The 57,671-nt window shown below is 35.4% G+C and carries 56 protein-coding genes, 7 tRNA genes, 3 rRNA genes, 1 other RNA gene and 2 pseudogenes (2 of these 69 running past the window's edge); 45 read left to right on the plus strand and 24 right to left on the minus strand.

Going from position 1 to position 57,671, the window contains the following annotated elements; genetic code table 11:
• The 4 genes from cobI to MFS40622_RS07050 all read right to left on the minus strand — a co-directional run.
• Positions 1-202, minus strand: partial view of a precorrin-2 C(20)-methyltransferase gene (gene cobI, locus MFS40622_RS07035; RefSeq protein WP_012980989.1) — the 5' end (the start) only. 491 nt of this gene lie to the left of the window's left edge; 202 of the gene's 693 nt are visible here — the first part of the coding sequence; its start codon is at positions 200-202; its stop codon lies beyond the left edge, outside the window.
• Complete coding sequence (locus tag MFS40622_RS07040) at positions 195-1,424, minus strand: M48 family metallopeptidase (RefSeq protein WP_012980990.1); 1,230 nt, start codon at positions 1,422-1,424, stop codon at positions 195-197. Before MFS40622_RS07040 ends, cobI begins: the two co-directional genes overlap by 8 nt.
• 6 nt (positions 1,425-1,430) lie before the next feature.
• On the minus strand, positions 1,431-3,041 hold the full coding sequence (locus tag MFS40622_RS07045; RefSeq protein ID WP_012980991.1) for a M48 family metalloprotease: 1,611 nt from the start codon (positions 3,039-3,041) through the stop codon (positions 1,431-1,433).
• 131 nt (positions 3,042-3,172) lie between these two features.
• A complete protein-coding gene (locus MFS40622_RS07050) occupies positions 3,173-3,922 on the minus strand; it encodes a coenzyme F420-0:L-glutamate ligase (RefSeq protein ID WP_012980992.1) in 750 nt (249 codons plus the stop codon).
• Between the two features lie 256 nt (positions 3,923-4,178).
• On the opposite strand from MFS40622_RS07050, the gene MFS40622_RS07055 reads away from it, so the two are divergent.
• The 23 genes and pseudogenes from MFS40622_RS07055 (at position 4,179) to MFS40622_RS07165 (ending at position 25,440) form a co-directional block, all read left to right on the plus strand.
• Entirely contained in the window at positions 4,179-4,586 is a 408-nt protein-coding gene (locus MFS40622_RS07055) for a CopG family ribbon-helix-helix protein (RefSeq protein WP_012980993.1), read from the plus strand.
• A 389-nt stretch (positions 4,587-4,975) separates the two neighbouring features.
• Positions 4,976-6,421, plus strand: a complete 1,446-nt coding sequence (locus MFS40622_RS07060; protein ID WP_012980994.1) for a NarK/NasA family nitrate transporter — start codon at positions 4,976-4,978, stop codon at positions 6,419-6,421.
• Positions 6,422-6,485: 64 nt separating this feature from the next.
• Positions 6,486-8,522: a molybdopterin oxidoreductase family protein gene (locus MFS40622_RS07065; protein ID WP_012980995.1), complete on the plus strand. Its 2,037-nt coding sequence runs from the start codon at positions 6,486-6,488 to the stop codon at positions 8,520-8,522.
• A gap of 1 nt (position 8,523) precedes the next feature.
• Positions 8,524-10,392, plus strand: a complete 1,869-nt coding sequence (fsr, locus tag MFS40622_RS07070) for a coenzyme F420-dependent sulfite reductase (protein ID WP_048197506.1) — start codon at positions 8,524-8,526, stop codon at positions 10,390-10,392.
• 238 nt (positions 10,393-10,630) lie between these two features.
• Entirely contained in the window at positions 10,631-10,951 is a 321-nt protein-coding gene (locus MFS40622_RS07075) for a CGGC domain-containing protein (RefSeq protein ID WP_048197507.1), read from the plus strand.
• Positions 10,952-11,210: 259 nt separating this feature from the next.
• A complete protein-coding gene (gene hcp / locus MFS40622_RS07080) occupies positions 11,211-12,857 on the plus strand; it encodes a hydroxylamine reductase (RefSeq protein ID WP_012980998.1) in 1,647 nt (548 codons plus the stop codon).
• 42 nt (positions 12,858-12,899) lie between these two features.
• Positions 12,900-13,250, plus strand: a complete 351-nt coding sequence (locus MFS40622_RS07085; protein WP_012980999.1) for a cupin domain-containing protein — start codon at positions 12,900-12,902, stop codon at positions 13,248-13,250.
• Between the two features lie 11 nt (positions 13,251-13,261).
• Positions 13,262-13,630 carry a hypothetical protein gene (locus MFS40622_RS07090; protein ID WP_012981000.1) on the plus strand — a complete coding sequence of 123 codons (369 nt, stop codon included), beginning with the start codon at positions 13,262-13,264 and terminating at the stop codon, positions 13,628-13,630.
• A 24-nt stretch (positions 13,631-13,654) separates the two neighbouring features.
• A complete protein-coding gene (tdt, locus tag MFS40622_RS07095; RefSeq protein ID WP_012981001.1) occupies positions 13,655-14,677 on the plus strand; it encodes a tellurite-resistance/dicarboxylate transporter in 1,023 nt (340 codons plus the stop codon).
• A gap of 13 nt (positions 14,678-14,690) precedes the next feature.
• Positions 14,691-15,446, plus strand: a complete 756-nt coding sequence (locus tag MFS40622_RS07100) for a TatD family hydrolase (protein WP_012981002.1) — start codon at positions 14,691-14,693, stop codon at positions 15,444-15,446.
• Between the two features lie 121 nt (positions 15,447-15,567).
• A complete protein-coding gene (locus MFS40622_RS07105; RefSeq protein WP_012981003.1) occupies positions 15,568-16,389 on the plus strand; it encodes a DsrE family protein in 822 nt (273 codons plus the stop codon).
• Positions 16,390-16,402: 13 nt separating this feature from the next.
• Positions 16,403-16,735, plus strand: a complete 333-nt coding sequence (locus MFS40622_RS07110) for a DUF5400 domain-containing protein (RefSeq protein WP_012981004.1) — start codon at positions 16,403-16,405, stop codon at positions 16,733-16,735.
• A gap of 20 nt (positions 16,736-16,755) precedes the next feature.
• Positions 16,756-17,199: a hypothetical protein gene (locus MFS40622_RS07115; RefSeq protein ID WP_012981005.1), complete on the plus strand. Its 444-nt coding sequence runs from the start codon at positions 16,756-16,758 to the stop codon at positions 17,197-17,199.
• Between the two features lie 176 nt (positions 17,200-17,375).
• The gene (locus MFS40622_RS07120) at positions 17,376-18,110 is read left to right on the plus strand and encodes a DUF166 domain-containing protein (RefSeq protein WP_012981006.1); all 735 of its coding nucleotides are present in this window, start codon (positions 17,376-17,378) and stop codon (positions 18,108-18,110) included.
• A gap of 122 nt (positions 18,111-18,232) precedes the next feature.
• Entirely contained in the window at positions 18,233-18,640 is a 408-nt protein-coding gene (locus tag MFS40622_RS07125; protein WP_012981007.1) for a hypothetical protein, read from the plus strand.
• A gap of 204 nt (positions 18,641-18,844) precedes the next feature.
• A complete protein-coding gene (locus MFS40622_RS07130) occupies positions 18,845-19,879 on the plus strand; it encodes a cell wall-binding repeat-containing protein (protein ID WP_012981008.1) in 1,035 nt (344 codons plus the stop codon).
• 82 nt (positions 19,880-19,961) lie between these two features.
• The gene (locus tag MFS40622_RS07135; RefSeq protein ID WP_012981009.1) at positions 19,962-20,687 is read left to right on the plus strand and encodes a DUF2202 domain-containing protein; all 726 of its coding nucleotides are present in this window, start codon (positions 19,962-19,964) and stop codon (positions 20,685-20,687) included.
• Positions 20,684-21,283 carry a hypothetical protein gene (locus tag MFS40622_RS07140; RefSeq protein WP_012981010.1) on the plus strand — a complete coding sequence of 200 codons (600 nt, stop codon included), beginning with the start codon at positions 20,684-20,686 and terminating at the stop codon, positions 21,281-21,283. The genes MFS40622_RS07135 and MFS40622_RS07140 overlap by 4 nt, the downstream gene beginning before the upstream one ends.
• Positions 21,284-21,975 (plus strand): annotated as a pseudogene (locus tag MFS40622_RS07145) (4Fe-4S binding protein).
• Positions 21,976-22,265: 290 nt separating this feature from the next.
• The gene (locus MFS40622_RS07150) at positions 22,266-23,507 is read left to right on the plus strand and encodes an FprA family A-type flavoprotein (RefSeq protein ID WP_012981011.1); all 1,242 of its coding nucleotides are present in this window, start codon (positions 22,266-22,268) and stop codon (positions 23,505-23,507) included.
• A gap of 352 nt (positions 23,508-23,859) precedes the next feature.
• A complete protein-coding gene (locus tag MFS40622_RS07155; RefSeq protein ID WP_012981012.1) occupies positions 23,860-24,300 on the plus strand; it encodes a bacteriohemerythrin in 441 nt (146 codons plus the stop codon).
• A 108-nt stretch (positions 24,301-24,408) separates the two neighbouring features.
• Positions 24,409-24,834 (plus strand): ferritin family protein, encoded by a 426-nt coding sequence (locus MFS40622_RS07160; RefSeq protein WP_012981013.1) that lies wholly within the window; start codon positions 24,409-24,411, stop codon positions 24,832-24,834.
• Between the two features lie 66 nt (positions 24,835-24,900).
• Positions 24,901-25,440 carry a V4R domain-containing protein gene (locus MFS40622_RS07165; protein ID WP_012981014.1) on the plus strand — a complete coding sequence of 180 codons (540 nt, stop codon included), beginning with the start codon at positions 24,901-24,903 and terminating at the stop codon, positions 25,438-25,440.
• Here MFS40622_RS07165 and MFS40622_RS07170 read toward each other — a convergent pair.
• The gene (locus tag MFS40622_RS07170; RefSeq protein ID WP_012981015.1) at positions 25,413-25,787 is read right to left on the minus strand and encodes a CBS domain-containing protein; all 375 of its coding nucleotides are present in this window, start codon (positions 25,785-25,787) and stop codon (positions 25,413-25,415) included. The two genes, MFS40622_RS07165 and MFS40622_RS07170, sit on opposite strands and share 28 nt — an antisense overlap.
• Positions 25,788-26,043: 256 nt before the next feature.
• On the opposite strand from MFS40622_RS07170, the gene MFS40622_RS07175 reads away from it, so the two are divergent.
• The 16 genes and pseudogenes from MFS40622_RS07175 to MFS40622_RS07250 all read left to right on the plus strand — a co-directional run bounded on the left by MFS40622_RS07175 (position 26,044) and on the right by MFS40622_RS07250 (position 36,989).
• Positions 26,044-26,358: a carboxymuconolactone decarboxylase family protein gene (locus MFS40622_RS07175; protein ID WP_012981016.1), complete on the plus strand. Its 315-nt coding sequence runs from the start codon at positions 26,044-26,046 to the stop codon at positions 26,356-26,358.
• Between the two features lie 34 nt (positions 26,359-26,392).
• Complete coding sequence (locus MFS40622_RS07180; protein WP_012981017.1) at positions 26,393-26,743, plus strand: desulfoferrodoxin family protein; 351 nt, start codon at positions 26,393-26,395, stop codon at positions 26,741-26,743.
• Positions 26,744-26,890: 147 nt separating this feature from the next.
• Positions 26,891-27,049: a rubredoxin gene (locus tag MFS40622_RS07185; protein ID WP_012981018.1), complete on the plus strand. Its 159-nt coding sequence runs from the start codon at positions 26,891-26,893 to the stop codon at positions 27,047-27,049.
• A gap of 30 nt (positions 27,050-27,079) precedes the next feature.
• Positions 27,080-27,373, plus strand: coding sequence for an MTH865 family protein (locus MFS40622_RS07190; protein ID WP_012981019.1), 294 nt, complete (start codon positions 27,080-27,082; stop codon positions 27,371-27,373).
• Positions 27,373-27,558 (plus strand): rubredoxin-like domain-containing protein, encoded by a 186-nt coding sequence (locus MFS40622_RS07195; RefSeq protein WP_012981020.1) that lies wholly within the window; start codon positions 27,373-27,375, stop codon positions 27,556-27,558. The genes MFS40622_RS07190 and MFS40622_RS07195 overlap by 1 nt, the downstream gene beginning before the upstream one ends.
• 73 nt (positions 27,559-27,631) lie before the next feature.
• Positions 27,632-28,300, plus strand: a complete 669-nt coding sequence (locus tag MFS40622_RS07200; protein WP_012981021.1) for a peroxiredoxin — start codon at positions 27,632-27,634, stop codon at positions 28,298-28,300.
• Positions 28,301-28,345: 45 nt separating this feature from the next.
• Positions 28,346-28,933 carry a rubrerythrin gene (gene rbr / locus MFS40622_RS07205; protein WP_048197508.1) on the plus strand — a complete coding sequence of 196 codons (588 nt, stop codon included), beginning with the start codon at positions 28,346-28,348 and terminating at the stop codon, positions 28,931-28,933.
• A gap of 14 nt (positions 28,934-28,947) precedes the next feature.
• On the plus strand, positions 28,948-29,298 hold the full coding sequence (locus MFS40622_RS07210) for a DsrE family protein (protein WP_012981023.1): 351 nt from the start codon (positions 28,948-28,950) through the stop codon (positions 29,296-29,298).
• Positions 29,299-29,340: 42 nt separating this feature from the next.
• Positions 29,341-30,513, plus strand: coding sequence for an FprA family A-type flavoprotein (locus MFS40622_RS07215; protein ID WP_012981024.1), 1,173 nt, complete (start codon positions 29,341-29,343; stop codon positions 30,511-30,513).
• A gap of 65 nt (positions 30,514-30,578) precedes the next feature.
• Positions 30,579-31,177: pseudogene (locus MFS40622_RS07220) on the plus strand (flavodoxin family protein).
• Between the two features lie 28 nt (positions 31,178-31,205).
• On the plus strand, positions 31,206-31,769 hold the full coding sequence (gene afpA / locus MFS40622_RS07225; protein ID WP_012981025.1) for an archaeoflavoprotein AfpA: 564 nt from the start codon (positions 31,206-31,208) through the stop codon (positions 31,767-31,769).
• Between the two features lie 173 nt (positions 31,770-31,942).
• Entirely contained in the window at positions 31,943-33,817 is a 1,875-nt protein-coding gene (cooS, locus tag MFS40622_RS07230) for an anaerobic carbon-monoxide dehydrogenase catalytic subunit (protein WP_012981026.1), read from the plus strand.
• 46 nt (positions 33,818-33,863) lie between these two features.
• Positions 33,864-34,760, plus strand: a complete 897-nt coding sequence (locus MFS40622_RS07235; RefSeq protein WP_012981027.1) for a nickel-dependent hydrogenase large subunit — start codon at positions 33,864-33,866, stop codon at positions 34,758-34,760.
• A 12-nt stretch (positions 34,761-34,772) separates the two neighbouring features.
• Positions 34,773-35,399, plus strand: a complete 627-nt coding sequence (locus MFS40622_RS07240; RefSeq protein ID WP_012981028.1) for a 4Fe-4S binding protein — start codon at positions 34,773-34,775, stop codon at positions 35,397-35,399.
• 162 nt (positions 35,400-35,561) lie between these two features.
• Positions 35,562-36,347, plus strand: coding sequence for a Coenzyme F420 hydrogenase/dehydrogenase, beta subunit C-terminal domain (locus MFS40622_RS07245; protein ID WP_012981029.1), 786 nt, complete (start codon positions 35,562-35,564; stop codon positions 36,345-36,347).
• Positions 36,348-36,368: 21 nt separating this feature from the next.
• Positions 36,369-36,989 carry an N-glycosylase/DNA lyase gene (locus tag MFS40622_RS07250; protein ID WP_012981030.1) on the plus strand — a complete coding sequence of 207 codons (621 nt, stop codon included), beginning with the start codon at positions 36,369-36,371 and terminating at the stop codon, positions 36,987-36,989.
• Here MFS40622_RS07250 and ptr2 read toward each other — a convergent pair whose 3' ends face one another.
• Entirely contained in the window at positions 36,990-37,412 is a 423-nt protein-coding gene (gene ptr2 / locus MFS40622_RS07255) for an HTH-type transcriptional regulator Ptr2 (RefSeq protein WP_012981031.1), read from the minus strand.
• A gap of 102 nt (positions 37,413-37,514) precedes the next feature.
• Between ptr2 and MFS40622_RS07260 the strand changes: the two genes are divergently transcribed.
• Positions 37,515-37,733, plus strand: a complete 219-nt coding sequence (locus MFS40622_RS07260; RefSeq protein WP_012981032.1) for an ATP-binding protein — start codon at positions 37,515-37,517, stop codon at positions 37,731-37,733.
• Positions 37,734-37,747: 14 nt separating this feature from the next.
• Here the strand turns inward: MFS40622_RS07260 and MFS40622_RS07265 are convergent, their stop codons facing one another.
• The gene (locus MFS40622_RS07265) at positions 37,748-38,944 is read right to left on the minus strand and encodes an acetylornithine transaminase (RefSeq protein WP_012981033.1); all 1,197 of its coding nucleotides are present in this window, start codon (positions 38,942-38,944) and stop codon (positions 37,748-37,750) included.
• An 85-nt stretch (positions 38,945-39,029) separates the two neighbouring features.
• Between MFS40622_RS07265 and leuB the strand changes: the two genes are divergently transcribed.
• From leuB to MFS40622_RS07280, 3 genes are all read left to right on the plus strand, one after another.
• The gene (leuB, locus tag MFS40622_RS07270; RefSeq protein WP_012981034.1) at positions 39,030-40,031 is read left to right on the plus strand and encodes a bifunctional 3-isopropylmalate/3-methylmalate dehydrogenase; all 1,002 of its coding nucleotides are present in this window, start codon (positions 39,030-39,032) and stop codon (positions 40,029-40,031) included.
• Between the two features lie 74 nt (positions 40,032-40,105).
• A complete protein-coding gene (locus MFS40622_RS07275; protein WP_012981035.1) occupies positions 40,106-41,872 on the plus strand; it encodes a ribosome biogenesis/translation initiation ATPase RLI in 1,767 nt (588 codons plus the stop codon).
• Between the two features lie 636 nt (positions 41,873-42,508).
• A complete protein-coding gene (locus tag MFS40622_RS07280; protein ID WP_012981036.1) occupies positions 42,509-42,868 on the plus strand; it encodes a molybdenum cofactor biosynthesis protein MoaE in 360 nt (119 codons plus the stop codon).
• Between the two features lie 16 nt (positions 42,869-42,884).
• Here the strand turns inward: MFS40622_RS07280 and MFS40622_RS07285 are convergent, their stop codons facing one another.
• From MFS40622_RS07285 to MFS40622_RS07295, 3 genes are read right to left on the minus strand one after another with little or no spacing between them, the layout of a single operon-like run.
• Entirely contained in the window at positions 42,885-43,331 is a 447-nt protein-coding gene (locus MFS40622_RS07285) for a V4R domain-containing protein (RefSeq protein WP_012981037.1), read from the minus strand.
• A 17-nt stretch (positions 43,332-43,348) separates the two neighbouring features.
• Complete coding sequence (locus tag MFS40622_RS07290; protein ID WP_012981038.1) at positions 43,349-44,365, minus strand: H(2)-dependent methylenetetrahydromethanopterin dehydrogenase-related protein; 1,017 nt, start codon at positions 44,363-44,365, stop codon at positions 43,349-43,351.
• Between the two features lie 37 nt (positions 44,366-44,402).
• Positions 44,403-44,747, minus strand: a complete 345-nt coding sequence (locus MFS40622_RS07295; RefSeq protein WP_012980672.1) for a roadblock/LC7 domain-containing protein — start codon at positions 44,745-44,747, stop codon at positions 44,403-44,405.
• A gap of 189 nt (positions 44,748-44,936) precedes the next feature.
• Here MFS40622_RS07295 and hypF point away from each other — a divergent pair, with 189 nt between their 5' ends.
• Positions 44,937-47,216 carry a carbamoyltransferase HypF gene (gene hypF, locus MFS40622_RS07300; protein ID WP_012981039.1) on the plus strand — a complete coding sequence of 760 codons (2,280 nt, stop codon included), beginning with the start codon at positions 44,937-44,939 and terminating at the stop codon, positions 47,214-47,216.
• On the plus strand, positions 47,216-48,217 hold the full coding sequence (locus MFS40622_RS07305; protein ID WP_198003866.1) for a sn-glycerol-1-phosphate dehydrogenase: 1,002 nt from the start codon (positions 47,216-47,218) through the stop codon (positions 48,215-48,217). The genes hypF and MFS40622_RS07305 overlap by 1 nt, the downstream gene beginning before the upstream one ends.
• Before the next feature lie 212 nt (positions 48,218-48,429).
• Here MFS40622_RS07305 and MFS40622_RS07310 read toward each other — a convergent pair whose 3' ends face one another.
• The 14 genes from MFS40622_RS07310 to MFS40622_RS07370 all read right to left on the minus strand — a co-directional run.
• Positions 48,430-49,398: a hypothetical protein gene (locus MFS40622_RS07310; protein WP_012981041.1), complete on the minus strand. Its 969-nt coding sequence runs from the start codon at positions 49,396-49,398 to the stop codon at positions 48,430-48,432.
• A 138-nt stretch (positions 49,399-49,536) separates the two neighbouring features.
• An RNA gene (gene rnpB / locus MFS40622_RS09350) (RNase P RNA component) lies at positions 49,537-49,794 on the minus strand.
• A gap of 55 nt (positions 49,795-49,849) precedes the next feature.
• Positions 49,850-49,964, minus strand: a 5S ribosomal RNA gene (gene rrf / locus MFS40622_RS07315).
• A 68-nt stretch (positions 49,965-50,032) separates the two neighbouring features.
• Positions 50,033-53,035 (minus strand): 23S ribosomal RNA (locus MFS40622_RS07320).
• A 100-nt stretch (positions 53,036-53,135) separates the two neighbouring features.
• Positions 53,136-53,208 (minus strand) — tRNA-Ala (locus MFS40622_RS07325).
• Positions 53,209-53,272: 64 nt separating this feature from the next.
• A 16S ribosomal RNA gene (locus MFS40622_RS07330) occupies positions 53,273-54,751 on the minus strand.
• Together the 16S, 23S and 5S rRNA genes with 7 tRNA genes alongside form the textbook arrangement of a ribosomal RNA operon.
• 198 nt (positions 54,752-54,949) lie before the next feature.
• A tRNA-His gene (locus MFS40622_RS07335) sits at positions 54,950-55,021 on the minus strand.
• An 11-nt stretch (positions 55,022-55,032) separates the two neighbouring features.
• Positions 55,033-55,120: transfer RNA gene (locus MFS40622_RS07340), tRNA-Leu, on the minus strand.
• A gap of 44 nt (positions 55,121-55,164) precedes the next feature.
• A tRNA-Glu gene (locus tag MFS40622_RS07345) sits at positions 55,165-55,239 on the minus strand.
• Between the two features lie 34 nt (positions 55,240-55,273).
• Positions 55,274-55,351, minus strand: a tRNA-Ile gene (locus MFS40622_RS07350).
• Between the two features lie 30 nt (positions 55,352-55,381).
• Positions 55,382-55,457: transfer RNA gene (locus MFS40622_RS07355), tRNA-Asn, on the minus strand.
• Between the two features lie 9 nt (positions 55,458-55,466).
• Positions 55,467-55,543, minus strand: a tRNA-Phe gene (locus MFS40622_RS07360).
• Between the two features lie 131 nt (positions 55,544-55,674).
• Positions 55,675-56,730, minus strand: a complete 1,056-nt coding sequence (locus MFS40622_RS07365; protein ID WP_012981042.1) for a TIGR01177 family methyltransferase — start codon at positions 56,728-56,730, stop codon at positions 55,675-55,677.
• A gap of 2 nt (positions 56,731-56,732) precedes the next feature.
• On the minus strand, positions 56,733-57,671 hold the 3' portion of the coding sequence (locus MFS40622_RS07370; RefSeq protein ID WP_012981043.1) for an MATE family efflux transporter. Its footprint extends 420 nt past the window's final position; 939 of the gene's 1,359 nt are visible here — the last part of the coding sequence; its start codon lies off the right edge, out of view; the stop codon is at positions 56,733-56,735.

Consider the following 57,671-nt stretch of genomic DNA (forward strand, 5'->3'; position numbering starts at 1 on the left):
TTGGGAATAAAAGCTCCTCTACTTCCTTATCATTAACATAATCCTTTATAATCTCGTAGGCAATGGATTTCTTCCCTTCTTTGGATATCGGGACAAAGATTTTATCTACTTTTTTTAAAACTTCTAATGCCTTTAAGGTTAATAGCTTTTTATCTCCAACTCCTACACCAACACCATAAACCTTTTTTACCAATTTATTCACCTTTTTGTAGTTTTTCTATTTCTTCATAAGCTTCATCCATAATTTTCTCCACTTCTTCATCTGGAATATTAAACTCCTTTTGGATGTATTTTATTCTTTTCATTAGTGAGGGATGAGTTGAGATTAAGTTAAAAATCCCATCTTCAGGCATATGATTTGCATAATGAATTTTTGCTAAAGCTTTAATAAATGTCTTTGGATTTGTGATTTTTGAGGCAATTATATCTGCCTCTATCTCTTTTTTCTTTGATAGATGCCTATCAATAACTATATCTAAAAAATAAGCACACATAAATAGTCCAATCCAAATAAATCCAATGTTTCCAAACAACTTATTAAAAAATTTGAGAGAGTAAGATAATCCACTAAATACAATAATACCAATAACAAACCATTCAAAAAGTCCTATTTTTATATGTTGTTTCTTTTTATGGGCTATTTCATGGGCAATTATTGATTTTAACTCCTCTTTTGATAGTATTTTTATCAATTTTATGGTAATGGTTAGTTTTTCATTAAACAATCCAGAAACCTCTGCGTTTGCTATAGGACTGTTTTCTACTTTAATTTCTTTAAATGGCTTTGTATTGAGTTTTTTGATTAATTCATCAACCATCTCAACAATCTCATAATTTTCAACATACTTTGGTTTTAATATAATAATATCTATAAGTTTTTCAGCAGAATAAAAAACAATAGCTGCTACAATTAACCAAAATGCTATGTTTATTGGTATTGGAATTTTAGATAGATAGTTTCCAAAGAATTCTAAGATTTTATCACATACATAGAAATACGTAAGGTATCCAATGATTAGTGGTAGAGTAAAAACTCCAATTAGTATTCCAGCAAACATTAACAGTTTTTTTGTTTCAATCTCTGTGTATTGTTTTATAATATATAGAATAGCTAAAATCATTGGGATGAATGCTACAATAATAAACCACACAATTATTAAGCATATAGAAACAAATTCAGAGATATTAAGCAGATATGCTAATAGTTCTGACAAATTGTAAAATATAAATGATATTATAAGTAAAACTGCACATATTAAAACATATATCAAATAAACAATCCCAAATTTTTTGTTTCTATTGATTTTTTCCCTTAATGATTTTGGTTTTTCTTTAAGGATTCTTTTTAGATACAGCAATATTATCAAACATCCAATTATTGGGAATAAAATAAATAAGCTTAGCCCTAATATTGCATTTTCCATACTACCTTACCTTTTCTGTAGTTCTTCAACCTCTTCATAAGCTTCATCCATAATTTTCTCCACTTCTTCATCTGGAATATTAAACTCTTTTTGAATGTATTTTACTCTATCTTTTAAAGAGGGATGAGTCATAAGAATGTTTAAAACTCCTTCTTTTGGCATGTATGAAGCAAAGTGTATTTTGGATAATGCCTTAATATATGTTTTTGGTTCAACTACCTTTGTAGCCAATAAATCAGCATCTTTTTCGATTTTTCGAGAGATGTATCTGCAGATAAGATAATCTAAAGTATATGCAAACAAAAATATTCCCATAAATATTGTTAAGCCTTCAAAGTTAATACTGTTCAATAGATAGATTGCTATTGAGTAGATAACTGCTCCAATGATTATGAATCCAACAAATCCAATTTTTATATGAGTTCTTTTTTTATGTGCTAATTCGTGGGCAATAACTGCTTTCAACTCCTCCTCTGACAATATCTTTAATAATTTTGAGGTTAAAACTAACTTCTCCCTAAATAATCCCTCAACTAATGCATTTGCTACATCACTATTGAAGATTTCTATCTTTTTGAATGGTTTGACTTTCAATTTTTTAGATATTTCATCAACAATCTCTTTAACTTTATTTAATTCTTCTTCATCTCTTATAGGCTTTGAGATTTTTAATATTTTTAATATTGGCTTTGTTATCTTAGAAAATGCTATTCCAATAAAGTAATAGAATGTTATCCAAAATGCAACTCTTAGGGGCGTTGGAAGTTTATAAAATTCATTTTTAAATGGGCTTATTATTAACTCTGGAATATCGGATATAATCATTAGGAATATTATAATCACTGGAGCAAACATTAATATAAAGAGAATGCTCATTGTTAGTGGAGATTTTTTCAATTCTTTTTCTAATTCATCTTTATTTTTTGTAGAGAAACATTTAACCATGTTTTTTGCCGATAATATTGGTGGCAAAAATACTGCAACAAACATGGGGATTATATAGATTATTAGGGACATTTCTATGTCAATGTTTAGGATGTAGGAGATGAATGAAGGGCTATCACATAATATCATTAGAGATATAAAGATTCCAACGATATACAATGAATATAACGTCATTGAGATGATGTATTTTTTCATAATCTTTGATTTTTCATATATTGAGGTAGCATTATTTTTAAACAATTTATTTAAATATTTGGTATAATAGGCAATTCCTCCTATTATTGCTAAGAGTCCAAATATCATAAGGGCTATTGAAAAGTAATTGTAGGAATATTTAACCTTAATAACTCCATTTTTTACATTATAACTATCTATTTTTAAAAAACCAGACGATTCAACTTTATTTAGTTTAAAATTTCCAATTGGTGATAGGTTGTAAGTTAGTTGATTGTGCTCTTTGTCTAATGGCACTTTTAGGTTGAATTTGTAGATATTATCTTTTTTAAACTTATAAATATCTAAGTAACTTAAGTTCTTTATATCTTCAGAAATATTCTTCTCACAACTGATTTTTATCCATCCGTAATTATCAATATCTACACTAACATTAATCCCAAAATTATAACTAATCACAAACAATATAGCTAATAAAAAGTATAGAACTTTCTTCATATTCCCACCTAAATTTATTTAATATGGATATTAAAAAATCAAAAATGTATATAAAGTTTTAGCAATTATAAGAGCCATAAAAGATCTAAGAAAATAGCTGATTTTTAGATTATAACTAAATAACTAAAAAATTACTGCCTAAATACATCTTCTTCCTTAGGTCTAATTAAATCCTTTCCTTTCCCATCACCAAAAGGCACATTAACCCCTCTAATTATCACAACTGGGATGCCCTCATTAGCTTCTCCCATAACAACATTTGCCATACTTGCCAACTCATCAGCAATAGCAACTTCTGTTGTCTTTAGTTCTCTTCCAAATAAATCTTTCTCCCCCTTTCTATCCCATAAAGCTATAATTCCACTAACTCCAATTGCTATTCCAACAGCTCCTTTCCTAAAAGGCCTTCCAACGCTATCTGATATTATAACTCCCACTCTCTTTCCAGTTAGCTTTTCAATCTCTCTCCTTATTCTTTCAGCACTTTCATCTGGATTTTTTGGCAGAATTTTTATGCCCTTATATACGTTGCTTTCATCCACTCCACTGTTGGCACACACAAAACCATGTTTTGTTTCTGTTATAATGAAGTTTTTTCCAACTTTGACTATTTCTTTTGCCTCATCTAATATAACTTGCACAACCTTTGGGTCTTTTCCAGTTTTTTTGGCTAATTCAATTGCCTCCTTTGAGGGGATTATTTTATCTCTATCTATAACATTTCCCTCTAATTTTGATATTAGAGTTTCAGCTATCACAATAATATCTCCATCTTCAATTGGATATTGGGCTATTATTTCAGATAGGTTTATCTTTTCATTTCCTTTAAAAATTGGGAGTTCTAAGCCAATAACCTCTACTTTTCTTTTTTCTTTAATCATCTTACCACATCCTTTTATAGGTTATTTAGAATCTACAATAAAGGTTTTAAGTTAGTATAGAAATAGTTTTTTATTGTGATATCATGGTTAATGTTGAAAGGATTAGTATATCATTCCCTAACCATAGGGCTTCGCCCTATTGGTATACCCAAGGATGCATCACCTCGCTTCGCTCGATGATTAGATGAAATCCTTCGGATTTTATTGCTCATCTCGCTTCGCTCGATGATACCTCTAAAGTCATAATAGTGATATTATGGTTAATGTTGAAAGAATCAGCATATCGTTTCCAAAATTTCTCTTAAAAGAGATTGATGAAGTTGTTAAAAGAAAGGGATATTCAAGTAGGAGTGAGCTAATAAGGGATGCCGTGAGAAAGTATGTGTTGGAGAGTAATCCATTGGATAAAAATGAAACTGTTAGTGGAATCATAATTGTTGTTTATAACCCAACAAAAGAATCATTAGAAAGGATGAGTAAGCTATATTTTGAATACAATAAAGTTATAAAATCTTTGAATCAAGCTTATGTAACAACATCTTGCGGAAAGAATGCAAAAGTAGAGATTTTTGTTGTTGAGGGTAACTCTAAGGATGTATCAAAGTTCTATGATGAAATTTCAAAGATTGATGGTAAGATTTACGATAAGGCCATTGTTTTCTAAACTTTATATATTTTATATATTTTGATATTACTAATTTTACAATTCTTCATAATAATTATGGCTTAGTTTTAGTTATTTTGATGTGATAATTATATCTCTTTTCTGATTAAATTTCGCAAAAAACTTTTTATATTATATTCTTGATTAACAACTAGTCGGAAGCCTTTTACCGATATATGGCTAAGAATACCAAATACATCGACATATATTCAACATATATTCAATGTATATTTTACGATTATCGTCTCTATATTATACGAACTTCGTCTAATATTTATCCCGTGGTAGTTAAAATTCATTTACTTTAGGTAGGAAATAGGCTTCCTATATCTTAGGATATAGGATTCCTAATATTAATAATTACCATATCATCCAAAGAGGTGAATATAATGGCAGAGTTAAAACAAAAAAAGAAAGTTGGAATCATTGAAGCACTGAAAAGTGGAGACATAAAGACATTAATTGCCTCATTGTTATACTTTGACACTGGTTTCATGGTTTGGTTATTATTTGGTCCTGCTTTAGGGTTGTTTATAGCTCAAGAGCTTGGTTTATCACCAGCAGAGAAGGGATTCATGGTTGCAGTTCCTATATTAGCTGCTGCATTGTTTAGAATTCCATTTGGTTACATGTATCAGGCAATAAATGGAAAATACGTTGCAATGATGGGAATTATATTATCTGCACTACCAATCTTGTTTGTAAATCTGTTTCCAATAAACTATACAACCCTTCTTATCCTTGGGGCATTTTTAGGTATTGGAGGGGCAAGCTTTGCTATTGCTCTACCAATGGCAGGGAGTAACTACCCAAAGAAATATCAAGGGCTTGTTTTGGGATTAGCAGCAGCAGGTAACTTAGGGGCAATGATGGATGGTTTAATCTTCCCACCAATTGCAGAGACCTATGGATGGAGAACTGCTGCTTTAGTAGCATTGGTATTCTTGGCAATTTCATTTGTGCTGTGTTGGGCATGGATTAAGGATAGCTCACCAAAGAGACCAGAGTTAAGAAATCATGCAATATTCAACTTTATTGTAACATTTGTCTCATTTATAGTTGTTACTTTGATGTTGTACAGTGGAATTCTTGGAATTAGTGGTAAATTTGGATTGTTGTTACTGCCAGTAATTGTTGGGGCAATATCTATCATGCTATTATCAAAAGATTACAGAAATGCCCTCAAAAAGAGAGACCCTTGGGTGTTCATGCTATTCTATGCAATAACCTTTGGAGGATTCGTAGGAATGTCAGGTTCAGTTGCATTCATATTAAATGGGCAGTATGGCTTTGACCCAGTTACTTGTGGTATGTTGATGTCTCTCCTATCATTTAGCGGAGCAATTATAAGACCTGTTGGTGGATGGATTGCAGATAAAATTGGAGGAGTTAAGGTTTTATTGGCAGTATTTGCGGCAATTGCAACATTTGATTACTTACTTGGATTTACAATACCTCCCGCAATAATTGGAATTCCTTTACTTTGGGGATTGTTCTTATCATTTGGAATTGGTAATGGGGCTGTATTCCAGTTAGTTCCATTGAGATGGCCAAGAGCTACAGGAATGGCTACTGGTTTAATTGGTGCAGCTGGAGGAGTTGGAGGATTTTACCTCTCTTCAACAATGGGATTGGCAAAAGAGTTTACCGGTTCTTACGGTCCTGGATACTTAATATTTGGAACAATTGCATTAATTGCCTTAGGTGTCTTGTGGATGTTGAAACATGAATACATGCAATGGGGATATGTTGGGCATGAGGAGGATGATAGACCAATCTCACAGGTTGCAACAAGTGAAATTCCAGTTCTTCAGTTTAAAAAACAAAACCCTTAAATTTTAATTATTTTTCTTCACAAAATCTCAATTTAAAATTTTATAAAATTTAAAGGTGCTGATTATGAATAAAAAAATAATAAAAACACAGTGTCCATTTTGTGGGACTGGTTGCGGTTTAGAGGTTATTATAGATGAGAATGGCAACATAAAAGTGAGAGGAGATAAAGAGCATCCAGCAACAAAGGGAAGTGTTTGTATAAAGGCAGTTCATCTTCCAAAGGCCTTGGATGTTGGGAGAGTGGATAAAGTTCTTTACAGAGAGTCAAAGAAAGAAGATTTTAAAGAAATTGATTGGGATTTAGCCTATAAAATATTAAAAGAAAAGTTGGAAAGCTTATCTCCAGATGAAGTGTATTTCTACCTATCAGGACAGTTATTAACAGAGGATATCTATGTTATAAACAAATTTGCAAAGGGATTTATTGGAACAAACAACGTTGATTCAAATTCAAGATTATGTGTTGCTACTGCAGTTGCTGCCTACAAGCTTGCATTTGGTTCTGATGGAATTCCGGGATGCTATGATGACATAGATGATGCTGATTGCTTTATATTCATAGGTTCAAATGTTGCATGGGCTCATCCTGGGTTATTTAGCAGAATTTTAAAGAGAAAAAAGGAAGATGATGTAACAATTGTAACCATAGACCCAAATTGCACAGAAACAGCTAAAAAAAGTGATAAATGGATTCCTATAAAGGCTGGGACTGATGTGGTTTTCTTAAATAGTGTGTTGTATGTGCTTTATGAAAACAACTGGATAGATTGGGAGTTTATAAAAAACTACACTGAAGGGTTTGAAGAGGCCATCGAGGAGGCAAAAAAATATCCACCAAAAGTAGCAGCAGAAATTTGTGAAGTAGATGAGAAAGATATCTATTATATTGCTGAACTCTTTGCTAAAAAGAAAAAACTCATTAGCTTTTGGACTATGGGGGTTAATCAATCAACAAATGGGACTATGAAGGCACTTGCAATAATAAACCTTCATCTTGCAACTGGGAGATTGAACGATAGAGGATGTCCATTCTCATTAACTGGGCAGTCAAATGCAATGGGTGGGAGAGAGGTTGGCTATCTATCAAATGGACTTCCTGGCTATAGAGATGTTAGAAATAAAGAAGATAGGGAGTTTATTGAAGATTTCTGGGGGATTGAGAGGGGTAAAATAAAGGATAAACCAGGATGTAGTATAACAGAGGCAATAGATAAGATATTAGAGGGAGAAATTAAATTCCTTTGGATTGTTTGCACAAATCCTGCAGTATCAATGCCAAATTTAAATAAATTCAAAAAGGCCTTGGAAAAAGATGATGTCTTTGTTGTAGTTCAAGATGCATATTACACAGACACCATGCAATTTGCAAACCTTATATTGCCAGCAACACACTGGGGAGAGGAAGAAGGAGTTATGACTGGTGGAGATAGGACAGTAACACTCTGCAGAAAGTTTAGAGAACCACCAAAAAATGCCAAATTTGAATGGCAGATATTTGTTGAGTTAGCTCAAAGAATGGGTGGAGAAAAGCTCTTTCCATACAAAAACTCAAGAGAAATATTTGATGAGTATAAGAAGGCCACTAAAGGGAGGTTGTGTGATATTTCTGACTTTGAATATGAAGATTTACCAAAAAGATGGGGAGGGAAGCATTTATACAAGGACTTAAAATTCCCAACACCCTCTGGAAAGGCAATATTTAACCCTGCAAAATACAAAGAGCCAGAAGATGTTAAGAAAGAGGGGGATTTCATTCTGATAACTGGAAGGGTTAGAAAGCAGTGGCACACAATGACAAGAACCGGAAAGGTTAAAGAACTGCTAAAAGGGGAAGAAACTCCCTATGTCCTCATGAATCCTGAAGATGCCAAGGAATTAGGAATTAATGAGGGAGATATAGTAACAATAGAATCTGAAAGGGGAAAAATTAGAAGAGTTGTGAAATTTGGAGAAATAAAAAGAAGACATCTATTTACACCATTTGGCTATGGTTTGGAGTTTTGTGATTCTCCAGCAAATCTTGTTACAACAGATGCCATAGATCCATTCTCAAAAGAGCCAGAACTTAAGTTTTCAAAGGTTAAAGTTGTGAAGGGGTGAGATGATGGAGTGGAAACTAAATGAGGTTATAGTTGAAACAAATCAGTGTGCTAAATGTTCAACTTGTGCAATTGTATGTCCAAACAACTTGGTAAAGTTTGATAATAAGCCATACATTGAGGAAGAATGCTTAAGAAAAGGTAATGGGATGTGTTTTGAGGTCTGTCCAAGGGTCTCTTCTGGGAAGTATCAGATAAAATTGAGGGAGAATTTTAAGGAGAAATATTATTATGCAAGGAGTGATATTGAAGGGCAAGATGGAGGAGTTGTTACTGCATTCTTAAAATACCTCTTAGAGAGTGGGAAGATTGATGGGGCGATAGTTGTTGGAAAAGATGAGTTTTGGAAGCCTGTCTCAATGATTGTTTTGAGTGAGAAGGATATTTTAAAGGGGAGTAAGTCAAAATATACCGTCTCAACCTTAGATGCTTTAAGAAAGGCTGGAGAGATGGGATTAGAAAAAGTGGCTGTTGTTGGTTTGCCTTGCCAGATTAATGGTTTAAGAAAACTGCAGTATTTCCCATATCATGCTAAACATGACCCTGAATTAGGTAGAGATGGAAAACCAGTCAAATTGCCAAAGATAGAATATCTAATTGGATTATTCTGTATGGAGAAGTTCGAATACAACAGTTTAAAAGAAGTCCTATCAAAGTATGGCATAGATATTAAAGATGTTGAAAAATTCGATATTAAGAAAGGGAACCTCCTCGTGTATGTAAATGGGGAGAAGAAAGAGATTGATTTGAAGGAAATTGAAATCTGCTCTGGTTGTAAGATGTGCAGGGACTTCGATGCTGAACTTGCAGACGTCTCAATTGGAAGTGTCGGAAGTCCAGATGGATATTCAACGATTATAATAAGAACTAAAAAAGGAGAAGAAATCAAAAATGCTGTCGAATTAAAAGAAGGTGTTGACATTGAGGCTATTGATAAATTGAGAAAGAAAAAGCTAAAAAGATTTAAAGAAGAAGTTGAAAGAAGAAGAAAAAATAACGAACCAGTATCATTCTACTGGACTGCTGATTATGGAGGGATTGGAAAGAGAGCAGATGGAACATACTTCATAAGAATCAGGGCAAAACCAGGAGGATGGTACACTGTTGAAGAAATAAAAGAAATCTTAGATATTGCAGAAAAATACAATGCTAAGATAAAAATAACTGATAGGGCTGGTTATGAACTTCATGGCATTAGTGGATTTGATGTGGAAGACATTGTTTTAAGGTTGAGAGAAAAAGGACTCATAACAGGTTCAGAGGGGCCGTTAGTTAGGGCAACATTGGCATGTCCTGGAGCTGGAAACTGTAGCAGTGGTTTAATAAACACAACGGAACTTGCCAAAATCATTGAAGATAAGTTTAAAGAAAGGCCAGCTCCATATAAGTTTAAGATTGCAATTAGCGGATGTCCAAATGGATGTGTTAGGCCACAAGTGCATGATATTGGAATAGCAGGGGTTAAATTCCCAGCTGTCAATGAAGAAAAATGTAATGGCTGTGGAAGATGTGCTGAGGTTTGTAAGGTTGAGGCAATTGATGTTAGGGGAGAAATCTCTTACACCAACTACAACGTATGTGTTGGTTGCGGTAAGTGTATAAAAGAGTGTCCAAATGATGCAAGAGAGGTTAAAGAAGAAGGATTTTTAGTTTATGTTGGTGGAAAGACAGGAAGAGAAGTTGTTGAAGGAATTAAAGTTGGGATAATGAGTGCTGAAGAAGTAGTTGAGTTCATTGATAAGGTCTTAACTGTTTATGAAAAATATGCACTAAAGCCTTTAAGGGAGAGATTACCACATGTAATGGAAAGAGTTGGGCATTATAAGTTTATAGAAGAAGTTAAATCACTTATGAAAAATAAAAATACCTAATTTCAGTCTCTTTTTAGAATTTAAAGTTTATCTTATTTACTTTTATTTATTTTAACTAAAAATTTAAAATTTTGTGATACCATTATGACAGCTATTGGTGTTAGTAATAAAAATTATATCAAAATAGAAATTAGAAATAACAATAATTATCTCTTTTTTCAACTTAAAATTGTCAAAAATCTTTTTATATTATTTAATGCATAGTATAAGCTAAAATAATAAGATGTTGGGTGAAATTATGACAAAGATAGTAATTTTAAGATGTGATAGTGCAGCAAAAACTTGTCCAGGAGTTGGATGTATAGCCGCGGCATTAAACAAAAAAGATACCTTCAAAGATTATGAGAACGTTGAATTGTTGGCAGTAATAACATGTGGAGGATGTCCGGGAAGATTGGGATTAAGCCAAATAAAACAGTTAATAGAGAAAAATGGTGCAGAGGTCGTTCATTTTGCAACATGCATGACTGCATTTAAACCAAAGTGCAGATATGCTGAAGAAATGAAGGAAGAGATTGAAAAGATGGGGGCAAAGGTTGTTATGGGTTCTCACTTCTAAGTTTTTAATTTTATTTTTATTTTTGTATACTTTATATTTATATATTCAAATATATTTTTATAAAAATAATAAGAATAAACATCAATTTGTTCATAATAATTATATCAAATATTTTCAAAGCAAGGGGCATTAATTGTCCATATCTCTAAAAGAAGAAGGTTAAAAATCTATTTATATAATGAAAAAGAAAATATTGACTGTAAAGCATTTGCCAAAATATACTGTAAAGATGCTTTGCAAATATTAAGATGGTGAAATTATGAAATACACTCCAAGACCAACGAAAATGTTTTGCTTTCAATGTCAAGAGGCTGCAAGAAATGAGGGATGCACAGTAAAGGGAGTTTGTGGAAAGGATGATATTGTAGCAAACCTCCAAGATTTATTGATTTATACTATAAAAGGTTTATGCTATGTGTGTGATAAAGGCGATTACTTAGACGATGAAGTTATGGAATATATTCCAAAGGCATTATTTGTAACAATCACAAATGTCAATTTTGATGATAAAGATGTGATAGATTGGATAAAGAAGGGAGTAGAATTGAGGGAAAAAGTTATTGAAAAAACCAATTTAAATAAAGAGGAGCTTCCTCACTGTGCTACATGGAATTATAATGATACCAACGACATTATAGAATTATCAAAGGCAAAAGAAGTTAGCATCTTAGCAGAGGATAATGAGGATATAAGGTCTTTAAAAGAACTCATAACTTATGGAATTAAAGGAATTGGTGCTTATTTAAGCCATGCAATGCATCTTGGCTATAACAATGAAGAAATCCATAAATTTATAGTTAAAGCATTTGCCAAAATCGTTGATAGTAAAGATGCTGATGAACTCTTTAACTTAGCAATGGAAACTGGAAAGTATGCAGTAGAAACATTAGCATTATTAGATAAGGCAAACACTGAAACCTATGGACATCCAGAGATAACAGAGGTTAATTTGGGAGTTAGAGATAGACCAGGAATATTAATCAGTGGGCATGATTTAAAGGACTTAGAGCAGTTATTAGAGCAGAGTAAAGATGCAGGAGTTGATGTTTATACTCACTGTGAGATGTTGCCAGCCCATTATTATCCATTCTTCAAAAAATATGAGCACTTCGTTGGAAATTATGGAGGTTCATGGCCATTTCAAAGGGAGGAGTTTGAAAAATTCAACGGCCCAATAGTGATGACAACAAACTGTTTAGTTCCACCAAAGGATTCATACAAAGATAGGGTTTATGTAACAAACGAAGTTGGCTATCCGGGATTGAAGAGGATTCCAGTAAGAGAAGATGGAACTAAGGACTTTTCAGAGGTTATAGAGCATGCTAAAAGATGCAAGCCACCAACACCACTTGAAAATGGTAAGATTGTTGGAGGTTTTGCACATAACCAAGTTTTAGCATTGGCAGATAAGATAGTTGAAGCAGTTAAAAGTGGAAAGATAAGAAAGTTCGTTGTAATGGCTGGATGTGATGGAAGACATAAAACAAGAGAGTATTATACTGAATTTGCTAAGAAACTGCCTAAAGATACAGTCATCTTAACATGTGGATGTGCAAAATACAGGTTTATTAAGTTAGATTTGGGAGATATAGATGGAATTCCAAGGGTATTGGATGCTGGACAGTGTAATGATAGCTATTCATTAGTTAAAATTGCACTGGCTTTAAAAGATGTCTTTGGATTAAATGATATAAATGAACTTCCAATTGCCTACAACATCTCATGGTATGAGCAAAAGGCAGTTACTGTATTATTGGCTTTGCTTTACTTAGGAGTTAAGGATATTGTATTAGGCCCAACATTGCCGGCTTTCTTATCACCAAATGTGGCAAAAGTTTTAGTTGAGAAGTTTGGAATCTCAACAATCTCAACAGTTGATGAGGATATTAAGGGATTAGTTGGATAAATATTCTTTTAAAAATTTTTAACATTTTTAGGGTGATATACTATGATAGAAAAAGTTTATGAGTTTAAGAAAGATGCTACAACAAAGGTTGTTGAAAAAATTGTCAATACCGAGCATGTTCAAATCAACCATATAGTTTTGCCAAAAGGAGAGCAGATGCCTAAGCATTATTCAAACTCCTACGTGCATCTGATAATTATCAGAGGAGAGATGACTCTAACTTTGGAAGATCAAGAGCCGCACAACTACAAAGAAGGAACTATGGTATATGTCCCATTTAACGTAAAGATGCTAATCCAAAACTTAAACTCTGATGTATTAGAGTTCTTTGTAGTAAAAGCTCCTCATCCAAAGAAATTAAATGCACCAGAAGAGCCAATAAAGTGTGAATAAGGTGTGTGAATATGGAACAAATAAAAGAAAACTTAGCCAAAATATTAGAAAATAAGATAAAAATTGCAATGATTTCAAAATTTAAGGCAATTGAAGAGTATGATAACAAAATTTTTAAGGATTTGTCTGAAGTTGAGATGAAAAATTTGGAGATTTTGTATGAAAAATACCTTGTCTATTTCAATGAAAAGCCAAACATAAAAGCAGAGGTTGATACAAACTTAGATATTGTAGAAATTCTAAAAGAAACTGTTGAATTGGAAAGATTTTTAGCTAAAAAGTTGGGGGCTAATTTTGGAGTTAGACAGGCAGTTATCCATGCTTTATCTGACGATGAGAGTTTTTTGTATTTTTTAACTAAAAAGCCCCTAAATTTTTAACATTATTTTTTGATGGGTGGAAATATGCAAAACTATATAAAAAATTTTGAATCGTCATGGTTTGCGGCAGTAATGGGGACTGGTGTTTTGGCAGTAACGAGTTTGTTTTATTCTGAATACTTACCAATACTAAAAAATATCTCAAATTTGCTATTTTATTTTAATATACTACTGTTTTTTGTATTTTTAATGTTGTGGATTTTGAGATGGGTAAAGTATCCAAAAAATATGATTGCAGAGTTGAAGCATCCAGTTTTAAGTTCGTTTAGCCCTACTGTAGCAGTGGCAATGCTTGTGTTGGGCATTGATTTTATATTAATAAAAAATAACATGTTTTTTGCAAAGATATTCTGGTCTCTTGGAGCTGTTGGAATGTTTTTGTTCAGTTTGATAGTTCCGTTTTATATGTTTAAGTCAGAAACCATAAAATTAGATCATGTTAATCCGGGTTGGTATATTCCACCGGTTGGTTTGATTGTTATTCCAATAGCTGGGAGTTTGATAATGCCTCATTTGACTGGAATTTGGCATGAATTAACAGTTATAATCAACTACTTCGGTTGGGGGGCCGGATTCTTCTTATACTTGGCATTATTGGCAGTGGTGATTTATAGGTTTATATTACATCATCCTTTACCTTCAGCAATGGCTCCGACTGTATGGATTAACTTAGGACCGATAGGGGCTGGGATTGTTGCTTTGATAAATATGGTTAATAACTCCCCATTCATAACAATAAAAGAGCCGTTTTATATATTTTCTTTTATATTCTGGGGCTTTGGGTTGTGGTGGAGTCTAATGGCTATAATCATGACTCTTTACTATGTTAAAAAGCTAAAATTGCCCTATGCAATGTCATGGTGGGCATTCATCTTCCCACTGGGAGTTTATATTGCCTCAACACACTTAGTTCATAAAATCTTTGGTTTTGAGATAGTTGATTACATTGGCTTTGGATTGTATTGGCTATTGTTCTTCTTCTGGATAGTAACATTAATAAAAACTACCAATAAAGTATATACTGGAGAGTTATTCAAAGAAAAATAATTTTGGTGATAGGATGATAGATGCACACACTCACTTAGATGTTAGGAGCTTTGAGGATTTGGAAAAAATGGCATTGAGTGGAATTGAGACAATTATAACGTGTGCTCACGACCCATATAAGATGAGTGTTCCAGAGGTTTATTTAGACCACTGGGATAGGTTGATTAACTTAGAAGTTAAAAGAGGAAAAATGGCTGGTGTTGAGGTTAAGGTTGCATTAGGCGTTCATCCTATGGGGTATCCTAAGAACTGGGAGGTTTTGATAAAAAAACTTCCAGAATTTTTTGATAATGAGAATGTTGTAGCTATTGGAGAGACAGGACTGCATTATCTAACAGAGGATGAGAAAAACCTTTTAAGAGAGCAGTTATATTTAGCAAAAGATTATAACATGCCAATAATTATCCACACACCAGAGAAAAACAAAAAAGAGGCATTAATTGAGATTTTAAAGATTTTAGATGAGGTTAAGATAAAAGATGATTTGGTTATGATTGACCACATAAATAAGGAGACAGTAGATTTAATTGATAGGGATGTTTATGTTGGCTTAACTGTTCAGCCACCATTAAAAATAAGCCATGAAGAAGCGGCAGAGATAATAAAAAACTATGATAAAAAATTCATTTTAAGCAGTGATTTAGGAAGTTTGAAGGCAGATGTCTACGCACTACCAAGAACTAGGCTTTATATGAAAAAGATTGATGTTGATGAAGATAAAATAATTGCCTCAACCTATAAGAATGCAAAGGAGTTTTATAGACTTTAAAATCAAAATCGAAAGGTTTATATATGATGGGTGTTAATAATTGTTCATAGATATAACACAACCATGAATATATTTATTTTTTATACAATGGTTGTGTATAATAGTGGCATAGGTGGTAAGAATGATAAGGAAGTTTAAGGTTAAAGGATTGAGAAGCCCTTCTTTGCTAATAGATATGATTTTAAATGACACAAAAGAAGGGATTTTAATTGTTGAAACTGATGGAGAAGAACAGATAAAAGACATTGAGAATTTATTGAAAAAATACAACCTAAAGTATGAAGTTGATGGGAATTTAGTTAAAATCTATGTTGGAGAGATTAAGGCAGATAAAACTATCAACGTTGTTGGAGCTACATGCCCAGGACCTATAATGATGGTTTCTGGTATGCTATCAAAGATGAAAAATGGGGAGATACTAGAGATTATCTGTGGAAAAAATGCCTTAACTGATTTAACTGAAGGATTGAAGGGAATGGGCAATGAGATAATAAAAGTTGAGGATAAGGGAGATGGAACTTACAGAATATTGGTTAAGAAGGGGGAGAAGAAAGAAGAAAAAGCAGAAGCAATAACAAAAATAGATGAACTCTTCATCATCAACACAACTGGAACAGGAAATGCTGAAAAGGCCTATGCAACATTCATGATGGCAGATGTTGCCTTAAAGATGAACTTAAAGCCAACAATATTCTTAATGATGGATGGGGCAAGTTTAGCTTTAAAAGGAGAGTGTGATAGGGTTAAGCATCCAGCATTTCCAAAATTAGGAGATTTAGTTAGGGATATTTTGAAGAAAGGAGTAAAAATCTATGTTTGTGAGTTGAGTGCAGAGTTTAGGGGGATTAATGAAAAAAACTTAGAAGAAGGTTTTGAGATTGCTGGAGCACCAACATTTCTAAACTATCTATCAAAGCCAAACGTTAGACCAGTTTGGTTATAAAAAGGGTGGGACTATGAATGAAATAATAACTCTAATCTCTTTATCTGTAATTTTTGGAGCAATGCTTTCAGGATTTGCTACATTTAGGTTAACAGGAATGAGATTGATGCCACATTTTGCATCTTTAATGATAGCTTTTATATTGACTTTGGCATCACTATTTATAAGCAATAATATAATAGGGAATTTAGCAATAGCATTTCAAATAATAACTCCTCTAACAGTCTGCCCAACTATATGCAATATATTAAAAACTCAATTCCAAAATACTGGGATATATTCTGCCCACTTAGCTTTGATGGGAATGCTGTTTATATTGGCTTTAGGAAACTTAGCTCTATTCTAAAGTTAAAATAGGTGGCATATATGAATAAAAAATATATTGATAGCTTATTTGTTTCTGCCCTTTATTATGGTATAAATAAAGCAATATCTGATGTTATGGGCGATGGAGGAAAAGTTTTGGGTAGAAGGGCTTCTTATGAAATGATTAAATTTTTAAAAGAGTTGGGAATTTTGAAAGAAAAGATGAGTAATGAAGAAATTAAAAATTTATTTGTGGATACTTTTGGATTGTCCGAAGATTTAAATATTATAGAGGATGATAAAAAAGTGATATTTGAAGTTGTAAGGCCTACATTAGATGTTTTCCTTAAAAAATTAATGGAAGAAAATCTAAAACCATACGTTTGTCCTTTTATGTATTTACTTTCAGATATTTATGGTGAGAGTAACAACTGTAGATTAATGCTGTATGATGTAATTCCAGAAAGTGAAGAAAAAATAAAACTAATATTTAAAAAAGTTTAAAATGTTCTATTCACTATAAAAAAGATATGGAAGTCTTTTTATAGTATTTTTCAAAATACATTGGAATAACTAAGGTATTAATGGACGCCTTCCTTTGGGAAGACGTTCAAATATTCCTTATAACTTTTAATAAGTTTTGAAAAACACTTATAGTTCTAATTATTACGGTGAATTATATGAAGGCAGTATTTATTTATCACAAAAATAATCAAAGAATGGAGAAATTTTATAAAAACCTTTTGAATGAGCCAGATTTCTGTAGAATTTGTGATGACTGCTATAACTGCAGAGGAAACTGGAGTTTTAAGGATAGTGTGAAAAATATCGTAATTGATGAAGTTTATGAAGAATTTGTTGATAATCCCTACGACTATCTTCCAGAACTTCCAGAGGCAGATGTTTGTGTTGCCCAACTCCATGAGGATTTGTTGTATGAACTTCCTCTATTGTTAAAAGAAAAAGGGTATAAAGCTTTAATTGTTCCTTCTGAAACTCCTCATGATTTATCCTTAGCATTGAGGAGGGATTTAAAGAGAGTCTGCAGTGAGTATAATATTGAGTTCGAAAACCCGAAACCGTTCTGTTCATTAGAGAGGAGAGAGGGCAATGAATATATAAATAAATTTATCGATTACTTTAAGATAGGAAAACCAGAGTTAGAGATAGAAGTTGAAAATGGCATTATTAAAGATGTTAAGGTTAAAATCTCTGCTCCTTGTGGAGAGACATATTATATAGCTAAGAGGTTGAAAGGAAAGGCTATAGATGATTTAAAGGAAGAGATAGCAAATGCCCACCACAACTATCCATGTTTAGCAAGTATGGAGATAGATAAAGAGTTGGGAGATACTATTTTACATAAGGCTGGGTATATTGCAATTAAGGCAGTTGAAAATGCTCTTAAAAGATAATTTAAATTTTTATGGTTGTGCAATAATTTTCACAACTTAGTAATATTTATATATTTGTTTTTTTATTCTATTATATGTAGCTAAAAGGATTCATATAACCCAAATACAATGCAGGTGGAAGAATGAAAAAACTCTTAATGGCAGTATTAGGAATTGCTTTAATTAGCATGGTTTATGCCTTTCCACCATGGATGGCATACCAAACTCAAACTACTGAAAATACAGACATAAATCCAACTGAAATATTAAAAAAGGCAGAGATTGTACAGTATACAACACCGTTTGGCTATAATATATCTCACTTAGAGATAGATGGACAAATAGTTGGAGTTTTATGGGGAGACGTTAATTTAGATAAAGTAACTGTTGGAAAACCTTTCTACACTCCATTTGGAGAGAGATATCCCCTCTACTACAACGGGGAGTTGGTTGGATTTGTGTTTGCCAATCATCCAGGTTATTACTATGCCCACGGTCATGGAATGAGAGGGGGATGCTGTCCTTGTGGATGTTGTTATTGGCAACAATAAGGGTGTGAGATATGCCAATGTGTCACTATAATTACGCTTTCTTTCCATTTTTCTTTTATAGATTTTTCTGGATAGTTATTTGGATATTAATATTGGCAATTGGAATTTACGTATTATTGTCTATTATTCCAAAGAGGAGTAGTAAATAAAGAATTAAGTTTAAATAACACCAAATATTAAAAATTTTGTTATTGAGGTGATAATATGTGGAAGAAACTGCTATTGCTATTGCTAATGGCAATTCCAATGGTTTCTGCAAACTTTGCAACAGATGTAGTTTTAGTTAGTGACAACTGTGCAGACCAGTGCTGTGCTTTAGAGGTTGCAAATGCTTTAAATGCAACAGTGATAACAACTGAATGGGGTATCTACAACGAAAGTGTAGTTAATGAGATTTTGGCTTTGAACCCTACTAAGGTCATAATCATCGGAGGACCTTTGGCAGTAGTTGAGAATTACACAACTGCATTAGAAAATGCAGGGATAACTGTTGAGAGAATTGGTGGGAAAACAAGATACGAGACAAATGCTAATGTAACATTAAGATTCCAAAACCAGTTTAGGTATGCTTATGGAAATAATACAACTGCATGCGTTTGCTATGGATTTGATGATATTGCCTTAAATGAAACAATGGAGTTAATAAAGAATGGAACCTGTTTGGTCTTATTAACAAATGGAGTAAATTTAACTGTCGAACCACAAAAATTGCAGTTAAAAATAAATAAAGTTGAGATTGTTGAAAATCCAATCTGTCCATTCTGCAACTATTCAAAGCTGATGTTGAAATTGCAGAAGAATGGATTAAAAATTGAAATTAAACAAATCCCAAAAGTTAAAGTTAAGTTAATGCTACAACATAGAATAAAAATGATGGAAAGAAGAATATTCATGTTAAAGAGAATGGGTGTTAATGTTACTGACTTAGAAGAGAAGTTGAAAGAAGTTGAAGAGTTAATAAAACAAAACAGATACCAAGATGCTTACAGAATAATGGTTCAACTTCAAGGAGAACAGATGGCAATGGTTAAATTACATTTACACCCAGGAGGACATGGAATGGCTAAAGGTAGAATTAATGCAATGATAGCTAATGCTTCTCATGTATATCATCAAAACGCTAACACTTCAAAAATAGGTATTGGAGGAGTAAACGCCCCACATATCTATCATCAGAATATAAATAACACACAAATAGATGTTGGAAAGGCAAATATTTCATATGTTCATAATAAATAAATTTTCATAATATTAATTTATTTTTTTAAATGGCAATGGTTGTTAATATAATTGTCCCAACTGTGAGGATAAGGTGAGGTAAATGAGTGATATTCTGAAATTGTTGGTAGTATCATTAATCGCTTCTATGATTTTTTTAGCAGGATGCGTAACTCAAAATACAGAAAATGCCCAAATGCAAAATAATCAAAATCAAATATTAGAAAATGAAAAAGTAGTAGAAAATAATGGAGATATAAATGTTAGTTTAATCTATAAAAATATAAATGCTTTACCAAAACAACCAATAAGTGAAGAAGAAAAAGAAGGACTCATTGAGATGAGAGAGGAGGAAAAATTGGCAAGAGATGTTTATCTAACTTTATATAATAAATGGAAACTGCAAATATTTAAGAACATTGCTGAAAGTGAGCAAACACATACAGATTCAGTTAAATACCTCTTAGAAAAATATGGTATCCCAGACCCAGTTAAAAGTGATGAGATTGGAAAATTCTCAAATCCGAAGTTTGAGGAGTTATATAAAAAATTAGTTGAAAAAGGTAATAAATCAGTTGTTGATGCATTGATAGTTGGAGCAACTATTGAAGATTTGGATATTGCTGATTTAGAACATTGGATAAACAAAACTGACAATGAAGATATAAAATTTGTTTATGAAAACTTGATGAAAGGTTCAAGAAACCATTTAAGGGCTTTTATTAGAATGCTAAACAATTATGGGACTAATTACAGCCCTCAATATATAAGCAGGGAGGAATATGAGCAGATAATTAATAGTCAAATGGAGAGGGGGATTAAAAAATGAAATACCTAAAATATTTCCTATTTGTTCTTACTTTTTTAATAATAGTAAATACAATTTATGCATGGAATGATTGTCCTTTTGGAAGGGTTAATTGCACATATCCGGGAGAGTGTGGAAGGTATATAGACACCAATCATAATGGGATTTGCGACCATAGTGAGCCAGCTCCAACTACTACAGAAAGTTTGAGTATAGAGAAAACAAATACAGACAATGAAAACATACAATTAACAGAGGAGTTAATTGATGAGTATGTAAATATTTCTGGTAAAGAGTTAAAATCATACACAATAAAAGAAATCTGCAATAAATATGGAATAAATCCAAATTGTTTAAAGGAAAAGCTGAAAATTGACGTTCCAGATGATACAACTTTTGAAGAGATAAAAGAGGTTTATGGCATTCCACCAAGTGTTGTTAAAGAGGCAATTGTTGAGTGCATGATTGAAGAAGGAAAGATTAAGCTGAATACAACTCAAAACCAAACATCCGATAATACAGTCAATAACAACAAAGATACCTCAATAATTGACAAAATAATATCCTTTCTATTCTCAACAATAAATTTGAGAGACTTGTTATTTGGGTGGTTATAAATGGATAAGATTCAGATATTGAGGAAGATTTCTCAAACATTCTTTTTTATCTATTTTGTTTTTCTGACAAGTTTTTGTTTGTGTTTCTTTGGATTGATTGAGAAATTTATCTTAAAGGGACTATTGGGCAGTTGATAGTTAAGTTAATTGTTATTGTAGCTTTAACTTTAATATTTGGTAGAGTATTTTGTGGTTGGATGTGTCCATTTGGATTTTTATTTGATTTGGTTTATAAATTGAGAGTAAAACTCTTTAAGTTAAAAAAACTACCAAGAGTTGATGAAAAAATCCACAACAAATTAATCTATTTTAAGTATGTTATATTGGTTTTGGTAGTTTTAGCATATTTATCTGGAATTAAAATAGTTGATTCCTATATACTGGCATGTCTATTATTAGCTCTGTTTTTAATTTTAGGATTTATTTATCCAAGATTCTTCTGTAAATATGTCTGCCCAGTAGGGGCTGTGTTAAGTATATTTGCAAGATTCTCAATCTTTAAGTTGAGAGTTGATAAAGATAGGTGTGTTAAGTGTAGATTATGTGAGTTTAGATGCCCTATGCAGATAAAAATTGTTGATACAGAGAAGATAAATCAGATGGAGTGCGTAAGATGCTTTGAGTGCATGAGTGCATGTAGGAAAAATGCATTATCATTTTCAACTATTTTCAATAGGAAAGGGAAAAATTAGTTTATTTAGTTTTATAGTGTTTTTCAAAATTTATTAAAATTAATAAGGAATATTTAAATCTCTAATTTTAAGAAGCAGTTCATCAGTGCCTTAGTTATACTAAAGTATTTTGAAAAACACTATATTTTAATGTTTGTGTTTTACAATAATCTCTATATATTCCGTCTCTAATTTAGGAACTTTTTTTTGAAATAATTAACGAAATTCGGACAGTTAGTTTATTATATCCTCTAAGACAAAAGTAAATAAGTATGCAAGGTTAAGAATAAATTTTAGTAGGGTGGAAAGATATGAAAGCAGATGCTGTTAAAATAGCTGATGGTGTATATTGGGTGGGGGTTTTAGACTGGGATATAAGAATGTATCACGGCTACACATTGAAAGGAACAACATACAACGCCTACTTAGTCTTTGGAGACGAAAAAGTTGCTTTAATAGATAACACATATCCAGGAACCTCTGCTCAAATGTGGGGGAGGATAAAAGATGCTTTTGAAAAAGAGGGGAGGGAATTTAAGATTGATGTAATCGTTCAAAACCACGTTGAAAAAGACCACAGTGGAGCTCTACCAGAAATCCACAAAAAGTTCCCAGAAGCTCCTATATACTGTACTGAAGTGGCAGTTGAAGGGCTTAAAAAGCACTATCCATCATTAAAAGATGCCCCATTCAAAGTAGTTCATACAGGAGATACAGTCGATTTAGGAGGAAAGACATTAACGTTCTTAGAAGCTCCTCTATTACATTGGCCAGATAGCATGTTCACATTCTACAACGAAGGAGGGATTTTATTCTCAAACGATGCATTTGGACAACATCTTTGTTATCCAGCACATAAGAGATTCGATACAGATATTCCAGAGCACGTGTTGATGGATGCAAACCAAAAATTCTATGCTAATTTAATAACCCCATTATCAAAGTTGGTTTTGAAGAAATTTGAGGAAGTTATTCAGTTAGGATTGTTGGATAAGATAAAGATGATTGCTCCATCACACGGGCAGATATGGACGGACCCAATGAAGGTTATTAAGGCATATCAAGACTTTGCTACAGGTAAGGCAGCTAAGGATAAGGCAGTTATCGTCTACGACACAATGCACTACTCAACCCAAAAGATGGCTCATGCATTTGCAGAGGGATTGATGAGTGAAGGAATTGATGTTGTAATGTACTATTTGCATTACGATGAGAGAAGTGAGATTGTTAAGGATATCTTAGATGCTAAGGCAGTTCTCTTTGGGATTCCAACAATCTATGATGAGCCATATCCATCAATTGGAGATATAATTTATTACCTAAAAGGATTGAAGTTTAATAGAACAGGATTTAAGAGATTAGCTATTGCTTTTGGTTCAATGGGTGGAGAAGGAGGAGCTGTTGCTAAAATTGCTGAAGAGTTAGCAAAATGTGGGTTTGAGGTTATAAATCAATATGAACTCTACTATGTCCCAACAGAGGATGAGCTAACGAACTGCTATAACATGGGTAAGGAGTTGGCTAAGAGAATTAAGGAGTTGAAGATTGAATAAACTCTTCCTTTATTTTTATTTTGTTTTTATTTTTGAACAGAGTATTTGTATATTTATATTAACAACATCAAAATAATTAATGAGTATATGAGAAAATCATAAGATATAGGGGATAAAATATCGATATTGACAAAATTTTTAGTTATTAATTAAAAATATGTCGAATTTCGAACCATTATTGTTATATAATCATGATTTATTATAACTATAGTGGTATTTCAAAAAACGAACTACATAGAAATAGGTATGGTTTTTATCTTTAATTGATTTTATATTGTGATATCCATATTATTGAATATTTAATTTAAATATTCTTAAACTATTATAAAGAAAATTTAATTTGGTGACAATTATGAAAGAAATAATCAAATGGAGCAAAGATTTTGAGACTGGAATTAAAGCATTTGATGATGAGCATAAATTTTTAGTTAAAACTTTAAATGAAATCTATAATTTGTTAAATGAGGGAAAAAGAGAAGAAGCAAAGGAATTATTAAAAAGAAGAGTTGTTAATTATGCTGCAAAGCATTTTAAGCATGAAGAGGAAATTATGGAAAAGTATGGCTACCCTGATTTGGAAAGGCATAGAAAAACCCATGAAGTTTTTGTTAAAACAGTTATAGAAAAATTACTACCAAAGATTGAAGAAGGTTCAGAGAATGATTTTAGAAGTGCTTTATCTTTTTTAGTTGGATGGCTCACAATGCACATAGCAAAGCCAGATAAGAAGTATGGAGAGTGGTTTAAAGAGAAAGGTATTGTTATCGAGGATGAGATGGTAGATATTGATTAAATTTTGAATTAATCCATCATAAATATATCGAATTTCGAACCATTAATGTTATATAATCGTAGATGTTTATTGTATTATGTAATAATTAAAAAAATAAAAGGTGAGATGATGGAATTGGATTTAATAAATGAACACAAAATAGGAGTAACAAAAGGAACAGAGTTAGAGAAAGAAGTTCAGGCAAACTTTGAGGGGGAGTGTAAGGAGGTTGGATTATACTTAGCTATGGCAAGACAGGCTCAAAGAGAAGGATTACCAGAGGTTGCTGAGGTTTTGATAAGGATAGCAATGGAAGAAGCTCAACATGCTGCACACTTTGCTGAAATGAACGGTTTAATTTCAGAAAACTTAAAGGAAAACATTGAAATGATGTTAAAAGGAGAATGTATGGCAAACAAAGAGAAAAAAGCTGCTGCAACAAAGGCAAAAGAGTTGGGAATAGACCCAGCTCACGACTTCTTTGATGAATCAAGTAGAGATGAGGCAAGACATGCAAAAATGTTAAAAGGAATTTTGGAAAGATACTTTAAATAAATCTTTTACTTTATTTTTATTCTTTTTTATTTATAATCATCAAATTAAAAATTTTAAGGTAATATTATGAAAGTTGAACTAAAAGCAAGGGGGATTGAAGAACTTTCTAAGATATTTTGTGAAGGTGATTTTATAATTACAGATGACAGTGAATTGATAAATGAAGCAGTTGAATATTTAAAGAAGGAATTTAATGAAGATAAAAAGGAAAAGAGAAAATATATTCCGTTGGAACTTTTTAAGGCAGTTGTGTTCATAATGATGAAAAAAATTAAAGAGTTAGATAGTGAAATAACCTTGTATGACATTGGTTATGAGTTTGGAAAGCATTTAAATCCAAAAAAATACACTGATTTGAAAAAATTTTTTAAAAGGAACAATTTAGGAATTTTAAAGATTGAAAGCAGAAAGCCATTAATTTTAAAGGTTGAAAACTGCGCTTTTTGTGAGGATTTAAATTTTGATGAACCAATATGCTATTTTGATGCTGGATTAATTGCAGGAGCTTTTGAGTGTATATTAGAAAAGCCAGTTGTTGTAGATGAAATAAAATGCATGGCAAAGGGAGATGATGCATGTTATTTTAAAGTTGAAGTTGTTAAATAATTTAATAAATCAAAAACACTTAGAGTTCCCACAACTTTATAGTCTTCATTAACAACAGGGTATGCAATATCCTCCTTTTTAATCATCTCTTCTATAATTTCTTCTGTTAGTTCATCATCCTCTTTTAACACTTTTATTTCATCAATAAACAACATCAAATCTTCAATTTTTGAATGCTTGCAACCTATAAGCAAATCAAGAGCTGTTATCCATCCAACTAATTTTCCATCTTCTACAACTGGAGCGTAGTTTTTCTTTTCTTTATAGAGAATTTGAACGACTTCTCCACCAATGTCATTTGGGGAGATTTTTATAAAATTTCTATTCATAACTTCTTTAACTTTCATTGTTATCCCTCAATTTTATGTTATTTGAAAAATTAATATTTGGAATTAATTAGTCTTATAATTATAAAAAATTTTTAGTAAGATATATATACTCAATAATGAAGAAATTAATTTTAGGGAGTTTATGGTGCTTTTCAAAACCCCTTGCAGAATAATATGTAAAACCATAGTACTTTTGCCCTATTGATGTACCCTCAATACAAAAAGTGAGGTTGTCAAGGCAAACTTTGAAAGCACAAATTTTGAGGTGATGAAAATGAAAAATGAGAAGTTTTTCGGGGAGGGGATGAAAGTAGTTAAAGAGAAGTATCCAGATTTGTATGAGGCGATTGTTAAATTAAATGAGGCAGCTTTCACTGGGAAAGTTTTAGATTACAAAACTCAAAAATTAATAGCTATAGGGATAGTAGCTTCAAAGTGTGATGAAATAGCAACAGAAAAGCAGATGATTAGTGGAATGAAAGAACTCGGCATCACAAAAGAAGAGATTGCAGATGTTTTGAGGGTAGTTTTATTAACAAGTGGAATGCCAGCATTCACAAAGGCAATGAAAATATTAGAAAAACTCTAAATGCTAAAAATCTTTATTTTTAAGGGGGAGGGGTATGAACTATTTCTGTGGAATAAACAGAATGAAAGAAGGGAATGATTTTGAGAAAAAGCATACTCCGTTTATAGAATGTCCAGAAGCTGTTAAAGCTGATGAATACTTTGAGGTTAAAATCTCAACAGGAATTCCTCATCCTATGGAAGATGGGCATTTTATCCAATGGATTGAGTTGTTTATGGGAGATATTTATTTAGCAAGGGTAGATTTTACCCAATTCATGAAACCAGAGGTTAAGCTAATAGTTAAAGCTCCTTCAAAGGGACATGATAGCTTTATTTTAAAAGCTTTGATGAGATGTAACTTGCATGGTATATGGGAGTATGAAAAAGAGGTTAAGATAGAATAATTTTATAAATAGATTGAAACTTTGGTTACTAAATCCCAAAGGATTTGTTCAATTTTTGACGAATTTAGTAGGATTAATGATAAATACTTTCAACTCTATAGAGAATTATCGTACAAAAATCTAAAAAATTGAAGTGGTGAAGACGAAATGGCAAAATATCAATGTATGTGTGGTTGGGTTTATGACGAAAATGTGGGGGAGCCATCTCAAAATATCCCGCCAGGGACAAAATTTGAAGAACTTCCTGATACATTTAGATGTCCACAGTGTGGTTTAGGAAAGAATGCATTTAGAAAGATAGAATAAAACTAAGAAATTCAATTTTGGTGATAATATATGATAACAACAAACCATCCACTATATGAGGCATTGAAAGACATTCAGGATTTCAAATTGAAACTATTTGAGTATTTCAAAGATAAGGATGTTTTCCCAATAAAAAGTAAAGTTGAGTTGGCAGAAGCTCTACCTTGCGGTTTATCTCTACCATGTGGAAATATAGAGGCAGGAGAATTGGTTAGATTATTAACTGACGATGATTTCCCAATAAAAGATCCAGAAGATTTAGCAATGAAATTGGCAAATAAATGCCAATTGAAAAGAAAGACTAAAAATTTTTTGGTGAAATAATGACATGGTGGAAATGCTCAAACTGTGGCTATACCTTTGAGGCAGAGAAACCTCCAGAAAAATGTCCAAACTGTGGGGAAAAATGTACTTTCTATGATGTAACTTGCTATACACCAGAATGTGGATGTGAAGGTTACGACCCAAAATTAGTTGGAAGAAGACCAAACGAGGAGAGTAGATTTTAATTTCATTAATTTTTCATCTCATTTTATCACCCTGCTATCTTATCTTACAAAAATAAATGGGGGAGGGATAGTTATGTGTGAAGGAAAATTCCCAGTTATTGGAGAGAAGTTCCCAGAAGTAGAGGTTAAAACAACTCATGGAACTATCAAACTGCCAAACTATTATGTTGAAAAGGGAAAATGGTTTGTCTTATTTAGTCATCCTGCTGACTTCACTCCAGTTTGCACAACGGAGTTTGTAGGATTCCAAAAGAGATACGATGAGTTTAGAAAACTAAATACTGAATTAATTGGGTTAAGTATAGATCAAGTTTTCTCTCATCTAAAATGGATTGAATGGATAAAAGAAAAATTAGATGTGGAGATTGAATTCCCAGTTATAGCAGATGATAGGGGAGAATTAGCAGAAAAATTAGGAATGATAAGCCCATACAAAGGAAACAATACAGTTAGAGCTGTGTTTGTTGTAGATAATAAAGGGATAATTAGGGCTATCTTATATTATCCACAGGAAGTTGGTAGAAACTTAGATGAAATTGTAAGATTGGTTAAAGCCCTCCAGATGTCAGATGAGAAAGGAGTAGCTATGCCAGCAAATTGGCCAGAGAATGATATAATTGGAGATAAGGCAATAATTCCACCAGCATCATCAGTAGAGGAAATAAAGCAGAGAAAAGAGGCATGTGAAAGAGGAGAAATTGAATGCTTAGATTGGTGGTTCTGTTATAAAAAGTTAGAATAAATTTAAATTAACTACTTTTAAATTTTTGGTGTTATGGTGTTAATTATGAAAGAAACTTTAAAGAATTTAATAAAAGCATATATTGGGGAGAGTTTAGCAAGAAACAGATATACATGCTATGCAAAGATTGCTAAGCAAGAAGGATATGAGCAGATAGCGGAGATATTTTTATTAACTGCTGAAAATGAGAGGGAACATGCTAAATGGCTATATTATTTAATAAATGAACTAAAAAAGAAATACAACATCAATGATACCGCAATAAAAGTTGATGATGTGGAAGTTCCAATTGTTTTAGGAAGTACTGTTGAAAATTTAAAGGCATCAATTGAAGGAGAGCATTTTGAGCACACAGAGATGTATCCAAAGTTTGCTGAAATTGCAGAGAAAGAAGGGCTTAAAGAGATAGCAGATAGGCTGAGAGCTATAGCAATAGCTGAAAAACATCATGAAGAGAGATTTAAGAAATTATTAAAAGAGGTTGAAAATGGAACAGTATTTAAGAAAGATGAGCCAGTAGAATGGGTTTGTAGAAAATGCGGTTTTGTTTATTTGGGGGAGGAACCACCAGAAGAATGCCCTTCATGTAGTCATCCAAGAAAATACTTTGAAGTTAAATGTGAAAAATACTAAATTGGGGGAGGGTTATGAAAGTAGCATTCTTAATTTTCTCATATTCTAATAAAGATAAACCTAACATGCCAGTAATGTTTCATACATTGTTGTTTGCAAATGAGATGAAAGAGAAAGGGGATGAGGTAAAGATTATATTAGAGGGGGAGGCAGTTCTATGGGCAAAGGATTTGTTAAGTGAGAATCATCCATTAAAAAACCACTTTGAAAAATTAAAAGATGATTTTGTAGTGTGTGAAGCATGTACAACTATGTTTAATGTTAAAGAAGAGATTAAAGGAAAATTGAAGTTAGAGAATGATTTATTTGGACATATAAGTTTAAAGAAGTATTTGGATGAGGGCTATAGAATAATTGAACTTTAATTTTATTTAATTTTTAAATTTGTACTTTTTTGAGGTGATTTCATGGTTATTGAGATAAAGAAGGATATATTTTGGGTTGGTGTAATTGATTGGGAGATTAGAAATTTTCATGGCTATGAAACCCCCTACGGCTCAACTTACAACTCTTATTTAATAAAAGATAAAGAAAATGTCCTCATTGATACTGCAAAGGATTATATGTTTGATGAATTAATAAATGGAATTTCAAAGGTAATAAATCCAGAGGATATTGATTACATAGTTGTTAATCACGTAGAAAAAGACCACAGTGGTTGTGTTGATAAGATAGTTGAGATTAGTGGTGCAACAGTTATTACAAATGAAAAAGGAAAAGAAAACCTATCATATTATTATGATACAAAAGGTTGGGATTTTATTGTTGTAGATACAGGAGACGAGATAAGTATTGGAAATAGAACTTTAAAGTTTATAAGAACACCTATGCTTCACTGGCCAGATAATATGCTAACTTACTGCAAAGAAGATAAAATTTTATTCTCAAATGATGCCTTTGGACAACATTTTGCAAGCTCTAAAAGATTCGATTATGAAGTTGGAGAAGTAATCTTTGAACATGCAAAGGACTATTTTGCAAACATATTAATGCCATATAAAATGCTCATTCCTGACGCTGTAAATTCGGTTAAAAACTTAGATGTTGAACTTATCTGTCCAGCACATGGGTTAATCTGGAGAAAATACATAAAAGAAATAATAGAAAAATACAATGAATGGGCATCTAATAAAATGAAAAATAAAGCAGTTATTGCTTACGACACTATGTATAATTCAACAAAAAAGATTGCTCATTCAATTGCTGATGGATTGATAGATAGTGGTGTTGAGGTAAAACTCTATAGGATTTCTGAAACACCTATGAGTTTGATTATGACTGAAATTTTAGATGCAAAGTATGTTTTAATTGGCTCACCAACTGTAAATAGAAACGTATATCCAGAAGTTGGAAAATTTTTGTCGTATATGGAATGCATAAGACCAATAGATAAAATTGGAGCTGCCTTTGGTTCTTATGGTTGGATGGAATGTGCTACTGAAAAAATTAAAAAGGTATTTGAAAGTTTAGGATTTAAGATAGTTGATGATAAATGTTTAAAAGTAAGATTTTCTCCAAAGGAAGAAGATTTAAAGAAATGCTATGAATTTGGTAAAAGATTATCAGATGTAAGTCTTTAATCTTAGTATAAACTTAAACTTAATGTTATTTTTATTAACTTATTTTTCTTTTATTAGGTGAAACTATGAAAGTCTTTGGAATAAGTGGGAGTCCAAGATTGCAGGGGACTCATTTTGCAGTTAATTATGCTTTAAATTACTTAAAAGAGAAGGGGGCAGAGGTAAGATATTTTTCAGTCAGCAGAAAAACTATCAATTTTTGCATCCATTGTGATTACTGCGTAAAGAAAAAAGAGGGTTGCATACATAAGGATGACATGGAAGAGGTTTATGAAAATCTTATCTGGGCTGATGGAGTTATAATTGGCACACCAGTTTATCAAGGGAATGTAACAGGGCAGTTAAAGACATTGATGGATAGATGTAGGGCAATATTGGCAAAAAATCCAAAAGTTTTGAGGGGAAAGGTTGGAATGGCTATTGCTGTTGGTGGAGATAGAAACGGAGGGCAAGAGATTGCTTTAAGGACAATACATGACTTTTTTATAATAAATGAGATGATTCCAGTGGGAGGGGCTCTTTTGGAGCAAACTTAGGGGCTACATTTTGGTCAAAAGATAGAGGGAAGAAAGGAGTTGAAGAGGATGAGGAAGGGTTGAGGGTTTTGAGGAAGACACTTAATAGGTTTTATGAGGTTTTAAAAGAAAAGAAAGGGTTGCAATAAATAAATATTAAGAATAAAGAGGGATAATATGCTAAAAATTGCGTGGGGAATAACTGGATGTGGGGATAAACTGCCAGAAGTTGTTGAAATAATGAAGAAACTAAAGAACAAATACAATTTGGATGTAGATATATATTTATCAAAGAACGCAAAGATTGTTGTGAAGTGGTATAAACTCTGGCAAGTTTTGGAGGATGAATTTTATGATTTGAGAGTTGAAGTTAATGCAAACGCCCCGTTCTTAGTTGGGAAGTTGCAAACTGGAAAGTATGATTTATTTTTAGTAGCTCCAGCAACAGCAAACACAACTGCAAAGATAGCTTATGGTATAGCAGATACTTTAATAACCAATTCAGTGGCACAAGCAATGAAAGCAAGAGTTCCAGTCTATATCTTCCCACCAGATAATAAGAAAGGGAAAGTAGAGACAATTTTGCCAGGAAATAAAAAATTAACCCTATACATGAGAGATGTTGATGTGGAGAATGTTGAAAAAATTAGAAGAATGGAAGGAATTGAAGTTTTAGATAAACCAGAAGATATAGAAAAGGTTATTCTAAAGCATATAGAAATGAAAAAACAAAAAGAATAGTTCATTTTTATTTTTATCTTACCTAAAATCTATTAATTTAAATGTTTTGTTTTAATGTGAATATCGTTTTTAATGCAAATTTTATGGACGATTTTCAAACCGTTAATGTTATTTATTCGTTAATATACTAATGATTATCGTAAAATAAGTTAAAAATATACTTGGTGATAGGTATGAAAAACTGCATCGCTGCTATTCCAGAAATTAAGGAGATGGTTGAAAAGGCAAAGTTGAAGGGTATTGAAACTCCTCATACAAGATTCCCAAATCAATTTCCAAAGTGTCCTTATGGATTAAAGGGAGTTTATTGCATACTATGTGCTAACGGACCTTGTAGAATAACAGAAAAAACTCCTTACGGTGTTTGTGGAGCAACAGCAGATGTTATTGTAGCAAGAAATCTATGCAGAGCAGTTGCTGCTGGAACATCTTGCTATGTCCATTGTGCTGAAAACGCCGCAAGAGCTTTATTATCTGCCGGAAAAGGAGAAGGAAGCTATGAGATAAGAAATGAGAAAAAATTAAGATTCTTAGCAAAAAAACTTGGCTTTGATGCAAATAAAGATGCTAAGCAGTTAGCTGTTGAAGTTGCTGAGTTCATATTAGATGATATGTATAAACCAAGATGGGAAAAGAGTGAATTAGTTCCAAAACTCTGTCCAGAAAAGAGATTGGAAGTATTTGAAAAGTTAGACATCCTTCCGGGAGGAGCTAAGGGAGAGATTGTTGATGCATTAACAAAGACCTCAACAAACTTAAACAGCAATCCAATGGATTTATTGGTTCATTGCCTTAGATTAGGGTTACATGCAGGATTTACAGGGCTTTTAATGACTTGCTGGTTAAATGATATTTTATTTGGCTCACCAAAGATTACAGTGGTTGAAAATGGATTCAGTTCAGTTAAGCCAAACAACGTAAATATTATGATAACAGGACACCAGCACGCTTTAATCCAGCCATTATGTGAAGCAGCAATGGAAGAAGATTTAATAAAGATGGCAAAGGAAGCTGGAGCTGATGAGATTAAAATCATTGGAGCAACTTGTAACGGACAAGATATGGAGACAAGAATTGCTCACTTACCAGAAAGCTTTGTTGGTTACATAGCAAACAACTTCACAACAGAGCCATTGGTTGCAACTGGATTAATTGATGCTGTAGTTTCAGAATTCAACTGTACATTCCATGGATTGAAGTTTGTTGCTGAAAAGACAAAGACAAAACTAATCTGTATTGATGACATGGCTTATGTTGAGGGGGCTGAATACATTCCATGGGAGCCAGAAAATGCAAAAGAAAAGGCAAGAGAGATAATTAAGAAAGCAATTGAGGCATTTAAAGAGAGAAAAGGAATGCAGAAAGATTACTACGATGAGAAGGTTAAATCAGTTGTTGGAGTTGGAGAGGAGTCATTAATTGAGTTCTTAGGAGGAAGTGTCAAGCCATTAATTGACTTAATTGCAAGTGGTAAAATTAAGGGTGTTGTTGGAGTTGTAGGATGTTCAAACTTGGCAAGTGGAGGACACGACAATATAATTGTTACATTAACAAAAGAGCTCATTAAGAGGGATATCTTAGTCTTAGCAGGGGGTTGTGTAAATAGCCCATTGAAACACGCAGGTCTCTTTGACCCAGCAAGTGCTGAATTAGCTGGAGAGAACTTAAAAGAGGTCTGCAAGAGCTTAGGAATCCCACCTGTCTTAAACTTTGGAGCATGTTTGAGTATTGCAAGAATTGAGCAGGTTGCAGTTGCAATTGCTGAAGAGTTGGGAGTTGATATCCCTGACTTACCAGTTGCAGCTTCAGCACCACAGTGGTTAGAAGAGCAGGCATTGGCAGATGCAACCTATGCAGTTGATATGGGCTTTACTGTTCATGTCTCACCAATCCCATTCGTTACTGGCAGTGAGTTAGTAACAAAGGTTTTAACTGAAGCAGTTGAGGGCTTAACAGGAGGTAAATTAATCCCAGAACCAAACCCATACAAAGCGGCTGATTTATTAGAGCAGACAATTATGGAGAAGAGGAAAAAGCTTGGGATTTAATTTAAATTCTTTTTAAATTTTTAAAACATTTTAAAAAGGTGGAATTATGAAAATTAGGGGATTTGAGAGCTCAATGATGGGGAGAGACATTGATTTTATTCCCCCAGCTATGACAAGGTTATGCTGTTTAAATGAAATCTCTCATGCATTGGCAGGAGTTATGGCTGTTGAGAAAGCTTATAACATAACAGTTCCAAATGAAGGACAGTATTTGAGGGAGATTGCAAGATTGGGGGAGATTGTTGAAGCAGATGCAATAAAGTTGAGAGAATTTATAGATACAGATGAATTGGCAGATGTTGGGAACAAAATAAAATCAATATTGGGAAAGAAAGCTAAATATTTGACAGTTGGTGGAGTTTTAGAGAATATAAGTGATAAAAGAAGAGAAAAATTGATAGATTTAGCAAAAGAAGGATTAAACTTAGTTGATAAGGAATTTGTTAAGTTAGTTGATGAAAGAAAGGCAAAGATTCCATTACCAGATGTTGAGTTGATTGACGCTTACAACTTTGATATTAATAAAGTTGAAACAAATGGCTTACCAAAAACAGCACTTTATGATGGGAAGGCAGTTTATAGTGGAGCTTTGGCAAGAATGTATAAAGAGGGACTAATAAATTCAAAAAACTTATGGGATGTGTTATCTGCAAGAATGATTGAGATAGAATTCTGCTTAAATAAGATTATACAGCTCTTAAACAAATTAAAATTAACACAGCCATACATGGAGCCAATTATAAAGGATGGAAAGGCAATTGGGGAAGTTGTTATAGAAGGAGGCGAAGGAATTGTTTATCACAAAGTTGAGTTACTTGGAAGGGAGATTTTGGACTATACAATATTAACAAGTGAGAACTTCAACAAAGCTGTGTTGGATAATGTAAATGAAGAAGAAGCAGAAAGAATCATTCAGCTATGTGAAAGATGCTACTATTTATAAAGAGGTGGTTTTATGACTGGATGCGGTTCTTGTGATATGATTATCAAAAATATTGAAAAGAAATATTACAACAAATTAAAAGAAAAGGGTATTGTATTGGTTGGAGGGGCTGTAAATTTAGATGATGAGGAGGAAGTTAATAAAATAAAAGAAATTAGAAAGAATGCAAAAATATTAATAGCCGTTGGTAGCTGTGCTGTGAGTGGTGGCTTTCAGAGGATGCTTATCGGCTTAGAAAACGGCTTTCCACAGAGATTTGTTAGAGTTGGAGATGTTGTTAAGGTAGATTATGCAATCATCGGATGCCAACCAGATGAAGAAGAGGTTGAGAGAGTAGTTAAGGCAGTTATTGAGAATGATAGCCAAACACTAAAACCTTATGAAATTATTGCTGGAAAACCAATTATTGATGCCTATATGAAGGTTAATGAGGTTCTATTAACTTCAAATAAAGAACTCTGCTTAGGGTGTGATGATAAGCCAATAAATGATGAGTTCTGTACTGGTTGTGGAACATGTGTTGCTAAATGTCCAGCAAATGCTCTAACTATAGATGAGAAACCTAAAGTTAATATAAGCAAGTGTATTAAGTGCGGAACTTGCTTCTTCAACTGTATAAGAGTAAAAGAAGCATTATAAAGTGGGGCTGAACGTAGTGAAGCCCCGCTCTGGGTATACCAATAGGGCGATAGCCCTATGGTGTCGGAACTTGCTTCTTCAACTGTATAAGAGTAAAAGAAGTTGTATAATTAATAAACATTTTCATTTTTATGGCTTTATAAAGTTTCGAGGTGAGGCATAATGAAATATCTCTCAGTAAAATCAAAATTAAATATTGATGCCCAAGATGGTGGGTTTACAACAACACTATTAAGTTACTGCTTAGAAAATGGCATATTAGATGCAGTAGTAGTTGTAGGAGATAAAAATTGGAAGCCAGTAGCTTATTTAGCAACAACACCAACAGAGTTATTGAAATCAACAAAGAGCAAATACTCAATCTCACCAAACAACAAGTTGTTAGAGTATGCAACTGAAAACTACGATAAAGTTGGATTGGTTGGTTTGCCTTGCCATATATTGGGAGGATTGCAATTTAATTTAACTTTAAAGGTTGGTTTATTCTGCACCAAAAACTTCTATTATGAGACAATAAAGAACATTATAAAGGAGAGACTTGGACTCAACATGGATGAAGTATCTAAGATGAACATTACAAAAGGAAAATTTGTTGTTGAAACATTAAAGAAAAAAGGTTTTGCAGGAACTGAAAAAGTTGTTTATGAAATTCCAATAAAAGAGATTGAAAAACTCTGCAACTTAGGCTGTAGAGTTTGCACTGACTTCTCAGCTAAGTATGCAGATGTATCAGTTGGAAGTGTTGGAAGTGAAGATGGATGGAACACTGTAATAATAAGAAACAAGATGGTTGAGGATATAATAAATGAGATGGTTGAGAAGGGATTAATTGAAGTCAAAGAGACAGTTGATATTAAAGCAGTTGAGAAATTGGAAAATATTAAAAAGAAAAATGAAGAAATCAATAAATGCTCTGCATACTTTGCTGTATGTCCAGCTTTGTTTTAAATTTTATTTTTTGGTGATATAATGCTAATTAAAAAGATTGAGGAGCTAAAGAACTCTGAAATTAAAGACATTATTGATAAAAGAATTAGTGAATTTAAATCTTTTAAAAATAAATCTAACGAAGAATGGTTTAAAGAACTCTGCTTTTGCATCTTAACAGCTAATTTTACAGCTGAAGGAGGAATAAAGATTCAAAAAGAAATCGGAGATGGGTTTTTAACACTTCCAAAAGAGGAATTAGAAGAAAAATTAAAAATTTTAGGACATAGGTTTTATAGAAAAAGGGCTGAATTTATAGTTTTAGCACGAAAATTTAAAAATATCAAAGATATAGTTGAAAGTTTTGAGAATGAAAAAGTAGCAAGAGAGTTTTTAGTAAGAAACATAAAAGGGATTGGATACAAGGAGGCAAGCCACTTTTTAAGGAATGTTGGTTATGATGATGTTGCTATAATTGACAGGCATATATTGAGAGAACTTTATGAAAACAACTACATCGATGAGATTCCAAAAACATTGAGTAGGAAAAAATACTTAGAGATAGAGAATATATTGAGAGATATTGGAAAAGAGGTTAATTTAAAACTCTCTGAACTGGATTTATATATCTGGTATTTAAGAACTGGGAAGGTTTTAAAATAATTATTTCAACTGTTCTAAGATAATTGCTGGACAAATCTTTTTTATTCCTTCAATCTTTCCAATTTTGTTAAATATTAAATCAGAAAACTCTTTTCCATCCTTAGCCCAGATTTCTGTCATAATCATGTGGTCCCCTGTTGAGGTAAATACCTTCTTAACCTCCTCAAACTTGCAGAGTTCTTTAGCAACACTTAAAAACTTATCTGGCTCTGTATCAAAGCCAGTTAATGCAACAACGTTATAACCAATTTTTGAAGGGTCTATTATTGCAGTATAACCCTTAATAACTCCTTCTTCCTCCAATTTTTTAACTCTCTTTCTTATAGAACTTTCACTCGTTCCTAACTCCCTTGCTATATCTGTGTATGATTTTCTTCCATCTTTCATAAGAATTTCGATAATTTTTAAGTCCTTTTCATCCATAATATCACCGAATTTCGGATGATTAATAATATTAATTATAACTTACAATTATGCATTTAGTATGTATTTAGTCAAAATATATAAAAATTTTGGAGGAATAGAATGGCTGTTGAGATTATTGTAGATAGGGAAAAATGTATTGGATGTGGAAGATGTTATGATGTATGTCCAAAAGGTCCTCTTATATGGACAAAAGATGAAAATGGGAAATACTATGCTTACGATGTAGAATACTGCCACAACTGCAAGTTCTGTGCTGGTAGATGCCCAACAAATGCAATATTGATTAAGGTAGTTAAACCAAAAAGAAAGACAAAATAAAAAATAAATAGTAATTACTTATTTATCTCAGCAAATACTTCATCCAATGCATTGACTAAAGCATCTATATGTTCTTTCTCTACAATCAATGGAGGTAGAAACCTCAAGACAGTATCAGAAGTGCAGTTAATTAAAAATCCTTTTTCAAGCATTTTTTTAACCATATCAGCCCCATTAAATTCAAGCTCAACTCCAATCATCAATCCTAAGCCTCTAACTTCTTTTATGAAGTTGTATTTCTTCGCAAGGTTTTCGAGTTTTCGAATGAAATATTTGCCCTTTTCTATAACTTTGTCATCTTTAATAAGCTCCTCTATAACTTCAATAGCTGCTAAAGCAGCAGAGCAAGCTAATGGATTCCCACCAAACGTTGTTCCATGGTCTCCATAACTTAATGCCTTAGCTATCTCTTCCTTTAAAACAACTGCCCCTATTGGGACTCCTCCTCCAAGGGCTTTTGCTAACGTTAAGATGTCTGGCTCAACACCATAATGCTCATAAGCAAACATCTTTCCAGTTCTTCCCATTCCACACTGCACTTCATCAAAAATTAAGACGATATTTTTATCATCACATAAATCCCTAACAGCCTTTAAATAATCTTTATCAGCTACATGAATTCCTCCTTCTCCCTGAACAGGCTCAATCATTATAGCAGCAGTTTTGTTTGTTATAGCCTCTTTTAAAGCCTCTATATCATTGAATGGAACATACTTAAATCCTGGAGGTAGAGGATAAAACCCTTCCTGATACTTTGGTTTTGGTGTTGCTGCTAATGTTGTTAAAGTTCTACCATGAAATGCATTATACATACTGATTATTTCTCCTCCATCTCTACCAAGAATTTTTGACACATACTTTCTCGCAAACTTTATAGCTCCTTCGTTAGCTTCAGCTCCGCTGTTGCAAAAGAAAGCTCTATCTAATCCACTTAGCTCAACCAACTTTTTAGCAAGCTTTATTTGTGGGATTGTGTAATAGATGTTTGATGTATGAATTAGAGTTTCAGCCTGCTTTTTTATTGCTTCAACAACCTTTGGATGGCAGTGTCCTACGTTATTAACTCCAATTCCAGCCAAGAAGTCAAGATACTTCTTCCCATCAATATCATAAACCTCCATTCCTTTACCTTCAACTAAAACTACTGGCAATCTTCCATAAATTTGGATGTGATATTTTTTCTCTAACTCTATCCAATTTTCATGTTCCATTTAATCACCATAAATAGTTAGTAAATATTTTTAAGTGATGGCATTATTATTATATTTACCACCATAAAAATGTTGGTGATATTGCATGCATAAAATTTGTGTAATCGAAGGAGATGGAATTGGTAAAGAGGTTGTTCCAGCAACAATACAGGTTTTGGAAGCTACAGGATTGCCATTTGAGTTTGTCTATGCAGAGGCAGGAGATGAAGTTTATAAAAGAACAGGTAAAGCCCTTCCAGAAGAAACAATTGAAACTGCTTTAGATTGTGAAGCTGTTTTGTTTGGAGCTGCTGGAGAGACAGCTGCAGATGTTATTGTTAGATTGAGACATATCTTAGACACCTACGCTAATGTAAGACCAGTAAAAGCTTATAAAGGAGTTAAATGCTTAAGGCCAGATATAGATTATATTATAGTTAGAGAAAACACCGAAGGGCTTTATAAAGGGATAGAGGCAGAGATTGATGAAGGAGTTACAATAGCTACAAGAGTTATTACTGAAAAGGCATGTGAGAGAATATTTAGATTTGCATTTAATTTAGCAAGAGAGAGAAAAAAGATGGGTAAGGAAGGAAAGGTTACATGTGCTCACAAGGCAAATGTCTTAAAATTAACTGATGGATTATTTAAAAAGATATTTTATAAAGTTGCTGAAGAATATGACGATATAAAAGCAGAAGACTACTATATAGATGCAATGAACATGTATATCATAACAAAACCACAAACATTTGATGTTGTTGTCACTTCCAATTTGTTTGGAGATATTTTATCAGATGGAGCTGCTGGAACTGTTGGGGGGTTAGGTTTAGCTCCTTCAGCAAATATAGGAGATGAGCATGGTTTGTTTGAGCCAGTGCATGGTTCAGCTCCAGATATTGCTGGGAAGAAAATTGCTAATCCAACAGCTACAATATTAAGTGCTGTTTTAATGCTTAGATACTTAGGAGAGTATGAAGCTGCAGATAAGGTTGAAAAGGCATTGGAGGAGGTTTTAGCTTTAGGTTTAACAACACCTGACTTAGGAGGAAACTTAAATACATTTGAAATGGCTGAGGAAGTTGCTAAGAGAGTAAGAGAAGAATAAATTAATCTATTTTTCTTTAAAAAACTTTTCTATTCTTTTATTTTAAAATTTAAAAAATTTATAGAGGTGATTTTATGAGATTGGCTATTATTGATTATGATAGATGCCAGCCAAAGAAATGTTCTATGGAATGTATGAAATACTGTCCAGGAGTTAGAATGGGAGAAAAGACAATAGAGATTGATGAAAACACAGGAAAGCCAGTAATATCAGAGGTTCTATGCTCTGGTTGTGGGATATGTGTTAAAAGATGTCCATTTAAGGCAATATCTATTATTGGATTGCCAGAGGAGTTGAGTGAGGATAAGATAGTCCATTCTTATGGGCAGAATAGATTTAAGCTATTTGGTTTGGTTATTCCAAGAGACGGAGTTGTTGGGATTATAGGGCAGAATGGGATAGGTAAATCTACTGTCTTAAGAATTTTAGCTGGGGAGTTAATTCCTAATTTAGGTAAGCATGATAAAGAGCCAAATTATGATGATGTTATAAAATACTTCAGAGGAACTGAGTTGCAGGAATACTTTGAGAATTTAAAAAATAAGGGAATAAAAGCTATCCATAAAGTTCAGTATGTTGATATACTACCAAAGGTTGTTAAAGGAAAGGTTGGAGAGTTATTAAAGAAGATTGATGAAAAAGGTAAGTTTGATGAAGTTGTTGAGAAGTTAGAGCTAAAAAATATTTTGGATAGAGAGTTAAGCCAATTATCTGGTGGAGAGTTGCAGAGAGTTGCCATTGCTGCAGCATATTTGAGAAAAGGAGACATCTATTTCTTTGATGAACCATCTTCATGGTTAGATATTAGGCAGAGATTCAACGCTGCGAGGTTAATTAGGGAATTAAATAGAGTTGTTGTAGTTGAACACGACTTGATTGTTTTGGATTACTTATCTGATTATATTCACATAATGTATGGAGTCCCCTCAGCTTATGGTATTGTTTCAATGCCAAAGAGTGTTAGGGTAGGAATTAACGAATATCTCTACGGAGAGTTGAGGGAAGAGAATATAAGATTTAGAAAAGAGCCAATTATATTTGAGAAGAGGGCAGTTATTGACTTTAAAAACAGACCAATCTTATTGACATATTCATCAATGAAAAAGACTTTAGGAGATTTTAAGTTAGAGGTTAGTGGAGGAACAATTTATAAAGGAGAAGTTATTGGTATTTTAGGGCCTAACGGTATTGGAAAGACAACATTTGTTAAGTTATTAGCTGGAGTAATTAAGCCGGATGAAGGAGAGGTTATCAAAGAAAAAGACATTAAGGTTTCATACAAACCGCAATATATTACTCCAGATTATGACGGAACTGTTGAAGATTTATTGAGTTCAATAACCAACATTCATACCTCTTATTATAAATCAGAGATAATTAATCCACTACAATTAGAGAAGCTATTGGATATGAATGTTAAGGACTTATCAGGTGGAGAGTTGCAGAGAGTTGCTATAGCTGCATGTTTGAGTAGAGATGCTGATATCTATTTATTGGATGAACCATCTGCATTCTTAGATGTTGAGCAGAGATTGAGAGTTTCAAAAGTGATAAGGAGGATAGCAGATGAAAAAGAGGCAGGGATGTTTGTTGTTGACCACGACATATTATTCCAAGACTACATTTCAGATAGATTTATTGTATTCAGTGGAGAGCCAGGGAAGTTTGGAGTTGGTAGTAGTCCAATGAATAAAAGGGAGGGGGCTAACAAATTCTTAAAAGAAATGCAAATTACATTTAGAAGAGACCCAGAGACAGGAAGACCGAGAGCTAATAAAGAAGGAAGTCAAAGAGATATTATGCAGAAAGAGAAGGGAGAGTATTATTATGTTGATGAATAATATAAATTCAAATGACATTTATCACGTGAAAATTCTTTTCTTTTTAATTTAAATATCTTTAAAAACTTATTTTTCAATTTTAAGAGTTTTTATCAAATTTCTAAGGGTGGTTTATTTTAAAGGTTTTATTTATTTGGATTTATTAAATTATTGGAATTTTCAGGAATTTTATATGCTTTCTTTTAAATTACAATTTCTCAAACAAATATATTGAATCTTTAATTTTAAATGTGTTAAAATCCTTATTTTTATCAAAGTAATAAGATTCAAATAACATTTGGGTTTATAAATAACAGAAGTTATCTGCCCTTAGAAGAATACACCACCAAAAAGTATAAATATTAGAAAAGTAATAAAAAAACAGGTTGTGAATGATTATCCTCTAAAATCATGCCCATTGTGGGATGGAAAATTCTCCATCTCCATCCCTCCCTTAACCTTTATTCTTCTAAAATCATGCCCCTTGGGGGATAATAAATAAAAATATCAAATATGCCTTTTTTAGTTAAAATCAACTCTTGGAGGTTTATGGTTTATTTATTTTTTATTAAATCCATACATAAAAATAAATAGATATAAGTTAATTTTTTATTCTTAGTTAATCTTTAACTATTAATTAAAATTTTAGGTGAGAAAATGATTTTTAACAACTATGAAGAGTTTTGCAAAAAAATGGATGAATATATTGAAAAATACAAAGGAAAATTTGGATGTATCGTAACTTTCAATGGATTTGTTAGAGAGTATGATTTAAAAAATGGAGAAAAAATCCCTTCAAAAGGAATGCACATAGATGATGATATCTTAGAAAAATTGAAGCTGATTATAGAAGATGCAAAGAATAAGTTTGATGTTATTGAGATTTTGTTTTATCATAATACCGGATTCTTGAACGTTGGAGAGAGGATTGCTTCAATAGCTGTTTTTGCAAGACATAGAAAAGAGGGTTTTGAAGCTTTAGAATATATAATAGATGAGATGAAAAAATATCATTAAATAAATATTTATTTTTTTACAAGAATTTTACTTCAAATTGACAGTAATCATGTCCTAAACCTGCACAATGGGTTTCCTTTACTCTAACTTTTTTATTTAATATTTTTTCTAAGCATCCAGCTATAAAGCCACCTTCAAACCAACATAATGTTTCTCCAACATTTGGTAATCCAGAGCAAGATATGCACTCATAAACCCTAATTTGTAATGGCTCTTTATTAACTATCTCTACTTTTCCAATTTTATATTCTTCGCAGAATTTAACAACATCCTCAACACTTTTTGGATTCAATGCTTGTCCAAGTTCTCTTCCACATTCATAGATAACTCCATGAGCCCCTCTTCCCAAATATTTTTCCAAATCCATAAATCTTATTAATCTAAAAACAGTAACATCAATATCTCTTCCTAATGTATCTCTTTTTGTATTTGATAATTCTTCAATATTGAATTTTAATGCCATTGTGTCACCTTATTTAATTAATCAAATAACTTATTTGAACTTCTCCTAATCATTCCCTCAACAGCACTCTTTCCAACTAATGATGTGGCTTCTTTTATCAAAGCTTGAGGAGCTACTAAGTAAGTTTGATTAACTTCTTTCTCTCCAATAGTTGATTTATCAAACTCTTCAATAATCTTCAAAGCTAAGTTTAAACCTTCCTGTTTTTCATCAATTACCATATTCTTTGCAGATGAAAGGAGAGCATCTTTATTAAAAACTTTCATTAATCCTTCCATTCCAGATGTTTCAATAATTGATGCAATTGTTTGAAGAGAAATCAATATTTGCTTTTCTATCATGTCCTTTGGAGCGTTGATAATTTGCGTTCCAACTCTATAATAATCTAAAACTCCAACTAATGCAACTGCAGTAACTAAAGCTCCCATATCTGCAACTGCAGGGACAACATCTGCAGGAGCTACGTAAGGAATCTTTCCAATGCTTTTCACTAATTCAACCAATTTATTTATCTGGTCTTCTGTTGCATACTCTTTTCCTTCTAATGCTTTTCCAGCAATTGTGTAGTATTTCTGCCCTGGAGTTCCTGGAACTCCTGTTGGGTGCATTGATGAAATTCCAACATCTTTCCTCTTTAATCTTAAAATTCCCTCTAATGTCCTATATAAAACAGGAGTTGGGAGAGTACAAGTATTGCAAATGACGGCATTTTCTGGAACATGTTCAATAATATTCTTTGCAATGTTTATTGTTATTTTTCCAAACGGTGTAAATAAAATATGAACTTCTCCATGCTTTGCTGCCTCAATATCGTCACTAACTATCTTAACTCCAGCATCTTCAACTTTCTTCCATAAATCTTCACTCATTATATTTCTATTTGGTTCAGCTAAAATTACATCATGTCCAGCTTGTGCAAACTGAATTGCCATCCCTGCTCCACCGTAAGGAGGAGTTCCACCAAACTTTTCAGGAACTTTTAATTTTTCTAAATAGAGTTTTTGATTTCCCGCTCCATATATTGATATTTTCATTCTAAACCCTCCAATAGCAAATTTTTAAAGATTTCATTTAAAACATTGCTTTTATTTTTTCTGCGGCTCTTTTCATTGTTATTCTGATTAATCCTAAGTTAACCTTTGCATCTGTTAAGACTACTAAGATTCCTTCTCCTGCATCGACCATTAGGGTTTTACCATGTTCTCCTTCAATCATTGTTTGTTCTAAAGCCCCCATGCCAATCTCTGCTGCTGTTCTTTCAGCAGCCCCAAATGCTGCTGAAGCCATAGCCCCAACTAACTCAGCATCAACATTCCCAGGCAACTGAGAGGCAATAACCAAACCATCCTTACCAACAACCATAGAACCCTTAATACCCTCAGTCTTATTCAACTCCAACAAAACCCTATCAATCATACTATCCCCTAAGTAGCTTCACATAAAGACAGATTAATTTAGTTTTATATAAACTTTATCATAAATCTTAATATGGATATTTAAAAGATTGATAATATCAATTAGATTTTCAAAACACCATATTAAAAATTCTAATGCAATATTTAATTATAAAACTTTTGTTGAGATATTATTTTTTAGGTGTTTAAGATGAGAGTGAAGATTAAAGTTAAAGGCATAGTTCAAGGTGTTGGATTTAGACCATTTGTTTATAGAATTGCTAAGGAGAACAATTTAAAGGGCTATGTGAAAAACTTAGGAAACTATGTGGAGATATTTGTCGAAGGAAAAAAGGAAGATATAGAGAGCTTTATAAATGATTTAAAGAACAAAAAACCTCCATTGTCAAGGATTGATAGATTAGATATTGAGGAGATAAAAGATAATAGCTCAAATTTTGATGACTTCTATATTATAAAGAGTGAAAATGCCGAAGAAGAGGAGGAAGGTACTATACCAGCGGATGTGGCTATATGCGATGACTGCCTAAAAGAGATGTTTGACATAAATGATAGAAGATATAGATATCCGTTTATAGCATGCACAAACTGTGGGGCAAGATTTACAATAGTTGAAAAACTCCCCTATGATAGGGAAAACACATCTATGAGAGATTTCCCCCTTTGCAAAGAATGCTTAGAGGAATATAAAAACCCCTTAGATAGGAGATTCCATGCCCAAGCTACTTGTTGCCCAATTTGTGGTCCTCAAGTGTTTTTAACTGATGGAAAAGAGATTATAGCTGAAAAGGATGATGCAGTTAGAGAGACAGTTAAATTATTAGAAGAGGGCTATATCTTAGCTATAAAGGGGATTGGAGGAACACACTTAGCTTGCAAGGTTAGTGAAGATGAGCCAGTATTAAATTTAAGAGAGAGATTGGGAAGACCAACACAACCATTTGCAGTGATGAGTAAAAGAGAATATATAGAGCTGTTTGCTGAAATTGATAAAGATGAAAAAGAAGCTTTATTATCCTTAAGAAGACCAATAGTTGTTTTAAAGAAAGGGGAGGATTATGATAAATACTTCTCAGAGTATGTTTCTAATTTAGATACCATTGGAGTTATGCTTCCATACAGTGGACTGCATTATCTTTTGTTTGATAAAGAGATTGCCTATGTTATGACCTCAGCTAATCTACCTGGCTTACCAATGGTTAAGGACAATGATGAGATATTAAAAAAGCTTGAAGGTATTGCGGATTATTTCTTATTGCATAATAGGCGGATAGTGAATAGATGTGATGATAGTGTTGTTAAAAAGGTAGCTAATAGAATAGTTTTTTTAAGAAGGTCGAGAGGATTTGCTCCAGAGCCGGTAAAGGTTGATATTAAGAATGATAAAAACATCCTATGTGTTGGAGCTGAGCTAAATTCAACAGCATGTATTGTAAAGAGAAATAAGTTTTATTTAACCCAATATATTGGAAATACTTCAAAATATGAGACATTCTGCTATTTGAGAGATGCAATAAACAACATTTTGAGATTAACAAATACAAATAAGATTGATGCTATTGTTTGTGATTTACATCCGCAGTTTAATTCAACTAAGTTAGCTGAAGAGTTAGCTGAAAAATTTGGAGTTGAGATTTTTAGAGTTCAACATCACTTTGCACATGCTTATAGCTTATTGGGAGACAACAACTACTTTGATGATGCAGTTATTTTATCTTTAGATGGAGTTGGTTATGGTTTAGATGGAAATATATGGGGTGGAGAGGTTTTATTATTTAAAGATAACAAGATGATGAGAGTTGGGCATTTGGAAGAGCAGTATCAGCTGGGAGGAGACTTAGCAACTAAGTATCCTTTGAGGATGCTTCTCTCAATTTTATATAAGGCTATTGGTGATGAGGCATTTGATTTTATAAGTAAATATAATTTCTTCTCAGATAAAGAGCTTAGATTATTAAAATTCCAGCTTGATAAAAAGCTCAACTGTCCAATAACTACATCCACTGGTAGGGTATTAGATGCAATATCATCTTTGTTAAGTATTTGCTTTGAAAAAACCTACGATGGAGAGCCGAGCATAAGATTGGAGCCAGTAGCAAATAGATTTAAAGGAGATATAGAGGTAGAGCCAAAGATAAAAAACAATATATTGAATACAACTGAACTCATCTATAAATGCTATGAGATGCTATTAAATAATGAAAGTAAGGAGAAGATAGCATATTATGCCCACATCTATATAGCTGACGGATTATTTGAGATTGCTAAGAAAATAGCTGATAAATATGGCATAAATGCTATAGGCATCACTGGAGGGGTTTCATACAACAGAATAATAACTGAGAGGGTTATGCTAAATACAAAAAAAGAGGGGTTTAACTTTATCTATCATCAAAGAGTCCCTAATGGAGACGGTGGCATAAGTTTTGGGCAAGGTATTTCTTATATTTTAAGAGAGGGATTAAAATGATTATAATCACGCCAAGATATACAATCATAGAGGATGGAGCGATTAATAAAATAGAAGAAGTTTTAAAAAAGCTCAACTTAAGAAATCCACTAATTGTGACTGGAAGAAATACAAAAAAATACTGTAAATTTTTCTATGACATTGAATATTACGATGAAATCTTAAATTCTCAAATAATTGAGCAGAAATATATTGACTATGATTGTATAATTGGTGTTGGAGGGGGGAGGGCAATAGATACTGGAAAATACTTGGCTTATAAATTAGGAATTCCATTTATTAGTGTGCCAACAACGGCATCAAACGATGGCATAGCATCACCAATTGTATCCATAAAACAGCCCTCATTTATGGTGGATGCACCAATAGCTATTATTGCTGATACTGAGATAATAAAAAAATCCCCAAAGAGATTATTGAGTGCTGGAATGGGAGATATTGTATCAAATATAACTGCAGTTTTAGATTGGAAATTAGCTTATAAAGAGAGAGGGGAAAAGTACAGTGAGAGTTCTGCTATATTCTCAAAGACAATAGCCAAAGAGCTAATAAGCTATGTTTTAAACTCAGATTTGTCAGAGTATCACACAAAACTTGTAAAAGCACTGGTTGGGAGTGGGATAGCAATAGCTATAGCAAACTCCTCCAGACCAGCTTCTGGAAGCGAGCATCTCTTTTCACATGCGTTGGATAAGTTAAAAGAGGAATATAATTTAGATGTTAATTCCTTACATGGGGAGCAATGTGGAATAGGAACAATAATGATGAGCTATCTACATGAGAAAGAGAATAAAAAATTATCTGGATTACATGAAAAGATTAAAATGAGTTTAAAAAAGGTTGATGCACCAACAACTGCCAAAGAACTTGGATTTGATGAAGATATTATTGTTGAGGCTTTAACTATAGCTCATAAAATTAGAAACAGATGGACTATATTAAGAGATGGGTTAAGTAGAGAAGAGGCAAGGAAATTGGCTGAAGAGACAGGAGTCATTTAAATAGAACTTACGCACTTTTATATAAAATTTGGAAGTTATAGTTTTTTGCAAAAGTTGTTAAAATTAATAATGAAAATTTGAAAGTCTTCCCAAAGGAAGGCGTTCATAACTACCTTACGTATTCCAAAATGTTTTGCAAATGCAAAAAACTATAGAAGCCCAAGGGCTTCATTATTCAATAAAAAATATTTTTCTCTGCGTAAGTTCTATTATTAAACAATTTTTGCTAAAGCTAAGATTATCTCTAACAGTATTAAAGCAACAATTGTTCCTTCTAAGAGTAGCCCATAAAACTCTGTTAAATGCTGTCTTGTCATTGTGTATATATCGCTAATCATTTCCATTTTTTTCTCCACTCTTTTAATCCACTCTGAGACATAGAAGATTTTACACAATCTCTCATATAATTCAGCATAATATCTATCCCCATATAACATAAGGACATTTTCAATGCTATCAAAATATGATATATAGCTAATTCTCTGCAGGTATAAATCCTTAGATAATTTTTTTAGCTTAAAATATCCAAGTTTCTCCCACTGCAATTTTGTGAAATATTGGATTGCTTCACTTAACATGTTATCAAAAACTCTTAAATTCAAAACCCTAATACATGCAAGCTCAATAATATCAACTTCTTCCCAGAAATCTTCATTTTTATCTAAAATTATCCCGTTATCCCAATCTAAGATGATTAAATCCTTTGTAGAATATTTTATCTTGTTCATTAGTAATTCGTTTATGTATTCTTCTGGAACATCTTCATACTGATTTCTAAGAAGTTTTGTCAATATGCTTTTATTTTCTTTTATAAATGAATCTGGGTCTGAATACTCACTAAAACAGTATAAGGTATAGCTTTCTAAAAATTTATCTGCATCATATTTTTTTAAATAGCTTAAAGCTTCATCAAATAACTCTTCTTTAAGTTCAAATAGTTCTATTAAATTCTTATTTTTGAAATCTTTAACAATCTCTACAATAATGTTCTTTTCATATACTTTTATTGCTATCTCTTTGTTTTCCTCGGTAATTCTCTCTATTAATGAGTATGTGGGTAAAAACTCTTCATAACTGCAAATTCTTTTCATTCTAAGTTTCATCATTTGTTCAGAGTAGATATTTTCTTTTAAATATCCTACGAGTATTTGGACAATTTTACCACTTAGAACGCTATCCATTTTCTCCCAATCTTTAATCTCTTTTATTAAATTTAATTTTACTTTTTGATAATATAAAAACCTTTAATTTGGATAGAACAGTCTACACTAATAAATTTAAATTTATAAATTAATTTTAAAAAAAATAAAAATGAGCGGGTATGGGGGCTATAGCCCGCCTTCTGTAATTTCGGTGACATTCGGCTAAGCGCCGAAACCGGCTTGCACCCCGGGCAGGGGAGATGCCCGTTTCACCGGTTCTCCGGAAGTCCTCAACTTTCACTATCATCGTCATCTCTTCCGGAGCCGTGTCGTTTCTGCTGCATCTCCCGCCCCTTCTCAGGGGACGCTGCCCATAAATGGGGTGGGCGGAACTTCCTCCCCTCTCAAAGAGGGGAAAGTCACCAGCCCCCTTACCCACTCAATTTAACATTTGGATATACAAATATTATCTTCTAAAATAATAAAAAGTGGCCGGCGGCGTCGCCCCTTTCCCGCCAGATGGCAGTACTCGGGGCATCGCTGGGGGGCTTAACTTCCGAGTTCGGGATGGGTTCGGGTGTGGCCCCCCCGCTATGACCGCCGTACCAAGAAATAAATGGTGGCCTCTTTTGGGCCATGCATAGGCTTCCACATCCGCTTAGTGTCTGGATACCCTGCCGGGCCCTCGGGCGATTAGTACCGGCGGGCTGAACGCCTCGGGCAGAGCCCTCGGCGCTTACACCCCCGGCCTATCAACCCCGTCTTCTACGGGAGCCCTCGTCCCCGAAGGGACTGGCCGCCTATTTTCGGGGAGGGTTTCGGGCTTAGATGCCTTCAGCCCTTATCCCTTAGCGCGTAGCTGCCCGGCAATGCCCTGTCGGACAACCGGTAGACCAGAGGCGCCGGCGGCTCGTTCCTCTCGTACTAGAGCCACCTTCCCCTCAGGCGGCCAACACCCCCAGCAGATAGCAACCAACCTGTCTCACGACGGTTTAAACCCAGCTCACGATCCCCTTTAATGGGCGAACAGCCCCACCCTTGGGCCCTGCTGCAGGCCCAGGATGGGAAGAACCGACATCGATGTAGCAAGCCGCGGGGTCGATATGGGCTCTTGCCCGCGACAACTCTGTTATCCCCGGGGTAGCTTTTCTGTTATCCCTGGCCCCCATCGGTGAGGCACAGGGGTTCGCTAGGCCCGGCTTTCGCCTCTTGGTCGGCCTCTTTTACCGACCAAGTCAGGCCGGCTTTTGCCCTTGCACTCCACGGCGGAGTTCTGACCCGCCTGAGCCGACCTTTGGGCCCCCCTGATGCCTTTTCAGGGGGGTGCCGCCCCAGCCAAACTGCCCACCTGCCGGTGTCCCCCTTTACGGGGTTAGGGACATGGCCATGGGTGGGTGGTGTCCCATGGACGCCTCCACCACCCCCGGAGGGGTGGCTTCGACGGCTCCCACCTACGCTGTGCACCCACGGCCATGCCCCAACGACAGGCTGCAGTAAAGCTCCACGGGGTCTTCGCTTCCCACTGGGGGTCTCCGGCCTTTGCACCGGAATGGTAGGTTCACCGGGTTCCGGCCCGGGACAGTGGGGGTCTCGTTACGCCATTCATGCAGGTCGGAACTTACCCGACAAGGAATTTCGCTACCTTAAGAGGGTTATAGTTACCCCCGCCGTTTACCGGCGCTTCGCCCGGTTGTACCCGGGTTTCACGTACCGGCACTGGGCAGGCGTCGGCCTTGGTACACACCCTTACGGGCTAGCCAAGACCTGTGTTTTTATTAAACAGTCGGACCCCCCTGGCCACTGCGACCTGCGGTCCCCTCAGTTAGAGAAGACCGCAGGCACCCCTTCTCCCGAAGTTACGGGGCCAATTTGCCGACTTCCCTGGGCCGGATTCTCCCGACACGCCTTAGGATACTCGCCTAGGGGCACCTGTGTCGGTTCTGGGTACGGTCACCGGGGATCCTTGCCAGCTCCCTTTTCACGGGCTCCAGGGCTCAGCCGAACCCTCCTAACGGAGGGCCCATCACGCTTTTGCCCGGTTCTCGCCATTACGGCACTCCCCGGGCTTATGCGCTTGGCCACCCCGACGGGGGTGGTCGGCCTACCCCGAAGCGTCAGGAGCTGGCCTTGCGTTGCCGCACGTACCCCGGTGGCGCGGGAATATTAACCCGCTTCCCTTTCCCCCCAGGGAATTACCCCGGGGGTTAGGACCGGCTAACCCACAGCTGACGACCGTTGCTGTGGAAACCTGGCCCCTTCGGCGGTGGGGATTCTCACCCCACTTTGCTGTTACTACTGCCGGGATTCTCGTTCCCACGGGGTCCACCCGACCTCACGGCCGAGCTTCTACCCCCGCGGGACGCCCCCCTACCGGATCGCCGTTAGGCGCCCCCGGGTCTCGGCGGCCGGCTTAGCCCCCGTTATCTTCGGGGCCCCTGACCTCGACGGGTGAGCTGTTACGCACTCTTTAAAGGATGGCTGCTTCTAAGCCAACCTCCCCGCTGTCTTAGGCCAGGGACTCCCTTCTCATTTACACTTAGCCGGCACTTAGGGGCCTTAACCCGGGTCCGGGTTGTTCCCCTCTCGGACATACGGCTTACCCGTATGCCCTCACTCGGGGGCTACGGCGATGACGGGTTCGGAGTTTGACAGGGTGCCGAGGGCTTTCGCCCCCTAAACACCCTATCCGTGGCTCTACCCCGCCATCTACCTAACCCCCGGCTAACCTGCGAGTTATTTCGGGGGGAACCAGCTATCTCCGGGCTCGATTGGCTTTTCACCCCTAGACCGGGGTCAGAGGAGCACTTTGCGCGGTAACACCCCTGCGGGCCTCCACCCCTCTGGTGAGGGGCTTCACCCTACCCCGGCCTAGATCGCCCGGTTTCGGGTCGTACGGGTGTGACTCCGGGCCCATTAAGACCCCGCCCCTCGCCCATAAGGGCTGCGGGCATGTCGGTTTCCCTACGCCTCCGGGGTTGAACCCCTTAGGCTCGCCACACCCGTACACTCCCCGGCCCGTTTTTCGAAACGGACGGCACGACCCCGGCATGCCACCCCTCGTACTCCTCCCTCGCGGGAGTTTCCTTCGGGGTGGTTACCTTTCGGGCCGTGCCATTCCGTACCCACCTGGTTTCAGGCTCTTTTCACCCCCCGCAAGGGGTGCTTTTCAGCTTTCCCTCACGGTACTAGTTCGCTATCGGTCTCGGGACGTATTTAGGGTTGGAAGCCTAATGTCTCCCAGCTTCCCGCGCGATATCCAACGCGCGGTACTCAGGGACACCCCAAGACCCACACTGGTTACGCCTACGGGGCTTTCACCCTCTATGGCGCCCCATTCCAGGGGACTTCGGCTTCCCAGTGTGGGTCTGTATTGGGGGCCCTGCAACTCCACATCTCCCTACCCTTACGGGTAGGGATTCGGTTTGCCCTGTGCCGGTTTCGGTCGCCCCTACTCCCGGCATCCCTGTTGGTTTCTTTTCCTGCGGGTACTCGGATGCTTCTTTTCCCCGCGTTCCCGCTCCCTGACGGGAGCGCCCCAAATGGGGCAGGAAGTCCCATTCGGGGATCCCGGGTTCTACGGCTGCCTGCGCCTCCCCCGGGCTTATCGCAGCTTGCCACGCCCTTCCTCGGCGCCCCGAGCCGAGCCATCCACCAGGTGGGCTGGTGGCCCGGCAGAGTATCCAGATTTCACCGGGATGTGGAAGCCTATGCATGGCCCTCATGTTTAGTCAGGCCCTTCACCTGCAACTCTTTGGAGTTGCAGGCTGCATGTATAGTGGACCCGGTGGGATTTGAACCCACGGCCTCCGGCTTGCAAGGCCGGCGCTCTCCCAGCTGAGCTACGGGCCCACTTTCCCTATGAGGCAAGCCCACGACTGGTTTGGTGCCCCACAGCAACCAGCGCTTTTTTCTCAGGAGGTGATCCAGCCGCAGGTTCCCCTACGGCTACCTTGTTACGACTTCGCCCCCCTCGCTGAACCCAAGTTCGACCCTGCCCTTGCGGACAGGGCCTCACTTGGGCTCAACTCGGGTGGCGTGACGGGCGGTGTGTGCAAGGAGCAGGGACGCATTCACCGCGCCATGGTGAGGCGCGATTACTACGGATTCCGGCTTCACGAGGGCGAGTTACAGCCCTCGATCCGGACTACGACCGGGTTTAGGGGATTCGCTCCCCCTTTCGGGGTCGCGTCCCATTGTCCCGGCCATTGTAGCCCGCGTGTAGCCCAGGGGATTCGGGGCATGCGGACCTGTCGTTGCCCGCACCTTCCTCCGGCTTAGCGCCGGCGGTCCCCCATGAGTGCCCCTCCCCCGGAGGGGAGGGTAGCAACATGGGGCACGGGTCTCGCTCGTTACCTGACTTAACAGGACGCCTCACGGTACGAGCTGACGACGGCCATGCACCACCTCTCGGCGCGTCTGGCAAGGTCGTCAACCTGGCCTTCATCCTGCCGTCGCCCCTGGTAAGATGCCCGGCGTTGAATCCAATTAAACCGCAGGCTCCACCCGTTGTAGTGCTCCCCCGCCAATTCCTTTAAGTTTCAGTCTTGCGACCGTACTCCCCAGGCGGCGGACTTAACGGCTTCCCTTCGGCACCGCGTCGGCCCGAAGCCGACGCGACACCTAGTCCGCAGAGTTTACAGCCAGGACTACCCGGGTATCTAATCCGGTTTGCTCCCCTGGCCTTCGTCCCTCACCGTCGGACCCGTTCCAGCCGGGCGCCTTCGCCACAGGTGGTCCCCCAGGGATCAACGCATTTCACCGCTACCCCTGGGGTACCCCCGGCCTCTCCCGGTCCCAAGCCCGGCAGTATCTCTGCCAGCCCTGCGGTTGAGCCGCAGGATTTAAGCAGAGACTTACCGGGCCGGCTACGGACGCTTTAGGCCCAATAACAGTGGCCACCACTTGGGCCGCCGGTATTACCGCGGCTGCTGGCACCGGACTTGCCCAGCCCTTATTCCCGGAGCTGTTTACACTCCGGAAAAGCCCACGCAGAGCGTGGGCACTCGGGGTCCCCCCGTCGCGCTTTCGCGCATTGCGGAGGTTTCGCGCCTGCTGCGCCCCGTAGGGCCTGGACCCGTGTCTCAGTGTCCATCTCCGGGCTCCCCCTCTCAGGGCCCGTACGGATCGTAGGCTTGGTGGGCCGTTACCCCACCAACTACCTAATCCGCCGCAGCCCCATCCTCGGGCGGCTTACGCCTTTCGGGGAGGGATCATTCCAGACCTCCTCCCCTATGGGGGATTAGCCTCAGTTTCCCGAGGTTATCCCCCACCCGAGGGTAGGTTAGCCACGTGTTACTGAGCCGTGCGCCGGTGCTCCCCGAAGGGAGCCCCTTGACTCGCATGGCTTAGTCGGACCCCGATAGCAGTGGCCTCCGGCAGGATCAACCGGAATTAAGTGGGAGGTACGGTCGCAAGAAAGGATAAACCTTTCTTGCGGCTGGTTGCTGTGGGGTTTCACCACCAATCGTGGGCTTGCCTCAGCCCCAACCCCTCCGGATTGGGGACGCATCCTTCGAGTGCATTCTATAGTGGGAAGTTGTTATATGTAATGTTTTTAGGATTAGAACAATTAAGGTTAAAAATAAAAAAGGGCCGGGACCGGGAATTGAACCCGGGTCAGGGGATCCACAGTCCCCCAGGATGGCCACTACCCCACCCCGGCCACTTTACCTATGGTGCAGGGGCAGGGATTTGAACCCTGGAACCCCTACGGGACTGGGTCCTAGGCCCAGCGCCTTTGGCCAGGCTTGGCGACCCCTGCACATATAACATCTATTATCCTTAATAATAAAATAGGATAATTGATGCTCCGGCCGGGATTTGAACCCGGGTCGCGGGCTCGAAAGGCCCGCATGATTGGCCGGACTACACCACCGGAGCTAATTAGTAATATTTTATATGGTGGGATTTTATATGGTGGGCCCGAAGGGATTTGAACCCTTGACCACTCGGTTATGAGCCGAGCGCTCTGACCAGGCTGAGCTACGGGCCCATATCGGGCATAAAAAAATAAAAAAATTAATGGCGCCCCCAGCAGGACTCGAACCTGCGACCTACGGATTAACAGTCCGTCGCTCTACCATCTGAGCTATGGGGGCACACAAAATTGGTGCCGCGGGGGTGATTTGAACACCCGACAACTGGATCTTCAGTCCAGCGTTCTCCCAGGCTGAACTACCGCGGCACCCAATGTTTGCATAATTATGCATTACATTTCAGATATATAAACTTTTCGGTTAGGTATTTAAATATTTGACTTACAATTTAATTAATTTTTCATAAATTTTCATAAATATTTTTAGTAAATGTAATAATTTAAATCTTCTTATAAACATGGATGTGTCTAATCAGCCCCTTATGGATATATACCTTATAAAGTCCCTCTAATTTCATATCAAGCTCAATCTCCTTTGGATATGCAAAGACAAAGTAGCCGTTATCTTTAACAACATCTGGGAGCATCTCCAAAATTTTCTCAATCTCACCCTTTTTTGCTGTTGATATTCCATAAGGAGGGTCTGTCACAATGGCATCGACTTTTTCTATGTTTAATTCATTTAAAAACTTTTTTACATACTTTGCATCTAATCTCTTAACTTTTATTACTTTATCCAATAAGTTGTATTCTTCAAGATTAATTAAAGTCCCAGAGGCCATTCTCCAATCTATATCACAGCCGATAAGTTTAGCTCCAATTAAACCAGCTTCAATTAAAAATCCTCCAGTTCCACAGAATGGGTCTAAGACTATATCTCCCTCTTTAACTCTTGCCAAATTTACCATAGCCCTTGCAAGCTTTGGAAGCATACAACCAGGGTGGAAGTATTTTCTTAAATGTGGTCTGTTCTTTTGGAAGTATTCTCTATCTCTCATTTCTAATACATTAGAGATAAAGAAACTATCTTCTAAAATAACAACTCTAACTAAAATGTCTGGTTTTGTTAAATTTACCTTTGCGTTGGTTTTTAGTTTTATAATTCCACCAATTTCTCTCTCAATCTTTAATGAATCTATAGATTTAGTAAATTCATCTTTGTGAAGTTTTAGAACTCTGACAGCATAAGATTTACTTTCATCAATATCTGGATAGCTTTTATCCTCTAAGAACTCTTTAAATGAGTTTATAAAGTCATCAACAATTTTATCTGCTAAATTAGCACTTTTTTCTTCTAAATCATATCTAAATATTATTCTATGCCCCTCATCTATGTATCCGCTTCTTCTGACAATCTCTTTAGCTGGACTGTCTTCAGTTATGACATATCTTTTTAATCTCTCAATTTTTCCGTTATAGTTGAAGATATCTAACAAAGCCTTTAATTCTCCAAAAGGAAGTTCTTCATGCTCTCCATTCAGAACATATCCAATCATAATCATCCCTCTTTATATTTAATTAATGCTTTTACAGTTAAAACTCCAAATAAAAACGCAAAAATTCCAGCTGTAAATTCTCCAGTCACTAAACCTCCATATATTCCAAGCATTCCCAAACCTAAGATTACTGCAAACACATAAGCATAAGATATATGACATATCAAAGACCTAAATATGGAAATTATTAGAGATTTTTCTCCTTTTCCAATTCCTTGAAACATTGCTGAAGTTGCTAAGATGAAAGGGCTGAATAATAGATATAGTGGAACTATTCTTAAAGCTTTAACAAGTTCTTCATGAATACTCATAGAAACTTCAGTATAAGTAAAGAGATAAGCCAACACTGGAGCTAAGAGCATTATTAAAGCAACTATTACAATTTCCATTAAAACTCCAACTTTTATTGTGTAAAAATAAGCTGTTTTTAACTTTTCAAAGCTCTTTGCCCCATAAGTAGCTCCTATAACTGAAGTAGCTCCACTTGCCAGACCTAACATTGGAATAAAACCAAATTCTGTTATCCTCAAAGCTCCAGTATATACTGCTAAGCCTTTACTTCCACCAACTATCATTATTATTGATGTCATTATAAAAAATGATACTGCCACAGTCATCTCTATTAATGCTGAAGGAACGCCAACTCTAATTAAATCAGCTATAATATTTAAATTTGGCTTAAATTTTGATAATTTAACAGTAACATAGCATGATTTTTTTATAAATAAACTATAAGATAGAATTAAGAGGGAGATAATTACAGCTATCAATGTTGCATAACTTGCCCCACTTATTCCTAAGTTTAATAAGTAGATGAATATTGGGTCTAAGATGATGTTTGTTAAAGTTCCTATAACGCTTGCTATCATCACTATTTTTGTGTTCCCCTCCCCCCTAAATATACCATACAATGCATCACAGATTGTAAATATAAGAGTTCC

Origin of the sequence: Methanocaldococcus sp. FS406-22 (assembly GCF_000025525.1) — an archaeon.
Lineage (GTDB): Archaea > AGJL01 > Methanococci > Methanococcales > Methanocaldococcaceae > Methanocaldococcus.

What these genes read in the sequence shown, in the direction of transcription:
- MFS40622_RS07040 (WP_012980990.1), bottom strand. Translation starts at nt 1,424, where the DNA reads ATGGAAAATGCAATATTAGGGCTAAGCTTATTTATTTTATTCCCAATA.
- MFS40622_RS07045 (WP_012980991.1), bottom strand. Translation starts at nt 3,041, where the DNA reads ATGAAGAAAGTTCTATACTTTTTATTAGCTATATTGTTTGTGATTAGT.
- MFS40622_RS07050 (WP_012980992.1), bottom strand. Translation starts at nt 3,922, where the DNA reads ATGATTAAAGAAAAAAGAAAAGTAGAGGTTATTGGCTTAGAACTCCCA.
- MFS40622_RS07055 (WP_012980993.1), top strand. Translation starts at nt 4,179, where the DNA reads ATGGTTAATGTTGAAAGAATCAGCATATCGTTTCCAAAATTTCTCTTA.
- MFS40622_RS07060 (WP_012980994.1), top strand. Translation starts at nt 4,976, where the DNA reads ATGGCAGAGTTAAAACAAAAAAAGAAAGTTGGAATCATTGAAGCACTG.
- MFS40622_RS07065 (WP_012980995.1), top strand. Translation starts at nt 6,486, where the DNA reads ATGAATAAAAAAATAATAAAAACACAGTGTCCATTTTGTGGGACTGGT.
- fsr (WP_048197506.1), top strand. Translation starts at nt 8,524, where the DNA reads ATGATGGAGTGGAAACTAAATGAGGTTATAGTTGAAACAAATCAGTGT.
- MFS40622_RS07075 (WP_048197507.1), top strand. Translation starts at nt 10,631, where the DNA reads ATGACAAAGATAGTAATTTTAAGATGTGATAGTGCAGCAAAAACTTGT.
- hcp (WP_012980998.1), top strand. Translation starts at nt 11,211, where the DNA reads ATGAAATACACTCCAAGACCAACGAAAATGTTTTGCTTTCAATGTCAA.
- MFS40622_RS07085 (WP_012980999.1), top strand. Translation starts at nt 12,900, where the DNA reads ATGATAGAAAAAGTTTATGAGTTTAAGAAAGATGCTACAACAAAGGTT.
- MFS40622_RS07090 (WP_012981000.1), top strand. Translation starts at nt 13,262, where the DNA reads ATGGAACAAATAAAAGAAAACTTAGCCAAAATATTAGAAAATAAGATA.
- tdt (WP_012981001.1), top strand. Translation starts at nt 13,655, where the DNA reads ATGCAAAACTATATAAAAAATTTTGAATCGTCATGGTTTGCGGCAGTA.
- MFS40622_RS07100 (WP_012981002.1), top strand. Translation starts at nt 14,691, where the DNA reads ATGATAGATGCACACACTCACTTAGATGTTAGGAGCTTTGAGGATTTG.
- MFS40622_RS07105 (WP_012981003.1), top strand. Translation starts at nt 15,568, where the DNA reads ATGATAAGGAAGTTTAAGGTTAAAGGATTGAGAAGCCCTTCTTTGCTA.
- MFS40622_RS07110 (WP_012981004.1), top strand. Translation starts at nt 16,403, where the DNA reads ATGAATGAAATAATAACTCTAATCTCTTTATCTGTAATTTTTGGAGCA.
- MFS40622_RS07115 (WP_012981005.1), top strand. Translation starts at nt 16,756, where the DNA reads ATGAATAAAAAATATATTGATAGCTTATTTGTTTCTGCCCTTTATTAT.
- MFS40622_RS07120 (WP_012981006.1), top strand. Translation starts at nt 17,376, where the DNA reads ATGAAGGCAGTATTTATTTATCACAAAAATAATCAAAGAATGGAGAAA.
- MFS40622_RS07125 (WP_012981007.1), top strand. Translation starts at nt 18,233, where the DNA reads ATGAAAAAACTCTTAATGGCAGTATTAGGAATTGCTTTAATTAGCATG.
- MFS40622_RS07130 (WP_012981008.1), top strand. Translation starts at nt 18,845, where the DNA reads ATGTGGAAGAAACTGCTATTGCTATTGCTAATGGCAATTCCAATGGTT.
- MFS40622_RS07135 (WP_012981009.1), top strand. Translation starts at nt 19,962, where the DNA reads ATGAGTGATATTCTGAAATTGTTGGTAGTATCATTAATCGCTTCTATG.
- MFS40622_RS07140 (WP_012981010.1), top strand. Translation starts at nt 20,684, where the DNA reads ATGAAATACCTAAAATATTTCCTATTTGTTCTTACTTTTTTAATAATA.
- MFS40622_RS07150 (WP_012981011.1), top strand. Translation starts at nt 22,266, where the DNA reads ATGAAAGCAGATGCTGTTAAAATAGCTGATGGTGTATATTGGGTGGGG.
- MFS40622_RS07155 (WP_012981012.1), top strand. Translation starts at nt 23,860, where the DNA reads ATGAAAGAAATAATCAAATGGAGCAAAGATTTTGAGACTGGAATTAAA.
- MFS40622_RS07160 (WP_012981013.1), top strand. Translation starts at nt 24,409, where the DNA reads ATGGAATTGGATTTAATAAATGAACACAAAATAGGAGTAACAAAAGGA.
- MFS40622_RS07165 (WP_012981014.1), top strand. Translation starts at nt 24,901, where the DNA reads ATGAAAGTTGAACTAAAAGCAAGGGGGATTGAAGAACTTTCTAAGATA.
- MFS40622_RS07170 (WP_012981015.1), bottom strand. Translation starts at nt 25,787, where the DNA reads ATGAAAGTTAAAGAAGTTATGAATAGAAATTTTATAAAAATCTCCCCA.
- MFS40622_RS07175 (WP_012981016.1), top strand. Translation starts at nt 26,044, where the DNA reads ATGAAAAATGAGAAGTTTTTCGGGGAGGGGATGAAAGTAGTTAAAGAG.
- MFS40622_RS07180 (WP_012981017.1), top strand. Translation starts at nt 26,393, where the DNA reads ATGAACTATTTCTGTGGAATAAACAGAATGAAAGAAGGGAATGATTTT.
- MFS40622_RS07185 (WP_012981018.1), top strand. Translation starts at nt 26,891, where the DNA reads ATGGCAAAATATCAATGTATGTGTGGTTGGGTTTATGACGAAAATGTG.
- MFS40622_RS07190 (WP_012981019.1), top strand. Translation starts at nt 27,080, where the DNA reads ATGATAACAACAAACCATCCACTATATGAGGCATTGAAAGACATTCAG.
- MFS40622_RS07195 (WP_012981020.1), top strand. Translation starts at nt 27,373, where the DNA reads ATGACATGGTGGAAATGCTCAAACTGTGGCTATACCTTTGAGGCAGAG.
- MFS40622_RS07200 (WP_012981021.1), top strand. Translation starts at nt 27,632, where the DNA reads ATGTGTGAAGGAAAATTCCCAGTTATTGGAGAGAAGTTCCCAGAAGTA.
- rbr (WP_048197508.1), top strand. Translation starts at nt 28,346, where the DNA reads ATGAAAGAAACTTTAAAGAATTTAATAAAAGCATATATTGGGGAGAGT.
- MFS40622_RS07210 (WP_012981023.1), top strand. Translation starts at nt 28,948, where the DNA reads ATGAAAGTAGCATTCTTAATTTTCTCATATTCTAATAAAGATAAACCT.
- MFS40622_RS07215 (WP_012981024.1), top strand. Translation starts at nt 29,341, where the DNA reads ATGGTTATTGAGATAAAGAAGGATATATTTTGGGTTGGTGTAATTGAT.
- afpA (WP_012981025.1), top strand. Translation starts at nt 31,206, where the DNA reads ATGCTAAAAATTGCGTGGGGAATAACTGGATGTGGGGATAAACTGCCA.
- cooS (WP_012981026.1), top strand. Translation starts at nt 31,943, where the DNA reads ATGAAAAACTGCATCGCTGCTATTCCAGAAATTAAGGAGATGGTTGAA.
- MFS40622_RS07235 (WP_012981027.1), top strand. Translation starts at nt 33,864, where the DNA reads ATGAAAATTAGGGGATTTGAGAGCTCAATGATGGGGAGAGACATTGAT.
- MFS40622_RS07240 (WP_012981028.1), top strand. Translation starts at nt 34,773, where the DNA reads ATGACTGGATGCGGTTCTTGTGATATGATTATCAAAAATATTGAAAAG.
- MFS40622_RS07245 (WP_012981029.1), top strand. Translation starts at nt 35,562, where the DNA reads ATGAAATATCTCTCAGTAAAATCAAAATTAAATATTGATGCCCAAGAT.
- MFS40622_RS07250 (WP_012981030.1), top strand. Translation starts at nt 36,369, where the DNA reads ATGCTAATTAAAAAGATTGAGGAGCTAAAGAACTCTGAAATTAAAGAC.
- ptr2 (WP_012981031.1), bottom strand. Translation starts at nt 37,412, where the DNA reads ATGGATGAAAAGGACTTAAAAATTATCGAAATTCTTATGAAAGATGGA.
- MFS40622_RS07260 (WP_012981032.1), top strand. Translation starts at nt 37,515, where the DNA reads ATGGCTGTTGAGATTATTGTAGATAGGGAAAAATGTATTGGATGTGGA.
- MFS40622_RS07265 (WP_012981033.1), bottom strand. Translation starts at nt 38,944, where the DNA reads ATGGAACATGAAAATTGGATAGAGTTAGAGAAAAAATATCACATCCAA.
- leuB (WP_012981034.1), top strand. Translation starts at nt 39,030, where the DNA reads ATGCATAAAATTTGTGTAATCGAAGGAGATGGAATTGGTAAAGAGGTT.
- MFS40622_RS07275 (WP_012981035.1), top strand. Translation starts at nt 40,106, where the DNA reads ATGAGATTGGCTATTATTGATTATGATAGATGCCAGCCAAAGAAATGT.
- MFS40622_RS07280 (WP_012981036.1), top strand. Translation starts at nt 42,509, where the DNA reads ATGATTTTTAACAACTATGAAGAGTTTTGCAAAAAAATGGATGAATAT.
- MFS40622_RS07285 (WP_012981037.1), bottom strand. Translation starts at nt 43,331, where the DNA reads ATGGCATTAAAATTCAATATTGAAGAATTATCAAATACAAAAAGAGAT.
- MFS40622_RS07290 (WP_012981038.1), bottom strand. Translation starts at nt 44,365, where the DNA reads ATGAAAATATCAATATATGGAGCGGGAAATCAAAAACTCTATTTAGAA.
- MFS40622_RS07295 (WP_012980672.1), bottom strand. Translation starts at nt 44,747, where the DNA reads ATGATTGATAGGGTTTTGTTGGAGTTGAATAAGACTGAGGGTATTAAG.
- hypF (WP_012981039.1), top strand. Translation starts at nt 44,937, where the DNA reads ATGAGAGTGAAGATTAAAGTTAAAGGCATAGTTCAAGGTGTTGGATTT.
- MFS40622_RS07310 (WP_012981041.1), bottom strand. Translation starts at nt 49,398, where the DNA reads ATGGATAGCGTTCTAAGTGGTAAAATTGTCCAAATACTCGTAGGATAT.
- MFS40622_RS07365 (WP_012981042.1), bottom strand. Translation starts at nt 56,730, where the DNA reads ATGATTGGATATGTTCTGAATGGAGAGCATGAAGAACTTCCTTTTGGA.